This is a genomic window from Paenibacillus sinensis (genome assembly GCF_019904155.1).
GTDB lineage: Bacteria > Bacillota > Bacilli > Paenibacillales > Paenibacillaceae > Paenibacillus_AQ > Paenibacillus_AQ sinensis.
Genome location: NZ_JAHCMB010000121.1, coordinates 173,015 through 230,685, shown reverse-complemented (window position 1 = coordinate 230,685; position 57,671 = coordinate 173,015). Strand labels below are relative to the sequence as shown.

Genomic DNA, 57,671 nt, shown 5'->3' with positions numbered 1-57,671 from the left:
TTGAGGATATTCCCTTGATGATGCAGCACATTGCCAATGGCAGATATGGTGCACACATATTTGCCGGGATTGAGCTCCATTCCGATCATCTCTCATCCCTCCTGTCGTTATCCGTATGCCTGTTCTTCAATCAAACTTCAAGGATGGGAAGCACAGCCTCGGGCTGAATGTACATGAGCAGTCCCGCCCAGGAGTATCCGACGCCGAAGCCCAGCAGCGCGCTCAGAACCTTATCGGAGGATGGATCGCTCCCGAATGTCTGGGAGATCGTCAGAGGTATGGAGGCACTGCTGGTATTCCCGTATTTATACAGGGTCATGGGCACCTTGTCCTCCGCAATCCCCAATTTGTTGCCCAGATGCTTCAGAATGAACGAGTTGGCCTGATGGAAAAAATAAAAGTCCACAGCATCGCGCGGCAATGAGATTTTGCGGAACAGATTATCCAGCATTTGCGGGACCACCTTGACACAAAATTCAAATACCTGGGCCCCATTCATGTAGCAGTAATCGGGATACAGCGCTTCCTGGTGCAGGGCGAAGCCATCCGCTTCCTGGTACTCGTCCATAGTGCGGTAACGCGATCCGCCAACATACGTAATCAGATTCTCCTTGCCGGACCCGTCAGTCCCCCAATCACAGGCAACGACATCATCCGTCTCCGAGCTTTCAAGGATCGTTGCAGAGTAAGCGTCTCCAAATAGAGGATAGGTGGAGCTATCCTTCGGGGATGCCGTCGAGCTTGTCATTTCACCGGAAATTAACAATATTTTCCTGAACATTCCGCTGGTAATATACGAGTAGGCGGTAATCAATCCATACGCATAGCCTGAGCAGCCCAGATTGATATCGAACGCAAGGGATTGTGTCGGTATGTTTAAATGGTCTTGAACGAGACAAGCGGTAGCCGGAAATTTGTATTCAGGCGTTTGGGTAACGACCAGAACAGCATCAACATCATGCGGGCCGCCGGCCTTCTCCAAGGCCGCCTCCGCAGCACTCAGGATGAGTTCAAGGGGCCGGATATCCGAGGAAACCCGCCTTTCGCTGATCCCGGTGATCGTACTGATCTTCCTGGCCGTCTTCTTCCCGAACAATTCTTCGATCTCGGACAGATCCTTGCAATTCCTCGGAACTGCAACCGATAATGCCGTTATCTTCATGCCGCCGTTCACTCAAATTCAACCAAATTCATGATATCCCCGATTGTCTTGCAGGATTGGAGCGCTTGAACCTTCGCAGCTTTGTCAGAATAGGTGTCCAGCAGCGCAAGAACGCCCAGCTTTGTAACAGAGTCGAAGTCCAGCTCTTCCAGCTTCGTGTCCTCGGTAACGTTCAGATCGGTATCTTCAACATCGAGAATCTCCATCAGCATGCTGGAGAACGTATCCTTCGTAATCATGACCAATCTCTCCTTTAAGTTCGATTCGTAGTATTTGAACACATCATTTTATAAGAGGCCAGAATATTGGCAATAAAAGCAGCCCAAAACTCCTTCTGCCTTCTGAGTCTGCAGCTTACCGCATAGAGAGCCGGTTTGAAGAGATTAAGTGTAGTGAACAGCTGGTAGTCCAGCAGGCATTCAGCCCAATCGTAGTCCGCGAAGCCGCTTCGGGTTAATGCTCTGTAATAGGCTTGCAAAATATCAAGCTCGCTATGTTTCAGCTCTATTGGCAGGTAAAGATTCAAGATATGCGCGATATCATATGTACCGATACCAAAATCCCACCACTGCCAGTCCACAATTTTAACATTCCTCTGGTTTGTCTTTGAGAAAAGGCAGTTATTGAGATGAAAATCACCATGGATCAGGGTCAGCTTTTTCGATTCAATGTTCAAGTTGATCTCTGTAATATGTTCTTTAATCCAGTTGCAGGCTCCATTCAGCTGCCGCTTGGCATCTTGGCTTAATTCATGCTCCAGCATATGCATCATCCTGTCATGATTCCCGGTCAGAAGCTCAAGATCGACCTCACTCATGAAAGGCGTGTGCTTCTCGCATTCCGCATGTGCCAAATTCAGCTTCCAGCATAATGAGTGGAATTCCGCCAGCCGCTCAACCGCCATATAGAAGAGTTCGGCGTTCGATGAGTAACCGGGTTGGGCGGTATAAGACTCTGACAAGTCGTCCAGAATCAAATAGCTGAAATCGTGGTCATACCCGCTATCAATTGCCTTTGGGACAAATCCATCCAGCCCGTATCCGGCAGACAACTGATAAAATGCGATTTCATTTCGAGTCAGCCTTTTATAGTGCTCACCTCCTCTCACTTTGTTCAATTTCATGAATACCGAGGCCGGGGAGCGGACGGGGTGATGCAAATACTCCAAATAGAGAGTAAACGCTTGCGAGCCTTCGCAGGAATGAAGCTCCTTCGATATCGCCTGAACAATATTATCCGGCTCAAGCAATCCCTTGGACCGCAGCAGTTCCGTCATGGAGGAGGGATTGATGTCCTCTTCATTTCGCAGCATCATTTATTCGCCCTCATAATAGTCCACATCGGAATCTGTCTTGTAAAATTTCTTCATCTCGCCGCTTGCAAACACTCCGACCTTGTTGGAGTCCGGGTAATAGATCAGCTCCGGAAAATGGAGAATGTCAATGTCCAGATAGACCAGCGATTCCGTAGCCGACGAGTTCGTGAGCTTATGCGCCCCGCCCTCCAATAGCGGACATACAATGATGTCACCCGGTCCGACAGTCCGCTCGCCCGAAGGCGACTTCAGAGTTCCTTCCCCGCTGATGATATAGAAAATCTCCTCGTTCTTAGCGTGATAATGATAGGGATACCCCGACTTTCCGGGAGGAATTTCGTAAAAAGCGATGCAGGATGTATTTTGTTCGCTGAATCCGGACACCTCGTATTTGCGGTATTCATAATCCGCAGAGACATTTTTATGCTTGGAAGGCAATAGACTCTTATTCGTTACGACCATTTGCTTGGACATTCCCCTGCCTCCTTGTTGTTCCGCAGCAGCCTCTACCCGGCTCTCTCCAGTCAATGAAGAATCTCCTTCCACTGCCCGGGATCGGTCCCATGCTGCGCCATGAAGCATAATACCCACCGTTCCAGCCCAAAGCCGATGCATCCCGTAACCGGCTGGTCGATTTCTTTGACCGCTATTTCGAATGGATTGGTGAAAGCGGTTCCATGTAAGTTGAACGAAGCCCCAGCCAAATATTGATCAGCGCCATACGCCAATTGAAACTCGATCTTGCTTTCCTCTTCCAGCTGAATTTTCTTGAACTTCTGCATCGACGGAACGACAAAAGGATCGCAGGTCACGCTTCCTCTAACGATCAGCTTCAGTTCCTCCGCCAGCTGCTTGACCTTCTCAAGCGCGAGACTGCGATGCTCCCTGACAAATTGTTCATCCCCGAAGAACACAATTTCCCGGACATGATAGTCGCGCAATCGGCCAAAGGAGTCCCAATTCATTCTGCCTTCATGACGGAACACCTTTTGCCGGAATGTGTAGATGGACGGCTTCTCAAGCTGGGAGTGTTCCAGATCCATATAGCAGTGAAAGCAAGCGGCAGGCGAAAGGACGAGATGCGGCTCCGAGATGGCATTCTTGATCCGCCCTTCTTCCGCTTCTTTGCTTAATCCCATCAAATCATCCACGTTCTCCGTGGGATGGCTGACAAACATCGAATATTGCGGAGACGTTCGCAGATAGCCTGTCCGCCTCATTGCACCAAGCGGCAGCAGAGTTGGATACTGGGTTTCGATTGCCGACATTTCCAGGGCGATTTGTTTGAACCGCTTGTCGAGGTACTCCAGCAGCTCGATCGCTTCCCCCCTTAAAGCAATCAACCCGTCATTATAGTTCTTCATCAGAGTCTCCGGAATATCCCGATGAAATGGCCGGCCTTCGGATGAACCGATTTGAAAGATCACCTTTTCTTCGCTTGAGGATTGCCTATGCTTCAGCATCCGGTCAATTTGGGAGAGCACTTCCTCCGCATCAGTCCCATCCTCAAGGCAAATCGACAGCTGCCGGTCGTTCACCCTCTCGATGGACATGATCTTCTCGGATGCGAAGCCGATGAGTCGAACCAGATCATCCCCCAGCTTCTCTGCCTGAATCGTTTCTGCCGAAATCATTAACTGTTCCATGCTTCCACCTGCTATTCTGTTTGAGATCAAAACAAAAAAACAATTATCCTAACTTATATTAAATAAATTGAAATAATTGTTATTAATTAATAACTGATTTGTTAGTATCCAAACACCATTGTAAGTGATTTCATTTGNATTAGCATAATATTCTATCATTTTGTTAATTTAATGTAAATATAAGGAGCGTTATGTAAAGAAAGAACTAAAAATACCGCTCAAATCTTGATGGAATGGCTCCAAATGCAGTCTCTGAATACAAATAGCAGGCAAGTCATTTTCCCTTATCAAGGATGATGAACATGATTTCTCTTTAGGGATCGTGCAAATAATCGTTAGCATCATTATGCGAATCATGCAAACAAAAATCGGATTCTACATAAAAAAAGCCTCCGGCATTCCTGCCGAAGGCTTCTGCAAACAAATGCACAGGCGGCCGCTTCTTATACGGTGCCTAATATTCGGATGCCCTCTACGATTTGCTCGTCGGAAGGCGTAGAGTAATTCAGCCGGAACGAATTGCATGGTTCCTGTGTATCAATCACAAAGGCTGTGCCCGGAACGACCGCCACGCCTTTGGCAGCGGCCTGCTTGCAGTACTCCAGCATCGGTCTATCCGCAGGCAGATCGCACCACAGGAACAGTCCGCCATCCGGATGAGTGTACGTAATCGACGTATCCATGTATTGTTCCAGGCTGTGAATCATCAGTTCGCTCTTTCGCCGGTAAACCTCGCGGATCATCTCGATGTGTCCCTCATAGTCGTATTCCGTCATGAATTTATAGGCCAGCAGCTGTGGAAGCATCGCCGTATGTACGTCTTCCCCCTGCTTGGCCACCACCATCTTCTGAATGACTTCCGAAGGCGCCAGAACAAAGCCGACGCGCAGCCCGGGGGACAGAATTTTGGAGAAGGAACCCACATAAATAACCAGCCCATCCTCATCCAGCGATTTGATCGTAGGGATATCCTCTCCCTTGAATCTGAGCTCGCCGTAAGGGTTGTCTTCCAGAATCAGCACGCCGTATTTCCGGGCCAGCGCGTAAATGGCTTTCCGCTTCTCCAGGCTTGTCGTGATGCCCGTCGGGTTCTGGAAGCTTGGGATCAAATACAGAAGCTTGACGTTCTTCTCCGTCTTCAGCGCATGCTCCAGCTGTTCAATATTCAGACCATCAGGCTCCATCGGAACACCAACCAGTCTGGCTCCCGCCGAGCGGAAGGAGTTCAGGGAGCCGATAAAGCTGGGGCTTTCGCAGATAATGGTGTCGCCTTCGTTGCACAGCACCTTGCACGCAAGCTCGATTCCCTGCTGGGCGCCGGAGACGATGATCATTTCATCCGATTCCTGTCCGGCATTATGGCTCTCCAGCAGCTGTTTCCTTAACACCTGGCGAAGCGGCTCGTAGCCTTCCGTTATGCCATATTGCAGGGCGGCTACGGGGTTCTCCTCCAGAATCGTCTGCGTAAAAGAGCGGATGGCCTGGGCAGGAAAGGTTTCAACTGCCGGATTCCCCGCCGAGAAGGGGATGACATTCTGCCCCGAGCTGGCTTTCAGAATTTCACGAATGATGGATGGCTGAAGCGCCGCAAAGCGGTTCGAAAATACATAATCCATTTCTAAATGCCTCCAAGTTTGAGCTACACCCAAATTTTTAACCGTATTTAACAATCACCTTAACATGATCGGTACGCTTAAAACAATCAAATGTTACGGGCTGTCCACCGTGAAGCTGCCGAACATCCGCGTCCGGGTAAACCGCTGCTTGCCGGCGGCATAGCCGGATATATCAAACTCCTCGTACAGCTGCGGCAGCTTGCCGATGGAATCCTTAACCTTGACGAGGTAGAGGCGGCCGACAGGAGGAGCGCCCAGTCTGTCACCGGGGCTGGATTCGGAGGCGCGCTCGTAGACAGGCGCAGCGGAAAGCGAGATAAGCCCCGTATCACCTGCGGCGACCGCTTCCTCAATCGCCTTTCTGACCCCTTGCTCGGTCCACACTCTGAGCATCCACGCATCCTGATTCGTGACGGCGGCAACGTGAGCGGGCAGGCTCGGGACCGCCTGCGCCTTTCCGGCAAGCACCTCGTCCGGCACGGCGGCAGCTTTGGCATCGGACGAAGACAGAAACAGCATGATAGACGCGGCCATGCCTATGTCTTTGACCGCTTCGGCAATAGGGAGCGATACGACAGTGCCTCCTGCGCTGCCGGCCGTCCCGGCGGCGGTTCCGGCGGCGCTTGCGGTTCCTGTCGCTCCGGTCCCGGCAGCGACACCAGGACCTGCGATTCCTGCTCCCTCAGCGGCCGCGAAGGTGCCGCCCGCAGCGGCAGATGTGCCTTCGGCAGCCGCGGACCCGCCGCCGTATGCCAGCGCTGCCGCTCCGGTGCCGGTCGACACAACGACCAAAGCGGCGGTCAACACGACGAGGCTTGCCGCCACGCACACAACGGCAATACCGTCCATGATCTTCTCGCGCTTTTGATAAATGGCTTCCCATTCCTTCATCTGCCGGATTTCCGCCAGGGATATATTCGTCAGAAGCGGCGTGACATAGGCCATGTTCCTCGGACCGAGCCCCATCATTTTATAATGGACCTGGAGCAAGTCGGCTGTTCTGCTCATCCTGGCCCTCGCCGGCAGCTCATGCACCTGCTGATAATAGCCCGCGTCGCCGCATAGGAAATACCGCTCTCCAGGCTTCCCGATGAACCGGGAGTACATGGCGCCCCGAATTCCATCCTTGCTGCCTCCCAGTTCGTCGGCAACCGTCTCCCACCGCAGCTTGAGCGGGGGAACCTCGAACACATTCGTAATGGCAGAGATCGGTTCGCGCCGGGGGACGGGCTTCTCGTCAACCTCCACGATCTCCAGGTTCCCGGCAGCGGTCAAAATTCGGCGGATCTGCTCCTGTTCCAGAGTAACGGTGGTGGTCCGGATAAAATGGGTGAGGATGCGGGCCGCCGCGTATTTGGCAAGCTGCTCCTTCTTCTTTTTCAACCGAAACTCCACACAGAACTTGTAGAGCAGAATTCCGTCTTCCTTCCGGATCACTTCCAGATAAATCTCGAAAATATCCACCCCGAGCTCCGCTTCCAGTTCAAGATCCAGAAGATATTTCAGGCTGAACCGGAATTTGCTGAGCAATTTGATTTTCTTCTTCCCGTTCCGGGGATAGAGCGTGCCGGGGTTATAGAACCCGAGACCATAGCGGCCGTACATGCTCTTCAGATTTTTCATTTTATCCCGGCCGTCTCTAATCCCCGAGCTGCTGTGCGGCTTGATCTCATAATACTCTTTCCGGTCCCTTTTGAAGCTCGAGATATCCGGCCACTGGAAATTGTCCTTCATCAGTTTGTCTCTCTTGTTCTTCAGATGGGGATGGCGCCCTATCAACATGCCCACATAGTCTTCTTTATTTCGTTTGTCCCACCAGTCTTCAAGCGAGGTTTGAGCAAGAGTTGCCAAGGCTTTCTCCGGGTCAACCGACGACAGCGCTCCCGTCTCCAGCAAATAATCAATAATGATGGGTACCTCGGCGATTCTCTCGCCGAACTCTCGCGATTCCGGAGAATTTCCGAAATATTCGCTCGGAGCGAAACACACGCTTTTAAAGAGCAGTTCAGAGACGTTTGTTGTCAATCTTCCGGCACCTCCTTAGTCGGTCTATGGCATGTATCCAAACCTAGGGGCGAGCCAAAGCATAATTGAAGTGCGTCTAATAACATAAAATGAAGGACAATAGCGCTTTAATTGCAGTATGCGTTAAAATCGTACTCACATTCAATATGTAAATGTTTTACTGTCAGGATGAACTGTTGGGGAGGGGATGGTTCGCGGTAATGATGGTGAAGAACCGGACTTCCCCCGGAAGGCTCCGAAGGAAGCGGCGGCAACTTATGTGCTGTTGTGCAAGCACTATGGAACGAAGAGCCTTCAGGCGTTGAAAGAACCGGACAGCCTGCGGGCTTCCGTGAGAACCGGATGCATGGCCGGATGCGCTGCGGGCCTCGGGAGGCCCGGACAGGCTGGGACACGCCGCAGTGTGCGGGGGAAGCGGTCGCGCCACGGGCTTCGGGAGAGCCGGCTCGCTGCGAGCTTCGCCCGGCCGATTCCATCACCGGCGACATAACGGGAGCTATGCGCTGGCGCTTATAGCGGTAGTGAATATTTTCTCAAGAAGCTGCAATGCGCCTCTGTATCCGATATAGCTTTTGTTCAGAACGACTTCATAGGATGCCGGAAATCCGACCTCGACGATGTTGCCCTTCAGCGCTTTGGCCGTGTCTCTTTCCCATGTGGTCCCAAAAATAATCGGGGGCTTATGCCCGAAATCAGTCTCTCTCAATAGTTTGCCAACGATATAGCCGTCTTCCACAAAATCGACCGTGGTCGCGACATCATGAGCGAGCTGTTGATATTCCTGAGCGATAGCTTCCCGGTATTTCTCCGGCGCATTGTCAGTGATGATTTGTCTTTTGGGAATTAAGCCGAGCTGGTTCACGAGAAACTTGTTCAAGGCGAGATTGTACGTGCTATCCCCGACTACGGCATAGGTCGCCGGCAGCCCCCACCAATATTCCGCGTAGAAATCATTGAAATGCTCCAGATAATAATAGTACTCTTGTTCTTCCTGCTCGATAAAAGATTCGGCCGTTGCAGGATCAATGCCCGCGTATCCAACAACCTCTCTAATAAAGTCGGCAGTCTGCTGCGCACCGATCGGCAGCACCGGGATGTGCAAATACGGCTGATTGTACTTTTGCTCCAGATGCTTGGCCGTCTTCAGTCCGAGCCATGGCGAGACGACCAGATTGAACTGGGCATGGGGTATTGTCTTCCATTCCTCGACTCCGCCCGATTTGCCGCCGAATAAAATGTTGACCTTGAACCCGGCGCCCTCCAAAATCCGCTTCAGCTCGGTCAAGTCCCCGCGCCAGAATGTATTTTGGTACGGCAGCTCCGACCACACATTGATCAGCCCTTTTTCCTTATGATCCTTGTCAATCGCATATTTATCCACATATTGATCAATGATGGCTGACGCTATAATCTCATGGCCGACGAAGTTATTGCCCTTGAACCCGCCGGTTTCGGCATATACGATAGGGACACCCTGCTTCTGATATTTACTGACGACCGCGCCGACATCATCTCCGACCAATTCTCCGATGCAGCCGTTCAGCACAACAAACAGCTCGCCCTCGATGATCTTAAGCGTGGATTTGATTAATTCGTCCAGACGCTTCTCGCCGCCGAACACCACTTCACGCTCACCGGCATTGACGCTTGGCGAGACCGAGCCTCCCGAATACCCGCTGCCCTGGAAGCCGTTGTAAAAAGCCAGGCTCGTGTATTGCTTGTCCATGCAGCCCGGTCCGCAGTGGCCGATGGGAACAGCCCCCGGAATGGATACGACGCTGTACAGGGCTCCGACGGCACAGCCGTAACGCACCTGATTGATTGAATTGGTCTGCCCATGCTCATTTTTGGTAACAGCCATGGTAATCTCCTTTCGATGAGAGCTTATGCGCCATGAACTTATACGTCGATCAATTCCGGTTGTTTGGCGAGAATATAGGGGTCTTTTTGCTCAAGCCACCACTTCTTGTATGGGAGCTTGGCGTGCTTTTTCAGATCGTCATGAAACTTCTTGTGGGCAAGAATGTCCAGAATGGCTTCACCGAGATTAACGATGCCATCATAGCCGATCGCGATATGCTCATCGCCCAGCGGAGCCGCGGGAATGCCGAGCTTGGAAGCCAACGGCGCAAGGCCGTTATGCCGGATCAGGATGAAATCGGGCTTGACCTCCTGCAGCAGACCGTAGAATTGATACTGCTGCCTGTTGCTCACATTGAACGACGGAACCTCGCCGTAATGCTCAATCAGATGCCCCAATGAATCCTCCCGCGAATCGCCGCTGTCATAGACGGGATCATGGTGGAACACCAGCGAACCGTCAACCTGGATATCCAGCTCTCTCAGCACCTGGATCAGTCCGTGGGCGTAGGCGGAGCCTGTGGCGACGTATCCTTTTAAACCTTGCAGCTTCTTCTTGAGCTCGGCGATCTTCGGCTTCACTCTGGCGTGTTCCTTCGCAATGTACTGCTCGACAAGCTCTTCCCGATGGGTAACTCTGCCGAGCTCGCGCAGCCATTCATCGGTTCCGGCGAATCCGTAGGGCATCGGAGCTTTGACTTCGGGCACGCCAAATTCCTGCTCCAGCGCCGCCGCCATATACGAAGAGAGCGTATAGCAGAAGCCTACGGTTGCCGCCGCTTCGGACAATTGCTCCAGATCGGAGACGGAGGCCATATCCACCACATAATTGACTCTGAGATTCAGCTCTTTGAACATCGGGGTAAAAATATCCGAGCCCCAAAGGCTGATGACGTTGACGAGATCCTCCTGCTTTTTCGTGCTTTTTTTCACAATCTGCCGTAAAATGCCGTGCTGGGTCGCGTCAAAGCCCGTACTCCAATGCTTCGACCGGAATCCTTCACAGAACAGAGGAATGACGGGAATCCCCAGCTCCTCTTGTTTCTTCTTGGCAACACTCTCAATATCTTCGCCAATGATTCCGGTAGGGCAAGAGGTTCCTATGAAAATGGCTTTGGGCGAATATCTCTCCCAGGCATCGTCGATGGATTGCTTGAGCTTGCCGAGCGCGCCGAACACCATATCCGTCTCCTGCAGGTTCGTATTGATAATCCGGATATTCTCGACTTTATGGCCTCTCATGGCCAGTCCGTTGCGGTAGATCGAATTATAGGGAACTTGTCCCGCGCCGCAGCCGATCGGTGAATGCTGGATCAGCACCGCATCTCTGACATTGCCTGCCTGGCATTCAACCATCTGCTCGCTGCACACCGAGCCTTGTGTGAACGGCCCTTTGGCTTCGCACAGCCGGCATCCATCCTTATTGCGCTTGGTCTTACATCCGCTTCCTCTATGCTGATAGGCTGATTGTGTGTGCAGATCCGATGCTGTTCCGTTCCAGGCAATGATGGTGCCGAGCCGCCGCTCGCGATTCTGAACTTCAGTCATCTTCAAATTAATCTTGCCCATTCGCTATCCACCCTCTCTTATCCCTTGTAACGCCGGTGATCTGTAATGGCAGCATTGCAGCAAACGTAGTTAAATATCATACTAAATAGCTAGGAATTATATGCAATGACCAAAGTATATATTTGCGGTCATATTCTGTCAATATCTTCTATCTCAGCCGCGTCTCCCTGTACCTGCGAATACCAGAGTCCGCTTAAGAGCAGGGCTTATCCTGTGGTTGGATTCAGTCAAAATGCCAGGGTTGGACCGCCCGCCTCAGACCCGCGCAGAATCCGCTGCTGCTGTACATCGGCGGCACGTCAAATATACCGGCAGTGATCTGCCGGTTGTAAGACCTGCTGCAGACGGATGGACCAGAAGCCACGGGCTTCGGTCCTATCACGCCCAGCCGCTTCTGTTCGCGCCGCCCGCAGCATCATATTCGGCACAGCTCACGGATCAAGATCAAACCGGGATCGACTTGATGTCGATGTCCATCCCGCTTGTCGGTGTGTAATCGAACCAGCTGGCGATCAATGAGGCGCCGGCGCCGGCGGAAATATCGGCATCCAGTCCCTCCCCGCCCTCCTTGCCGTCGGCCCCATAGGAGATCAGATCATAGTCGTTGCCCGATCCCGGACATTTATAGATCAGCTCATTACCCCAGGCATCCTTGAACGGTGCGCCTGGAAGCGAGGACAAATCCGCCGGATAGCTTCCGGTGGCGTTCTTGACTTCCTCCAGCGCCTGGATCACCTTTTCCATAACCGCCCAGGTTGTTCGCTGCTCCGGATACAGCAAGGGCCGTGAATGCTTCTCGGGGTTGGCGGGAGGTATGCCGGAATAGTTCGTAAGCGCTTTGCTCTGGATCATGTCCGCGATTGAGACATAAGGGGATTTGTAGCTGCCTGATATTTTGCCGGTCTCCACCAGCTTCATGAAATCCTCTTCGAAGCCGGGCCGGATCGTCAGCACAACCCGCGCATAGCCCGCGCGAAGAAAGTTCTGGTGCTCCGGGTCCGGATGCTCGAAGAGCATTTTCTCTCTCCCGATTTTCTCGCTGCCCCAGAAATAGGGGAACAGGAAGTAGAGCAGATTCTCCCACTCGACGGCCTGGTGAATGAATTTGACAAACTCCCCGAACGCCAGAGCCTCCAGCGACGCAGCATCGCTGACCCCTTTCATGGTAGGCGACAGATCAGCGGAGCCCTCTCTCCAGAAGTGAAGCTCGTTATCGAAGATGGTATTCAGGCTATGATTGACCGCCGATGTGGAGAGGGGAAAGCCCGGACCCACAAGCCACAGCATGATGCACCGCACGAACTCCTCCCGTTCCAGACGGCGCAGAGACAGATTGTCTCTTCCGGATAGTTCGATCCACAGTCGGTCGCGCTCTGCTTGAATATACGCCTGTCTCTCCTGATAACGGGCTTCCGCCGCCGTACGAATGGCGTTCCATGAGGCCAGCTGCCAATTGGCGAAATGGGCGTCCGTTCTTTCAAACGTTACCGTCAGGATGATGGACGCAACGCTGATCCCGAGGTACATGTAGGAGACCGTCAGATGTCCCGACTGTCCGAGCAGTCTGGCAAGCGGGCTGGTGATGACGCTTTGTTTATTGCCGGGAAGATATTGAAAAGTGTTCTGTCCATTCAGGACGTGAAAGGCGACGCCGTTCTTGGCGCCTGGCCAGGGCGTTACCTGGGCCTCAAAGAAAGCCTGGTGCAGCTTATAGCCGGGAGGGACATCAAATTCCAGCTTTCCGTACAGCGTCTTCTCCGCTTCTCCTGAAGTGATATAAGGGATTTCCTGGGTTGGAAGCATGGCGGGGCCGATAAACTGATCCGGAGGAGGGGCGATGGCGGCGTTCACGCTTGTGGATTCGGACTGCCAATTTATAGCATTCAAATTCGCCGGCTGCAAATGAAACGCGAAGGGCTTGCGCAGCTCCGCATCCAGCTCGGCAATCTGCTTGTAGCGCGCGAATATTCTGGCGCCCGGAGTAGGAACGGTAATATCATAGGTCATTCGAACGCCGTAGCGGAACAAGTCGGTCCGCCATTTTCTCATTAGACGGAAATAGTCGATTCGCAGAGCTTTGTCCAAGTACGGGTTGGTGATGGTGCGAAAGGAGCTGTCTTCCACCCCTTGCTTGGTCTCCAGCTTGATAGATACTTTATGTTCCTTGCGGGATCTGGCGGATGCCTTCTCCGTAATTTCGCGGTTCCGGTTCATGGATTCCTTGACGGACTTCCGTTCTTCATCCGAGATTGCGAGACCGAGACTGGTCGTGATGCTGACCGTTCCGAACTGGCTGTAGGAGGCGGAAGCGCCGAAGTTCAGCGCATTCGTGTGGCGGGATTCATTTTCCGAGGACATGGAGAAATCCGTCTTCTCCGCCACTCCCCGCTCGCTGTAGCTCTCGAACGAGTCCTGAACGATTTCATCGAACTCCCGGGATGACGTAGACCATTCCTTGTGCGATATCGTAACCGACTCTGATGGCGCAAGCGGCACCGTGAAGATCATCTCGCCGCGTTCCTCTCCGGCCGGGTAGATTTCAAGCCGCTCCAGATGCAGCTCGCCGACCGGCGCGATGTCTCTCTGCCTCCGGAACGCATTGACAATGATGCGCATGGAGTCATCCCGTTCCAGGGGACGGGCAATTTCGGCGAACCTCATCAAGGCGCTGTACGGGATATCGGCCAGTTGGGAAGCCAGACGGATATTGGAGTACTTGTGGAGCTCAAAGGACAGACCCTTGACGATTCTCAGGCATTCTTCCAGCTCTTGCTGCAAATCCGGCTCTTCCTGCCGGATTTGCTCCGACACGCGGGCAGCATCCTCCCCGGTCAGCACCAGCGCCCGCAGCAGGTTCGCCTTCTGGACTCCCCCTCCGGGAGACCTGTCCGTCTTCTTCTTCTCCTCATCCGTCAGTCTCTTCTCTATATAATTTGCCGTGAGAAGATGCCTTTTGCTGTTGATCAGTTCCATCCGTTCCAAGCCTCCCATTCTTAGTCAAACGGCAGCCAAACGACTTTCATCTGCATGAATCGATCTGCAAGCATCTGGATGAATCTTCCTTATCCTCTCATTATAATTCAAATTTATACTAATTGAGTACAGGCTTTCGGGAGCATCTTTATATAAAAAAGCCGTTTCCCGGCAGGCAGGAAGAACGGCTTGAAGACTTGCACTCTGAAAATTTTCATTCTGATGAACTTTTATTCGGAGCTGGCGCCATTTATGCCATGCCTTCGCCAGCGGCCTTAGTCCACATCCAGACTCCCGCCTGTTGACCGGCAGGAATCTCGCAATCCTCACGTCAGGTAGGCCCGTTAATCTGCCGACAGCCCGCCGTACAGTGCTGGATTGGTCCGGACCTCGGCTGCGGCCGCCTCTCCTTCCAGCCATGCTTCATAGCGCCCTTCGTCCAGCAGCTTGCCGGAGGATTCCCCTTCCGCCCGGGCAAGCCGCTCACGCAGGGCAAGCTCCAGATTGGCGAGCATATACCGGTAATAGACCCGCTCGCTGTACTGCTGCGGGCCGTAAATCGGCTCGCCGCTGCGGAGCCGGCTGCTCCGCAATCTGTTCTCGGCGTCAAGGCGCAACAGGAACGCCTCGTAGCCGATGTCCTGCACAATGCCGGCCTTCCTGGCGGCAAGCTCCTGAACCTTGACCCGTATCAGAAGATGCAGCGTCTTCTCCTTCAGCAGATCAAGCGGCGTCCGGCCGCCGATATCGGCGGCCCAGAAATTCCGGGCGCCCGGGTTCGCCCCCTTCTCCGCCGCTTCGGCAACAGCCTCTCCCCGCAGCTCCAGCATGCGGGTCTTGAACTCCCCGGACGTCACCGGTTCTCCGTTCACCCAGGCGACGGGAGCGAACATCCCGGCCGCCCGCATAACGGCAGCGCCGCCGCCAAGGGCTGCCTGATCCGGGGCAGCGCGGCCCGGAACTGACCAATCCGCAGGAGGCCCGGACGCCGAGCAAGATGAGGCCAACATCATGAATAGTATAATAATCGTTGTTATCAGAACTTTTATATACTTATTCCGTTTCAGACGAAGAAGGCATTTGCGGCTTCTGCCAGAGCGGACCGGCTTGCTTCCGCCAGTCGTTGAAGCTTCCGCACACATGATTCATCCCTCCCTTTTGGGCCTGCTGCAGCCTTGTCGTGCAGTGCATAACGATGCTCCGGCAATCAGGCGTGGAACAGCCCCTCAGCATTAATTCGGGACTATTTGGGATCTTTTTGGGATCTATTTGGTGTCTATTCGGCATCCATACGGCATCAATAAGCCATCTGTCCGGCTGCTACTGCGTCACCCGCACATTATCGAACGACGCCATGCCCGAGTGAACACGCAGGCCGATCTTGCCGGATGCCAGCTCCGTCCCGCTTCCGGTCCAGGACAGCACCGCCGTGCCGTTCACCGATCCGGTGATGGACGCCCCTTGAACCTTGGCCTTCAATCTGTATACCTGATTGGGGTCAACTGTGACAGGCGTGCTGGCAAGCAGCTGGAGCTGGCCTCCCGTCTTCTTGTACAGATCGGCCGTGCTGCCCGTGTCGTTCAGCCGGAACATATAGAAATTGTTGGCATCCTGATAGCGGAACAAAATACCGCCGTTGCCGCCCAGCTTCTTGATCTTCACGTCCGCCTCAAGCGTGTAGTCGGTCCAGGTTGTGTTTCCGGCCGACGCGATGGATTCGCCATACAGGGCGTTCTGGGCGAAGACGAGCGAATCTTCGGATGCAACGGTCCAGGCTCCGCCAGTTACGGCCCAGTCATTCGCATTGCCGTCCTCGAAGTCGTCCTGGAACAGCGCCGCCGACCCGCTCGGGTTGCTTCCGGCCCCTCCCGGCGCTTCATATACGCCGATATCCGGCGAGCCGCTGTACAGCGGGTTGCCGAAGAAGTCGGCGCCGCCGTTCCCTTCAACTGCGGCGCCCGCGTTAATGGCCGGCGAGTTCTCGGCTACCTTGTAGGCCGAAGCGGATGCCAGGCCGGATGCGCCGCCGCCGTTCTCGAACAGCGGGTCGGCTACGACCTTGCCGGGATCATTCGGCACATTCGAATTGGCGCCGTAGAACAGATTGTTTCTGTACTTCATGAAGGAGCCGTTCGCATAGGTCCCGCCAGACGCATTGTAGAAAATATTGTTGCTGTAGGAGGCCATCCCGGACGTACTGGTTCCGGTAAGACTTGACGACACCCCGTTGTCGCGGTAGATGACATTGTTGTAAATATTCAGATTGCCTCCGCCCGGCCGCAAATGAAAGGTGCCGAAGGCGTCGTAATCGTTCTGGCTGATATTGTAGCGGAACGTATTATTATTCGTGCTGTCCATGACCAGCAGGGCTCCGCCTTCATTGTGATGGCTGAAGTTATATTGGTAGATGCTGTCCGTCACCCTGATGTCGAAGTCCCAGGCCTGGCCGTCGCCCTGAAGAACCTTGGTGTTGAACGCCTCGTTATGCTGGAAGACGGCTCCGCTCGTGTAATAGGCCCACTGCGCAGCGACATAGCCGATCGAATCCAGGTAATTCACCACGGAGGTGTTGATATCACAGCTCACGCCGATTTCGTTCGTCGTATTGTATTCGATAAGCGGCGAGACGCTGGCCCGGACGAGAATGCCGTCCCGGTGTATCTTCTCCACGTAGTTGCCGCGAATGACCAAGTTTGTGAAAGCATTGAATTTATGAGTCCAGGAGCTGTTCGCGAAGGCGTCCGTCATCACCTGGATGCCGGTATCCGCCACATTGATTACCGTGTTGTCTTCAATCAGCACATCGTCCCAGGTGCTCTCGGGATCGGTGTTTGCGCCGCGCGCATGAAAGTTGATGCCGCCGGTTCTCCGGTCCGTGCCGAATACGTCGTGAATGTCATTTCCTTTTATATAAATATGCTTGAAATCTCCCGCTCCCGTCCCTTCGCCGACGACCAGAATGCCGCTCCGGCGCATGTCGGTCGAGTACTGTCCGCTTGTAATTTCCAGGTTGTTGATTTCCCAGTACGACACGTTCTTCAGCCGAACGCCGAACCCCTCGCCGCCCACTGCTGTATTGCCGAAGTTGATTAGCGGTTTGGGCCCCGTTCCATATTGATCGACCACGATCGGATTCCCTGCCGTGCCCGAGCCTTTCAGATCCAGATAGGTGTTGTTCCAGACCCCTCCCGACTTAAGCAGAATGCGGTCGCCGGGCTGGAACAAGGTGGAGTTCACCTTGGACAGCGAATTCCAGGGACTGTCTGCGCCGGTGCCGGTGTTCGCATCGCTGCCCGAGGCGGAATCCACATAATAGGTTGTGCCAGCCGCCTCCGCCCGCCCTGCCGGTATTTGGCCGAATGGAGCGAGAATCAGCGCAAACATAAGCGGCAGCAGCATAAACCCCTTAATAGTAAACGCTTTCATTTTTATTCCTCCTGTTAGCCTCGCGCTTGAGGAACGGGCAGGCTGGTCCTGTGAGATGCCGGTACCCGCATAGCTTTCACGGAACTGCCCTTCGCAGCTCAAGCCCGGGCTTAATCTGTGGAGCCCCATCCTTACACATTCTTGAATTCGCTGGGGCTCTTGCCGCTGTATTTCTTGAAGACTTTGGAGAAATAGGCCCGATCCGAGAACCCGAGCGTATAGGCCACATTCTCGACGGTCTCGTTCTCCCGCCGCAGCATGGAGATGGCCATGTCGACTTTGATGCGGTTCACATAATCCGTAAATTTCATGCCGGACAGCCGTTTGAAATAGCGGGAGAAATAGCTGGGGTTCAAGTACAAATGCTCCGCCATATCCACCGAGGTGATCGTCCGGTCGGCATGCTGTCTCAGATAATCGTCGATCGCCTGCAGCCGCGCATCCTTCTCCCGTTCGCTGATCGGCGTCAGCGCCTGCCGCCGCCACAGCTTCAGAAGCTCCCGCTTCGTAAGCTGCGCCGCTTCCTCCGCATGGAGAGAGCGGCTTACATGATGGAAGAACGCTTCCTCCGCCGCGCCGTTCGTCTCTGAAGCCATCCTGCGGACGCAGTCGGCCCAGGCTTCCTTGAGCAGACGGGGCGACCATCTCTCGTCCTCCGCATGCTGCTGCAGCTTGCCGACGGCAAGATCGATCCAGGCCGCGTTCTCTTCCTCAAGAGCCAGCGCAAGCATGGACTTCTCCTTCTCGGGCTTCGATTCCGGAGTCATGCGGTAGGCCTCGGAGCGCTTCAGCATAACGGCCGGCCCGGGCGGGTCATAGAAGCTGCAGTCGCGCTGCTCCGCCAACTGCCTATAGGCGTGAGCGAACTCACTTACCGGGAATGCCTCTGCGGCATAGAAACCGCGCAGACTGACCTTCAGATACTGCTCCGCTTTCTCGCATACCGTCTCCATATAACGGATCAGCGTGTCTTTCGGCGCATCCGGATCATCGGTGTTCCACAGCAGATAGATACCTGTCTCTCTGTCCATCAGTGCAGTGATTGGCTCCCTGTCTGCGGACAGCTCGGCTGCGATGTTACCGACTGCGAAATGCAGAAGCGGAATATCCCCATACCGGTAGCGGGATAGCACAGATGCGGCATCAATATGCAGAAAACCGTGAACCAGAAAGGGCTTCTTCCAGGATATGCCGAGCCGTTCCCCGAGCAGCCGGATATGGTCCCATTCTCCGCTGCCCGAGAGCAATTGATTCAGAAAATTCTGCTTGAGCACCTCCCGGTTGCGCTCAATCGCCTGCCGGAACGAATAATGCTTCAGCAGCTCCCGGCGTTCACGGAACCGGTCCATCGCCTTATGGACGCTGATCTTCAGCTGCTCCGGGGTAAGCTCATCCTTGATGAGATAATCATCGGCTTCCAGTTGAATCGCCCGCTTCGAGTAATGAAAATCCTCATAGCAGGTCAGAAAAATCAACCGCACCTCCGGCTTCATCAGCCGGAACGCCTCCGCCAGCTCCAGGCCGTCCATACCGGGCAGTCCGATATCGACGATGGCCAGATCGGGCAGATGTTCATGAAACAGCTCCAGCGCCTGCCCGCTGCCGGAGGCTGGGGTGGCAAGCTTAAGTTCCAGGCCCGACTGTTCCAGCAGAAACCTCACATAGTCAAGCATCGGCACGTCGTCATCAATCAGCATGACCGTCATCATGCGAAGAACCCTCCTTGCTGTTGGTCACCGGAATGCAGAAGGTAAAAATCATCCCGCCGCCCGGATTTCCGTCCGCCGTCAGGCGCGACCGATAGCCGTACAGCACCTGAAGCCGCCGCGCGGTGTTCACCAGCCCCACGCCTTTCTCGGGCTGCGGCGCTTCCGGCTCAGCGCCCAGAAGGCGGCGGTTCAGCCGCTTGATCGCCCCGGCTTCCATTCCCCGGCCGTTATCGAATATCCTGATTTCGAGCATACCGCCGCTTACAGAAGAGGTAAGCCCGATCCAGGGCTGCTCGGGCCTTTCCGAGAAGCCATGGGATATCGCATTCTCGACCACAGGCTGCAGCAAGAGCCTTGGCAGCTCAAGCTCTTCCGTCCCCGGCTCAAGCCGGTACTCAAAAGCGATGTCCAGCCGGTTGCGAATCTGCATGACCTGCACGTAGCTGCCGAGAAGGGCGCATTCCTCGGACAGCTTCAGCGGCTTGTCGGCATGCACATACGCCCGCTGCAGCTTCATCAGCGCGTCGAGCATGGCGCTATGGACCGTATCGCCGGACATCAGCAGATTAACCTTGATCGAATTCAGCGTGTTGAGCAGAAAATGCGGGCGGATCTGCGCCGACAACGCCCGAAGCTCAAGCCTCCGCCGCTCTTCCTGCTCGCCCTCCACCCGGTGGAGCAGCTCGTTGATATCCTCCAGCATCTGGTTGAAGACAAGCGAGAGAACGGCCACCTCATCCTTGCCCTTCACCGGAATCCGCACGTCCCGGTTGCCGCCGACATACTGCTTGACGCTGGCGCGCAGCAGGCGAATCGGCTCGTTCATATATCTCGCCCAGAACATGGACAGCACCAGAAACGCCAGGAAGAAGATAATAACGACCGAGAGCGAGACAAGGAACTCCCGGTTGATCTGACCGTCGATCGAGCTTCGCGGAAGCTCGCTGGACAGCAGCCAGCCGGTTCTTGATATCCGCACCTCGCTGCGGAGCGGCTTGCCAGACATGGCCGCCTCGCTTCCCCGGCTTACGGCGATCATGTCCCCGGAGGAATTCTCCAGGGACAGAGCAATGGAGGCATTGCCCGTATCCAGCAACTGCTCGAAATAATGCCGGGGGATGCCGATGAACAGCGTACCCAGCTTCTCGTGATTTCGCGGATCGATGATGAAGCGTGCGGCATAGCAGTACTCCGGAACGGGACCGCTCTCCCGGTACAGAAACCACTGAAGCACAGTCTCTTCGCCGGGGTCCAGCTTGCCGGTTTCCTGAAGGAAACGGTCCGAGACCCTGGAGAAGACCGGACGGTTCAGGCTGCTCATAATAATCCGGTCTTTCCGGTTGACGATCATAATCTCAAGGTCTGCGTCGAGCGCCTGAACGGTGAGTATGCCGCTGATTGATTTCAATTTGGCTTGGTGGATGTAGGACCCGTAATCTCCGAAGCTTTCGGCGGTCGTCAGGTAGCGCAGGCTGTTCAGAACTTCGGGATCATAGGTTTCGGAGAGATAGAGGGATGCGAAGGAGATGGTGTCGATCGTTTTTTCAATCTGATTGGCGATGACGGTGATCGTCTCTTCATTGGTGCGAAGAATCTTGTCGCTTACGTTCTGCCTGACGGATTGATAAGACCACAGGGTAACGGCGGTGAAGGGCAGCAGAATCAAGGCCAGGAACGAGAACTGCAGCCTTCGGTAGTAGGAGAAGCGGCTAAGCCATTGCATAAGATTCATCCTTATCCCGGTAATCGTTCAAGTGTAATAATTGTTAGGATATGAAGGAGTTCAGCTTATATATACTCCTTTATAAACAGTTATGGTCATGATGATTGATGATCCGGTCAAAATGTTTGGCAAAAAGCCGGCACAGCCGTCCTCCTCCGGAGAATCCGCCACTCTACTTGTTGTTGGCCGCAACCACTTTCTCGGTTTCCGCCGTCATTTCCGCCTTGACCTGATCGAAGTCCCGATTGTCCAGCATATAGCTCGCGAAGCCATTCTCGACGATCGTCTTCAACTGGCTGCCGTACGGAACGGTGAAGCTGCCCTCCGGCATTTTGTTGCGGCTGTCAAAGAGAGTGTTCGCAAGCGAATCGATGTCGATCAGATTCTGGTTCTCGCTGAAGAACTCCTGCAGGAGCGCTTTGCCGTCGACCTTCTTCAGGGACGGAATTTCCTTCGTGTATTTATAGGCTTCCTTCGTCATCCAGCGGATGAAATCGTAGGCCGCCTGCTTGTGCTGCGATTTGGCGCCAACCGCCAGGCCGCCGCCGGAAATATTCGTCATCCCGACATCCTTGGCATCCACGGAGCGGGGAAGCGGTGCATACACCATCTGGAAGTCATGCGGGAACTTCTCGAGATTGAGGCCTGCCCGGACTGCATAGCTCGGAACGGCCAGCATGCTGGCTTTGCCGGCAAAAAACTGCTGAAGCACATGATAGTTCGAGGCCAGCACATCGGCGTAGGGCTCTACGCTCTTGTCTTCTTTTTCCATTACGCGGCGGAGATTGAAGAAGTAACGGAAGGACGGATCGTCATAGATCGGCTTGAGGCTTGCGTCCAGCTGCGGGTTCGGATGCTCGGAGTAGGCGATAATATTCGCGTATTCGCCCCAGGTGTGGAAATAGGTGCCGTAATGGTCCTTGGTCGTCAGCTTCTTGGCATATTCGCGGAAGTCATCCCAGGTCCAGCCCATCTCCGGCAGCTTCAGTCCAGCCTCGTCGAGCTGCTGCTTGTTGAAGACCGTGAACCACAGCGTGGAGGAGTTCATCAGTCCGTACACTTTGTCACCCAGCTTGAGAACCTTGAAATATTCGTCCTCCGGTTTGACGCCCTCCGCTTCAAAGTACGGATTCAGCGGCTCCACAACGCCCCGCGAAGCCCGTTCCAGCAATTCCTCCTCATTCCCCGTCATGAAAGCGTCTACAACTTCACCCCCGGCAACGAGCACATCGAGCTTCTTCAGGAACTCCGTACTGTCGCTGTTCTGCACAAGCGAGACATATTCCACTTCCACTTTGTCCTGGGACTTGTTGTACGCCTCAACGGCCTGGAATGTCGGTTCCTCGGGCTTATTTGACTTGAAGGTGTAAAATTTGATCTTCTCTTTCTCCGCGGGCGCCTTGGTCTGACTGGCTGCAGACGGCTTGGTATCTGTGCCGCCATTCGCGGCAGGCGTGCTCCCGTTATTGCCACATGCGCTGACCGTGAACGTCAGCAGCAGACCGGCCATCCATAATGCAGGCTTCTTCATGCGACTTCCCCCTCCCAATTGGTGGATACGCTTTCATTATATAGCCAGAGTACCCTCCGCACCGTGTACAGTCTTGACAATGCGGGCGTAGATATTTTTGACTTTGCCGTAGAGCGGCAGCGGTTCATGGTGTACTTTTTCCACATGGCTGTCTCATCCCTTGACCCCTCCGATGGAGATGCCCTTGATAACCTGCTTCTGAAGCACCAGGAACAGCACAAGCATCGGGATAATCGCCGCGAGTGAAGCCATCATCATCACCGAAATTGTAGTCCCGAACTCCTCCTTGAAGAACTGCATGCCGAGCGGAATCGTATACAGGTTGGTGGAATTCAGCATGATCAGCGGTCCCTGGTAATCATTCCAGGTCCAGATGAATTTGATGATCCCGACGGTAGCCAGGATGGGACGGCTAAGCGGCAGCATGACGCTCCAGAAAATCCGGAAGAATCCGGCGCCATCCAGTTCGGCCGCTTCCAGCAGGTCGTTATGCACCCCGAGCATGAACTGCCGCAGCAGGAAGGTGAAGTAGCTGGAGAACATGCCCATCAGAATGAGCGCTGCATGCGTGTCGTACAGGCCGAACTCCTTGATCATGATATAGCGGGGAACGAGCGTCGCCTGCTCCGGGATCATCATGAAGGCCATCATCGCGCCGAAGACGAGCCCTTTGCCCTTGAACTCCAGCTTGGACAGCGCATAGCCCGCCATGGCGGAAATGAGCAGCGTTGCCAGCGTGGAGATCAGGGCGATTTTGATCGAATTCCAGTAAAAGAGGCCAAAAGAGACATCCCCCATCCAGATCGTCTTGAAATTTTGCACAAAATGCCATTCTTTCGGAATCCATTGGATCGGGAACGTCCAGACCTCCTTCTCCGTCTTCGACGCCGCAGAGATCATCCAGACGAGCGGCAGCAGGAAGAAGATCGAGATGATGCCAAACAGTGCGGTCAGCACCGCATTGCCCAGCTTGAATGTTCGTGTCGTCATGGGCGCCAAGTCCTTTCTTGTGCTGTATTCGGCTTTAATAGTGGACCTTCCGGCTCTGCGTTATCCAGGTCACGGAGGTCACGAGCATGATAAGCAGGAACAGAATCCAGCTCATGGCGGAAGCATAGCCCATCCTGAAGTTCTGAAATCCCTCCTCGTAAATCTGGTAGACGATAACCGTGCTGGAGTAATTGGGCCCGCCATCCGTCAGAAACTTGATCATATCGAACACCTTGAAGGATGAAATCGTGCTTGTTATCGCCAGAAAAAAAGTCGTCGGTCCCAGCAGCGGCAGCGTAATCCGCCGGAACTGCTGAATGCCGCTCGCTCCATCGATTCTCGCAGCCTCGTATAGCTCATCCGGAATATTGGACATTCCCGCCAGAAAGATGATGATCTGATAGCCGAGCAGCTGCCAAATATAGATGATCATGATGGCAACCAGCGACCAGCTCGTATCCACGAGCCAGCGCGGCGGCTCTGAAATGCCCAGATGGATCAGCATCTGGTTGAGCGGACCCTTCGAGGGATGATAGAGCGCCGACCATACCGCCGCGACCGCGACCGTCGAGCAAATGTACGGAACGAAGAAGGCTGCCTTAAAATAATCCTTAAAATAGAGCTTCTTGTGAATGACCGCCGCCAGGACGACGCCGATCAGCATCGTCGCCGGCACGGTCACGGCTGTGAAGCCGATGTTGTTCTTCAGCGCATGTAGGAACCGGTTATCCTGAAACAGCTCCGTGAAGTTATCCAGTCCGACGAAATGGATGGCGGACAATCCGCCGACCAGATTCCATTCCGTCAGGCTGAGCCCCAGGCTGAAGAGAAGCGGGAACACGGCAAGGACGAGCATGCCGAGCACCTCGGGCGCGATGAACAGCCAGCCGGCCAGCTGTTCGCGCCGCCGGCGCGTCCAGTACGTCCGCTTCTCCTTTCGTGACGCAAGCCGCTTCTGAACCGTTGCATGCTGGCTCATCGTCCTCCCCCCTGTTCGTTCACGGCTTCAGGCAGCTCCGGCAGGTAGGCGCCTTCCTCACGCAGGCGCCGCCGCAGCCGGGCGACGTCGACCCTATGCACGTCGCCGCCCCCAGAGGCGCTATGCGACGCGGCCATGCCGGCGGCTTCGCCCATGGCGAGGCAGACCGGCATCACGCGGACGCTGCCGAGCACCTGGCGCTCGCAGGAGATGGAGCGGCCAGCCACGAGCACGTTGCGAAGGCCCCGGGGCGTCAGGCAGCGGTACGGGATGCCATGCGATTCGCCCGGGCCGTACAGCGTGACCGTCTGCGAGGAACCCGCCTCGCTCTTCTCCTCCTTCTCGGTGCCGTGCACATCGATGAAGTAGCTGTTGCGGCAGATTTCATCCTCGAAGCTGCGCCGGGAGACATAGTCGTCCACCGTCAGCACATAGTCGCCGATAATCCGCCGGGACTCGCGGGTGCCCATCAAGGTCCCGGTGCTGGCGACATAGGCGCCCGCGAAGGCTGCCGGGTGAATGTCGGCCAGCATGTCCAGATAGGCGGAGGCCATCTTCCGGCCCCGGATCAGCGCCGCAGAGACAGAATGGGCGTCGGTGTTGTCCACGCCCCATAGATGACCGGCATTGAAGCCGACGGCGCGCGGCGCAATCTGGTTGTTGCACAGATGCGTGTCCGGCACTCCCGGATAACGGCCCGACGCTACCGCTTCATGGATCGGGCTGCTCGGGTTCTCTTTATGGAGAAGCGGCCCGTTCAAATACGCATAATCATCGACATTGCCGAGGACGAAGCAGTGGGTCGCCGGCTGAAGATCGCCGCTAGCGCCATCTCCCTTCCGGACTTCGGCCCCCGCCCAGGCGGCCAGGTCGCCGTCGCCCGTGCAGTCCACATAAACTCGCGCCCGGTACGCCTGCATTCCACCTTTGTTCAGAACGACTATGCCCGTTATATTCCCCTGTTCATCGGTCTCCACATCGGCCAGCGAAGTCAGAAACAACACATCCGCTCCGGCCTCTGTTACAAGCTCGTCGTAGACCACCTTCAGCTTCTCCGGCTCGATCGGCACCCAATCCATCGCCTCCGGCTTCACATGGGGCATCCGCGACTTCAGCGTCTCGAACACCTTCTGCGCCAATCCGCGGTAGACCAGCTTCTCCTTGTCCGAGAAGGGGCACCAGGCAGGAACAAGCGCCGATGTCCCCATTCCGCCGAGGCCGGAGGTTCCTTCGATCAGCAGCGTCTTCGCCCCTTCCCGCGCGGCCGAGGCCGCTGCGGTGCAGCCCGCCGGTCCGCCTCCGACGACAATCACATCATAGGAAGCGTTCAGCGGGATATCCCTGCTCTTCAATCTGTAGCTCTCCATGTCAGCCCTCGCTTTCCCGGCGGGTCCGCCGTGCCCTGACGCAGTCCGCCGCTCGATTTCGACCTCATTATAGCAAGTGGAGGCGCGAAATACGGTATAGGTCTCATACCGGTTGGCGTGCATTATTTTGACATTATGGGTTCGGACGGCCGCATCTCACGATATCCATTTGCTCAAATATGCTTGCCCCATAGGCAACAATGCCCTTTGAGCATAATTGCACAATGGGCAATTATATGTTATTTTTTATTTGACCAAGGGATTACTTAATATGCGGGCGGAGGTGAAAGTGAACAATGAAGAATAAACAAAGCTTGCGCGAGCTCAAAAAAGAAGCGACTGGGCATGCCTTGGCCGAGGCGGCGTTCCAACTGGCTATGGAGCAAGGACTGGACGGATTTGTAGTTGAGGAGGTGGTGCAGCGGGCGGGCTATTCCCGAAGAACGTTTGCCAACCATTACTCCTGCAAGGAGGAAGCGGTGGCGATGGCGGTAATGCCGTACCATGAAGTTGATGAGTTCATCGAGCTGGTCAACAAGCTGCCCGATGAGACCTCGCCGCTGGACGTGATGTACCATTTTGCCAAGATGCAGCTTACGGAAGAAGTGATCCGGAAGATGCACCAGCTTGTGCGGATGTCCAATATGTATCCGACACTTCGGCCATACACCGTGAATATGATTTTCGGGATGCAGACAAGCGCCCGGAAAGTTTTGGATGATCTGTTTCATGACCGTTACTCCCCTGTATACATCCATTTACTCGCAGGAGCGGTATGTGCCGCCATTTTCCCTTTGATTGACGGGGATCTCAATGTGCTGCTGCCGGGGCAATCGCCCGATGAGGCTTCGGACATTCTTTCGTTTAACCAGTTCCTGGAAGATGTCTTCGTATACTTACGCAAGGGATTTTAGCGGATATATCCATTCAGAGATAGAAGGAGTGACCTTGCTGCAATGTCCAAATTTTTGTATAAAATCGGGAAGTCGGCTTATAACAAGCCCTGGGCTTTCATATTGAGCTGGATTCTGGTTCTCGGGGTCGTCATCGCCTTGCTGGGTGTCAACGGGATCAGCGTTAGCTCCGACATGAAGATCGAGGGCACGGAAGCTCAACAAGTGCTCGACAAACTGGAGAAAGAACTGCCGGAAGCCTCCGGTGGTCAAGGAAGCATTGTCTTTACTGTCCCGAAGGGCGAGCGTTTGGACACGCCTGAACGGCTTGATGCGATTGTAAAGGCTGTCAACAAGGTCTACGATATTGATTATGTCATCAATCCGGCCGAGCTAGCCGCCGCTGCTGCCAGCGGTCAGACTCAGCAAGCCGCGGGCGAAGAGGGTTCGGGCGCCCAGTCGCAGCAAGCTTCGGGCGGAGCGGCTGCGAATGCTCAGACCCAGCAATCTGCGAGTAATCAGCAACAGGGGGCAGATGCATCCGGCTCCGGTTCGGGAAGCACTTCCGGCGCGGCAGGCGCTGAAGCAGCCCAGTCGGCCCAAGCTGCGCCATATGGCCCGCTCATGGTGAACGGAACCCCCGTGACCGGCGTATTGATATCGTCAGGCGGCAGTGTGGCATTGTTCCAGTTCCAGTTCACCCTGCAGACGAATTCATTGCCGGGCGGAGTTACGGATTCGGTTATCGATGCGGTGAACGAAGCGGCCAACGGCACGGGCATTACGGTATTGCCGAGCGATACGCTCAAAACGGTGGACATTCCGGTCGGCGCCCATGAGGTGTACGGACTGATCATCGCCGCAATCGTGCTGGTCGTGTCGTTGGGATCGCTGATTGCGGCCGGTCTGCCGATCGTAACCGCGCTCTTCGGCGTCGCAATTGGCGTCGGCGGCGCTTTTGCCATCTCCAGCTTCGTCACGATGACTTCCATCACGCCTGTGCTGGCCCTCATGGTCGGACTCGCGGTAGGGATCGATTACGCGCTCTTTATCGTGAACCGCCAGCGCCGTCTTATTCTCGATCAAGGACTTAGCGCGCGCGAAGCCGCAAGCCGAGCGATTGGCACGGCAGGAAGCGCCGTGTTCTTTGCCGGTCTGACCGTTATCATCGCCCTGTGCGGCCTGCTGATTATCGGCATCACCTTCCTAAGCACCATGGCGCTTGTTGCCGCAGCAACCGTGTTCCTCAATGTGCTTATTGCCCTTACGCTGCTTCCGGCGCTGCTTGGACTGGTGGGCGAACGCATCTGCACCCGCAACGCGCGTGAGAAGAGTCAGGCAACAGCTGCTTCCGGCAAGAAACCGGGCAAGGAGAACGGCTGGATACAGGGAGTTATCAAATTCCGCTGGCCTGTGATTCTTGTTGTAATCGTCCTCCTTGGCGCAGCGGCGATTCCGGCAACCAAGATGGACCTGGGCATTCCAATCGGCGCTACCGCCAATCTCGATACGACTGCACGCCAGAGCTACGACGCAGTCTCCGCCGGCTTCGGCGAAGGCTTCAATGGACCGCTGGTCGTCGTTGCCGAACCGAAAGATCCTGCCGGCACCTTTACACTTCAGACGCTGGGCGGACTTGCGCAGGATCTCCAGAAGCTTGAGGATGTATCGGTTGTATCGGTCGCCGGTATGAATCAGAAGGGGAATTTGGCCATCCTGAGCATTATTCCGGGTTCGGGACCAACAGATACCGCCACCAAGCAGCTCGTCGAGAATCTACGGGCTTCGGATTCGGAAATCGCCAAGACGCATGACGTCACGCTCGGGGTCACCGGTATTACGGCCATCAACATTGATATGTCGAGCAAGCTGGCAGAAGTCTTCCCGATCTATATCGTCATCATCGGCGTGCTGTCGCTGATTATTCTGCTGCTGGTCTTCCGCTCTATTCTTATTCCAATCAAGGCGACCGTAGGGTTCCTGCTCAGTATTCTTGCAACCTTCGGCATTACTACGGCTGTCTTCCAGTGGGGCTGGCTCAAAGGCCTGCTTGGATTTGACACGGGCGGTCCCCTGCTAAGCTTCCTGCCTATTATGGTTACCGGTATCCTGTACGGTCTGGCTATGGACTATCAGGTCTTCCTGGTCTCCTCCATGCGGGAATCATATGTACACGGACATCGGGGCAAGGACAGCGTCACCCAAGGCTTCAACCAAGCCAAGCGCGTTGTTGTCGCTGCCGCGATCATCATGGTATCGGTATTCGCAGGGTTCATGTTCGCGGATGATATTATGATCAAACAGATCGGATTTGCTCTGGCATTCGGCATTCTGATCGACGCATTCCTGATTCGCATGACGCTGGTCCCGGCCATAATGGCCCTCTTCGGTGATAAAGCCTGGTGGCTTCCGGGCTGGCTGGACCGCATCCTGCCGAACCTTGACGTCGAGGGTGATAAACTTATCGCCGAGCTTCGGGCCAAGGAAGCGGCCGGCGAAGCTTCCGACAAGCACTAAGCGAATCGGATTTACTGTAAAAGAGCGCAGAGAAAGTACCCGGAATGGTCTTTCCCCCTCAAGCATACAGCTTAAAATGAGCCATATGGCGGCCGCTATTCGGAACTCAACCGGAGAGCGGCCGCCAGCTTTTTTCTGGAACCATTCTTGAGATAAAGCTGCTCCGCTTCCTTCTTGCTCCAGCATCCCGGTAAATATTCAAAGATTGCGCCACTCCGGGGTTTGCATGCAAAAATCCCCTCCAGATCTACAGTGTTTGGTTCATGAAACCATGAACGCTTTTTCACTGTCTGCCTGAAGGGGTAATATCACTGCCTATTCGGTCAGAATCCGATCATCCAGCGCTGACGCTGCTCACCGTCCTGCTCGGCCTCAAGCACAAGCCTGGACCCATCTTCGGACACCGCCAGAGCCAGGCGGTTGTAGACCGAGAGGATGGAAGCCGTGCCGTCTTCATATCGCTGAATGATCCAGCGCTGATTGTCGTAGCCCAGGTAGTCATACAGCTGGATTTTACTCTGGCCGGTATCGAGATCGAGCGCCTGGCCGGAGACCGTGCGGATCGAGCAAGACCCGGCATCGTCACCGGTCGGCACGAACACCCACTTCTGATTAGAGGCTTCTATGGAATCCAGAAGCGTGACAGCTTCGCCGTTCGTCAGATTGGCCGTGTACAGAGACTTCGGAAAGACGGTGTTCACGATGCTTGCGGCAGGCAGGTTCGCTGGCGCCTCCCCGCTCAGCCTGACGTTCTGGAAGGAAGCGGAGCCTCCGAATACATGAAGCCCGAACTGTCCTTCCGCAAAAGTACCGTCTTTGAGATCGATCACTTTCCGCCCATCGACATTTACAGTGATGTGTGGGCCGTCCGCCTCAATGTGGATGGAATAGGTCTGACCGGGGCGGATGAAATCCGGAACCTTGGCGAGCACCTGTCTCTCCTCAAACCGCCCAGCAATCTTGTAGAACAGGCGGATCGCTTTCATGTTGGGGTCAAGGTTCAGGTAATAGCCGCTGCGCCCGTCTTCACTTGCCCGGAACAGCAGCGATCCCGCTCCTCCCGATTCGCTCAGGGTCAGGTCGGCGGTATATACAAAGTTCCCCGCCTTCTCCTGAGCCATGTAGGCCGCATCGCTGAAATAGCTGCCGCGCATGCCGTCCGGGCTTACCATCCACGAGGCTCCGGCCGGAGTACTTGACCAGCCGCCGAGATTGGTCTGGAATGTCCCGGCGAAGACGCTCACCCGAACGCTGGCCTTCGCTTTGCCATTCGGAGTCGATGCCGTTATGACGGCCTCGCCTTCCCCTGTCGCATTCAGCACCGCTTCCGACCCCTTCGCTGTCCGGAGGCTTACCACCGCTTCGTTGCTGGAGCTCCACTTCAGCGGCTGAGCCCCCTTGCCGGGTCCGTTCTCTACGGCTGCCCGCAGCGTGGCAGTCTGCCCGATTCCCAGCTCACGGTCGCTCGTATCCATGACAATCCGTTCCGCCGATCCGGCATCCGGATTATATACCGGCTGCAGCCGGTTGACCGCAAGCGACACGATCCGGACGCTTCCGTCCTTCGTATAGAAGCTCATGTCACGGCTGGAGGGATCAGGGAAGATCACGTCGGAGAATACGGCACGCCCGTCTCCGGCGAATACCTCAACTGAGGATTCGTCGACCAGAATCGTCAGCTTGACCCTGCGGTTCTTCGCCGCAAGCGAAGCCTCCTGTCTCGTGCTGAACAAGCTGGAGAAGTCTCTCTCCCCCGATGCGGAGCGGTCCACGAACAACCGGCTTTCACCGGGCCTGTAGCCGATAACCGTCTTCTGCCCGGCTCCCTCCCGCACGTTGAAGCCGAATTCCGAGACACTGGAGCCTGCCGGGATCTCCACCTCGGCCTTGATTTCATAGGTCCCGGAGACGATGCCCTTCAGGAGATTGGACGACGACGGGTTCACCGTCTTGCTCGCCGTGCTGTACAGCTTGCTCTTCAGGTCATCCAGCTCCCTGACCGGCTGCTGAGTAAGGCGCGGGCCATCCTCCGTCATGACAAGCGACAATTCCCGGGGAACGGTCAGCTCGCCCTTCCAGCCCGAAGTCGGGAAGGCGAACGGGTAATCCCAGTTGGACATCCAGGCCATCACAATCCGGCGGCCGTCCGGCACATCCGAGAACGACATGGAAGCGTAAAATTCCTTGCCGAAATCAGTACGCAGCACAGTTCCCGCCGGGTTATCGTTTACGAATTTGCCTTCCGCCGTCAAATTCCCTACAAAATACTCCGCATCCGAGCCGCCCGTGTTCGCATTCGCGCCCGTGCTGATCATGAGCACCCATTTCTTCTCCCCGGTTCCCTGGACGGTCATCGGGAACAGGTCGGGGCATTCCCAGACACCGCCCCGGATATAGCTGCCATAGCCCCAATTGTCGGTCAACGTCCAGTCCAGCAGATTGGACGAGGTGAAGAAGCGGATATGGTCTCCGCCGGACACGACCATGACCCAGCGGTTATGAGCCTCATCGCGAACCACCTTGGGATCGCGGAAATCCCAGCCGCCCGGGTCTTCTCCGTTCTTCCCGGGATTCTCGATGACGATGCCCCGGTCATCCGGATACACCCAGGTCCGGCCCCGGTCCTTGCTGTAGGCAATGCCGATGCGCTGGTTGCCGTTCGGTCCGTCCGGATTGAAGGACGTGTAATAGGCGATCAGCCCCTTGCCCACGGAATCGGCGAACAACCCTGATGTGTTGTCTGAGTCGACGACCGCCGAGCCTGACCACACATGCCCGAGGTCGTTCCAGGGCAGGGCGATCGGCAGCCGCTTCCAGTGCAGCAGGTCGGTGCTGACGGCATGCGCCCAGGTGCCGCCGTCCTGGTGAAAGAGATGATACTCCCCATCGAAGTAGACCAGTCCGTTCGGATCGCTGGCGGAACCCCGGATCGGCGAATAATGATAAGCGGGACGGTAGGTCTCCGTGTAATAGTCCTCTGCATCCGTCACATAAGCATCCTGGAAATACGCCGTTCCCTTGCTCACGGCAAAGCCCGCATACCCGCCGGAATAAGAGCGGTCGGTCACATCAACAGCCGCAGATTCATAGCCGTCCACGAAGACTTGAATCCGGCTGCCTTCCGCCTTGATTTCAACGAAATGCCGGGAGCCGTCCACGCTCGGATACGTCCGGCCGGAGGAAGCCAGTACCGTGCCGTCCACCTTCGTCAGCTCCACGCGGAGCCGGTCGCCCACCTTCTTCAGAAGGGCTTCATAACCCCTCGTTCCATCCGAAGAGGCACGGAAGACCAGGGACGCAGCAGAACCGGAAGACAGCGAGACGGTTCCCTCATAGACGAAATCGGCACTCTGGCGGTCATAGAGCCTGAGCGCCCGGCTCTCCCCGGCGGCGCTGCCCTTCCTGCCCCGGAGATCGGGCTGCCACTCTCCGCTGCTCAGCAGAACCGTTCCCAGATTCCCGTTCAAATCGCTGACGATGATATTCTGAAATAGAGCGGAGCCGTCAAAGACATGAAGTCCGAGCCGTCCCGAGCGGTGGGCGCCGTCTTTTACCTCAATTACAGGCTTATAGGCATTGCCCCAATAGACTTTAAGTGATTTGCCTTCCGCCCGGACCTTCAGGTGATAGATCTCACCGGCTCTAAGAGTAACGGGGCGTTCTTCATAGAGCTTATCCCCACCTCCGGCGGCGTCCTTGAGGCGAAGAAGTCCGGCACCCGGCGCAATCTGCAGCATATAGGAGCTCCAGCCGTCATCGCCTGAACGGAAAATCAACGAGCTGTCCGCCTTGTCATCCTGGATCATCACATCAGCTTCATAAATGAAATCCTCAGCAGCCGTTTCCGACAAGGCGATCACATTTTCCCGGGAATCCGAGGCCAGCAGCAGCCCTTCTGTCGATTCTTCTATCCGCCCCTTGCCGAGAATCTGCCAGCCGCTCAAATTCGTATTAATACTGTTAGCGTTTTCAAAAATCGGAATACCCTCCTTGTTACCTCCGGCCGGCTCTGCACTCTGCGGTGCTGCCCATCCTGTATCCGGCTTGAGACCGGAATTTCCGGTAGACGTTGAAGCTATCAGAATTGCGGCAGACAGCAGAACAATGCGAACAGCTTTCAGCTTATTTATCATTCGTTCCCCTCTTTCCTCTTGAATGAATGATTTCCCGCACGGACAGAAAAAAGGCGGCCAGCAACTGCTTCCTGACCGGCCGCCCGCACCCGCCCTGATTCAAACGGACGAGGTTTGATTCTTCCACGCTTCTACTCCCAGAGCCAATGCTCCGCATAATCCCGCCTGCTGGCCGAGACCCGGAGGAACAATGTAGCTCCCGATATCATCCGTAATAACGCCGGACTGCACATACCCGTTCAGGTTCCGCCGCACACCCTCCCGGATGAGCGGGAACAGCTGGGACTGCTGCATGACGCCTCCGCCTAGAATGACCTTCTTCGGGGACAGCAGCAGAACGGCATTCGAAATCGACTGTGCGAGATAGAAGGACTCGATCTCCCATGCCGCATGGTTCTCCGGCAGCTCATGACCCTTCGCGCCCCATCTGGCCTCCAGGGCGGGGCCTGCCGCCATTCCCTCCAGGCAGTCTCCGTGATAAGGGCAAATACCGCCAAAATCGTCATCAGGATGGCGTCTGACCAAGGTATGCCCGCCTTCCGGATGCACCAGGCCATGAACCGTCCTGCCTTCCGAATACACGCCGATACCGATTCCGGTACCGACGGTATAATACAGGCAGCTGGACAGCCCCCGGGCGGCGCCCCATTTGGCTTCGCCCAGAGCAGCGGCGTTCACGTCGGTGTCCCAGCCGAACGGCACCGGGAACTCCCGCCGCAGAATGCCGAGCAGATCGTACTGCGCCCAGCCCGGCTTGGGCGTCGTCGTCACGAACCCGTAGGTCGGACTCTCCGGCGTAACATCAATCGGGCCGAACGATCCGATGCCGATGGCGTCCACGGACTTGTCTTTGAAATATTCAATGACCTTGGGCACGGTCTCATCCGGATGCCCGGTCGGGAAGCTGATCTTATCCTCAATGGTTCCATGCTCGTTCCCGATTCCGCAGACGAATTTCGTGCCCCCCGCCTCAACCGCTCCGATTCTCATGGTTTAACCCTCCGCTTTCTGGCCGCCGTTTGCCGCAGACTGCGGGTCCATCCAGTAAATCTCAAGCGAGAGGAAGGCCATCTCTTCATCCGCGAAGACATCGACACCGGTGGAATCAGGCTCCGGGAAGATCAGATCCGTGATGACGGCCTGCCCTCCCCCTGCGAACGCCTCAACCGAAGAGCGGTCCACGAAGATGCGAAGTTCCGTTGCCGTCTCGCCGCTGACTTCGAGCTTCGCCGTATGGCGCCCCAGGAAGTTCGGATGAATGGAATGTCTTCCCGATTCCTTCCGGTCCACATACAGCACTTGAGCTTCTCCGTCGATGCCGATCAGCGTCTCGGTATCCGCTCCCGCCCGAACCTTGAATCCGGCCGATGCTCCGGCGGCGATCTCCGCCTTGATTTCGAAGCTTTCCAGCCGAAGGCCGTCAAGCAGCTTGCGAAGCTTGCCGAGTGAAGCTCCTTTCAGGCTGTGAACCGGCTTGCGGACGGCTTCCAGCTCCCGGGCCGGCCGCTGCACGAGAACGGTCACGCCTGCTCTGGTCTCCAGTGCAAGCTCGCGCGGAATGGTCATCGCTCCCCGGAACCCTTCCGTCGGGGTCAAGCCCGCATACATCCAATTGCTCATCCAGCCGATGAACAGCCGTCTTCCGTCTTCCTCCGGCATATCGGACCAGCTTACGCCGGCGTAATTGTCGCGGCCGTAATCGAGCCAGCGCACAGTCCGGGAATCTTCGTCCGGCGTGAAGACGGCTCCGTCGAAATCCCCTGTAAAATACTGCGTTCTCGACCCTTCCGCCAGAGCGGGGTTCGCCCCGATGCTCACCAGCATTACCCATTTCATGTTGGATGCCTCACCGTCCACAGCCAGCGGGAACAGGTCGGGACATTCCCATACCCCGTCATGCGAACCGATGCCTTCACCGAACCGGCTTCCCGCGCTCCAGTGAATGAGATCGGGGGAATGGTAGATCTCTGCCGCCTGGCCGCAGGCGACGATCATAACCCAGCGGCTCGTTGCTGCATGCCAGAACACCTTGGGATCGCGGAAGTCGATGCCGTTCTCATGCTCCAGTACGGGGTTGCCCTCATACTTGATCCAGGTTCTCCCTTTGTCCAGGCTGTAGGCCAGACTCTGCCGCTCGATGTTGGGGGCGCCTTCCTTTCCGTCAAGATGATGGGTGAAGATGGCGACAAGTCCTGGCTCTCCGCCAAAAAATCCGGTCGTATCGTTCCAATCCACCACGGCGCTTCCCGAAAAAATCATGCCATACTCATCCGGAGCCAGTGCGATCGGCAGCTCCTCCCACGTTGCCAGGTCCCGACTGACCGCATGGCCCCAGTGCATGTCGCCCATTCCCATGCTGTTCGGATGGTGCTGGAAGAACAGATGGTATTCACCTTCAAAATAGACCAGCCCATTCGGGTCGTTCATCCACATCGCCTTGGGCGAGAAGTGGTAGGCGCTGCGGTAATCGGTTTTTACAATGGCGGACATATGGATCTCTCCTTAATCTCTGTCTTATTTTTGTGTCGCCCGGTCATAGCCGGTCTGCTTGATCTTCATCCATTCCTGCAGGCCGAGACGGTCCAGCTCCTTCAAGTAGCTGCTCCACTGCTCGTCGACCTTGCCGTTCTCATACCACTCCGAGCGCATCCGGAGCACATAGGCGAACAGGTCGGTCTCGATTGTGGTCAACCGGTCCAGCTCCTCGATCGAATTGAAGACGCTCGGCATGACGTTGTCCGCCTGCATATGCGGCGCCATGATGTTCTTGACGATGTCCATTCTCTCCTTGGCGTCGTCCGGAACGGTCGTGTATTTTCCGTAATAGGAGTCAAGTACGGCCAGCGGCCCGCCCAGACTCGTCTTCTCCCGCAGCTCGACAGGAGCGGCGCCGTTCAGCGGCAGATGCTTCAGCGTGTTCTTGGTCTCGTCGTATTCAAAAATGTTCTGCAGCGCCGTATCCCCATAAGTCCCCCAGTTGTCCTGCACGGACTGGATCGGATCATAGAGCTGGTCCACCCATTTCGCCGTCGCTTCAAGCTGTTTGTCGGCGCTTGTGATGACCATTTTACCGCGTCCGAGTCCAAGCGCATTGGTCCGGGTCACGTTAACCTGTCCGTCCGGTCCGGCGAGCGGAGGCATCACTTCATAATCATTGTTGTCTCCCGAGATGTTGGCCTTATCCCAGGTGAAGAACAGGCCGTACTTCTGGTCCTTGCCCTTGGCTACATATGTGCTCCAGTCCTGCGTGAAGGATTCGACATCGACAAGCCCGTCTTTGTACAGATCATGAATATAGGATACGGCGTTCTTGTAGCCTTCCTCGGCAGGCGTGAAGATGACCTTGCCGTCATTGCTGACCACCAGATGATCGGGATTCTCCCCGAGTCCGAAGGAGGCGAACAGGAAGGCCAGATCCTCCGCTCCCGGTTTGTTAATGAAGGACAGCGGAATTTCATCCGCCTGGCCGTTGCCGTTCGGGTCCTGCGTCTTGAAGGCGGTCAGCACCTTCTTCAGATCATCCGTCGTCTTCGGCATATCGAGACCCAGCTTCTTCAGCCAGGTCACATTGATCCACGGCATGCTGTCCACCGCCTGAATGCGTTCCTTGCCCTGTCCAAGCTCCTCAATCCACGGAAAAGCGTAAATATTGCCGTCCGGCGCGGTAATCATATTCTTGTAGTCCGGAGCTTCCTCCAGCACTTTTTTGAAATTCGGCATATATTTATCGATCAGATCGTTCAGCGGGATAATGGTGCCGTCCTTGGCGAGCTTCAGCAGCTCGTAGTCGGAATAGTCCGCGTTGAAGATCGCGTCCGGCAAGTCGCCGCCTGCGACCGCGAGGTTGCGCTTCTCGACGAACACATCCTTGGTGAAGTTCTTCCAGTTGATATGAACACCGGTCTTCTCTTCCAGGCGCTTCGCGATCAGCTTGTCGTTCGGATCGGCCGGAGCCAGCGGCGAGCTTTGAGTGATCATGTTCAGAGTGACCTTTCCGCTTGCGCTCGGGTCCGCTTCGGTTGACTTGCCGCTTTCCCCGCTGCCGCCGCAGGCGGACAGGAACAGAAGTGAAGCCAGCGCAGCTGCGGATGCCGCCTTAGTCGTTGCTTGTGAACGCGTGAATCTTCCCATGGTTATGACCTCCAAAATAGGATGAATACAAGACTCTTTCTATGTGCAGCCCGTTCCTATTTCAGGGAACCGAGCATAACACCTTTCTCAAAGTACTTCTGGAAGAACGGATACATGATGATGAGCGGCAGACTCGATACGACAATCGCAGCATATTTGATGATTTCGGACAGCCGCTTCATTTCCGCCATGGCGAGCTGGTCGCTGATCATGCCCGGATCGACCTGGTTCTGGATCAGGATGGAACGCAGCACGAGCTGAAGGGGATGCAGGTTCGGATTGTCCAGATAGATCATGGCGTCGAAATAGGAGTTCCACTGGCCGACAAAAGCGTATAGCGCAAGCACGAATATAATCGGTTTGGACAGCGGCAGCACAATGCCGAAGAAGATCCGCATTTCCGACGCCCCGTCCACATTGGCGGCTTCCTTTAGTTCATTGGGAACGCTCTTGAAGAATGTCCTGGACAAAATGATATTCCAGACGTTGATGCAACCGGGAATGATAACGGCCCAAATCGTATTGAGCATGCCCAGATTCTTCACCAGCAGGTAGGTCGGAACGAGCCCGCCGCCAAAGAACATCGTGATGATAAACAGGGTCATGAAGAGGCCTCTTCCTCTCAGCCGGTCGTCCGACAGCGCATAGCCTGCGCAGACCGAGACGCTGACGGTAAGGAGGGCGAAGCAGACCGAATACAAGACAGCGTTTCCAAATCCGCGAATCATGGCCGGATTGGTCAGGATTTTCTCATAGCCGTCTAGCGACCAGTCCTTGAGATGAAACGATAGACCCCGGCTGAGCAGCACCGACGGGTCCATGAAGGAAGCGATCACCACATAGACGAGCGGGATTACGACAAGCAGGACGGCCAGGGTCAGCAGGACGGCATTCAGCGTAAGCATGAAGCGGTCCATCCGGGTATGCTTGATGAACATGAGCGGTTGCTCCTTTCTCTAGTACAGGCCTTCGCCTTCATTCAGTTTCTTGACAATCGTGTTCACCACAACGAGCAAAATGACGTTGATCAGGGAGTTGAACAGCCCCACAGCAGCCGAGTAGGCGTAGTCGCCGGATTGCAGGCCGATTTTATACACATAGGTCGGGATGATTTCGGATGTCGGCAGGTTCGTCGCCGTCTGCAAGAGATAGGCCTTCTCGAATCCGATCGACATGATGCCTCCAGCTGCGAGAATGAAGACAATCGCCATAATGGGCTTGATTGTCGGCAGATCGATGTGCCGGATGCGCTGCAGCAGGTTGGCTCCATCCAGATTGGCCGCGTTATGCAGTTCTGGATCAACATTCGCGAGCGCCGCCACATAGATAATCGAAGCCCAGCCCGCTCCCGTCCAAATATCCGAAAGGATATAAATCCAGCGGAAGTACTCCGGCCGGGACAGGAACATCACCGGTTCGCCGGTTATCCAGGTCACAAGCTGGTTAATCGGGCCTGTAGGCGACAGGAAGATGAACAGCATGCCGACCACGACGACGACGGAAATGAAATTGGGCGCGTACAGGAACAATTGAATGTTCTTTTTGACGCCGGACCGCCGGACCTGATTCAGCATCAAGGCCAGCAGGATCGGAACGGGAAAGCTCAGGATCAGTCCGAACAGGCTGAGTTTAAGCGTATTCATAAATATCACTTCAAAGTTGGGTGAAGACAGGAACTTCTCGAAGTTATACAAGCCTACCCAATCGCTGCCGAGGATGCCCTTGACCGGGCTGAAATCCTTAAAGGCGATGATGGCGCCGTACATCGGCCCGTACTTGAATATAAGGGTCAGAATCAAAGCCGGCGACAGCAGCAGATACAAAAAATAGTGCTTTCGGACAAACTCCCATAAGGAGCTTTTCCGCCTCGTCACCGTCTTGCCGTGATTCGCTTCCAGAGTGTTTTGCAAAGCCTTAGCCTCCATTCTTCAACTGGTGTGAGGGCTTACAATTGGTCATTTTGCCCTTCCGCATTTACAATTTACCAAAGCATTCGGCATACGTCAATACATTTTGTAAATATATTTTTGTTCATTTGACAACTAAATTCTGCAAGATTGCGGTTACATTTTGTAAAAAGACCAAAAATGCAGATGAAATTTTGATTTTCACCTAATTTGTCGATCAATAATGTAAATGAAATTGTGCATTTGTAAAGTTTATGTTGCTATTTTGGAAAAACTAGTATACATTTAAGAAAGAATAAGCGGGATATTCCCTGCTGACAGCGAACACCAGAATTCGAATATATAGAGGTGACAGGATATACATGGCCAGGGATAAAGTGACCATACAAGATATCGCCGATGCACTGGGAATCTCCAGAAATACGGCCTCCAAAGCCTTGAACGGCACCGGGGGAATCCCCGAAGAAACCCGTAACAAAGTCATCAAGAAAGCAATTGAACTGAAATACAAGCAGTTCTCCCTGATGGAAAGCGAAAGCCTTCTGTCAGCCAAAACACCGAAGAATATCGCCCTGCTGACGGAGAATCTGCCCAACACCTCCCATTTCGGCTCCGCGCTTATCAGCGGCCTGGAGAAGCGGATCAGCGCGGAAGGCTATAATCTGTCCATTCATATCATCCGTGATATTGAAAAGAAAACGCTGTCGCTCCCCAATAACTTCGACGCGGCCGCTGTGGACGGCATTATCTGCATCGAGCTCTTCGATCTGGAGTACAGCAAGATGATCACCGGCCTTGAGATTCCGGCCATCTTCATCGACTGCTCGGCATTTGTCTGCTACCCGGACTTTCAGGCCGACGTCCTGCTCATGGAGAACGAGCACAGTACTTACCAGCTTACCAAACGGCTGATTGACGGCGGTTACAAGACCTTCGGCTTCATCGGGGACCGCAATCACTGCCGCAGCTTCCAGGAACGCTGGGTCGGCTTCAATCGCGCCCTGAGCGAAGCCGGCATTCAGCTTGATCCTTCGCAGAGCGTGCTGGACGATGACGGGCTGTTCTTCTCAAGCCCCGGCTGGGCCGATCACAAGCTCAAGGAAATGGCCGAGCTTCCCTCCGCTTTCATCTGCGCCAACGATTTTATCGCCGTCAGCTTCATGACCGCGCTCAAGAATCTGAATTTGTCGATACCGAAGGATATCGTCGTCTGCGGCTTCGACAACGCGCCGGAGTCGCGAATTATCGAGCCGAAGCTGACGACCGTGCACATCTACAGCAATGAAATGGGCGTGTCGGCCGCCGAAATGCTGCTGTCCCGCATCGATCATCCGGACCAGCCCTATCAGGTCTCGCATATTTACACGAAGCCTGTCATTCGGGAATCCACGCCGCAGATCGGGTAAGTGAGTACAGAATTATAAAGCTCACCGGTTCTCCGCAAGGTTAACACCTGCGTCCTCTTTGGCGTTAAGCCGAAGCCTATGCATTCTTATATTTCCAGGCAAAAAATCCCGATCGGTCCGGCAAGCCGGATGATCGGGATTTTCAGCATTCATATCTTTCATATCCATATTCGTCAGAGCATTTGCCGCCTGTCTTGTCTACAGTCTACACGACCCGCCAGGGATTCTCCGCGCCTTCCGCCTCCAATACGCAGCTCTTCAGCGAAGCGTATACCATATCCTGTACCGATTGGTTCGTATAAAAGGCCATATGGGGCGTCACGATCACATTCGGATAGCTGCGGAGAACAGCCAGATCGCGGTGGCCCAGCACGCTGGATTTCAGGTCATGGTAGTAGAGGGAAGTCTCATCCTCAATGACGTCCAGCGCCGCCGCCCCGATCTGTCCGCTTTCGATCCCATCCATTAGCGCTTTTGTATCGATCAGCGCGCCACGGGCGGTATTAACGAGGATAACCCCTCTTTTCATCTTCGGGATCGTATCGGCATTGATCATATGGTAATTGCTCTCATCGACCGGCGCATGGAGCGTGATCAGGTCGGATTCCCGTAGCAGCTCCTCCAACGGGACATACGTGGCGTACCTCTTCACTTCCTCCGATTCCGAGAGTGAATAGGCCAGCAGCGGATTGCCGAATCCCGACAGATGGCGGATGACCGTCTGCCCGATCCGGCCGGTGCCGATAACGCCGATCGTCATGCGGGCGAAATCCCGGCCCTGAATCCCATCCAGCGAGAAGTCCTGAATATGGGCCCGTTCCATAATCCGCTTCATCTGCCGCGACGCCATCAGCATCAGCATGATCGTATAATCGGCCACGCCCTCGGGAGCGTACGTCGCATTGCTGACCCGGATTCCCAGTTCCCGGGCGGCCTTCAGGTCAATATGATCGAAGCCGACTGTTCGAGTTGAGATCATCGTCACGTTCAAGCGATGCAGCTCGCCGATCAGCGCAGCGTCCATAGGCGTCGTGATGATCGAGACGCAGGAGCACCCCTTGGCGAGATGGATCGTAGAGAGGGTCGGGGCCTCCCGGCAAATGACAAGCTCTATCCCCAGTTCCCTGGCAATCTCCTGAAAATGCCTGGCTTCGTCGAACTCCCTGTAATTAAAGACGCATATCTTGAGCTTCCTGGCTTCCACAGCATTCATCTCCTCCATGAATTGGGCTCTCCGCCCGCTGCCGCCTGAGTCTCTGCACTTCCCTGCCGCGAATGGCGCACCAGCTCGGCGTAATATCCGCCGAGCGCCATCAGCGACGCGTGATCACCCTCCTCGGCGATCACGCCGTCCCGCATAACGAGAATGCGGGAGGCATGCTGGACGGTGGACAGCCGATGGGCGATCACCAGCGTTGTCCGCCCCTCCGAGACTACGTCGAGGGCCCGCTGGATGAGCCGTTCCGTATGGGAATCCAGATGGGCCGTCGCTTCATCGAGGATGAGTATCTTCGGCTGCATGACCAGAATGCGGGCGAAGGAGATTAGCTGGCGTTCACCGGCCGACAGCCCGCTGCCCTTATCGGAGAGCCGGGTATCGTAGCCGCCGCGGAGGCGCTCAATTCTGGAATGAGCGCCAACCCGCCGGCAGGCCCGGATGACCTCCTCCCGGCTCACCTCCTCGCGGAACATCCGCACATTGTCGACAATGGTTCCGGAGTAGAGGTAAGGTTCCTGCTGCACGAGTCCGACGATCCGGTGCAGCTTCTCCTGCGGCAGCAGGCGGATATCCGCACCGTCAATCCGGATGCTGCCTTCGTTCACATCATAGAAGCGGGTCAGCAGGTTGACGAGCGAGCTTTTGCCCGCTCCCGTCGTGCCGACAATCCCGATGAACTCGCCCGGCCGGATATGCAGGTCAAGGCCGTGCAGCACCTCCTGTCCCTTCGTATAGGAGAAGGAGATATTGTTGAAATCGACCTGTCCCTGGATGCTCCCTTTGGTCAGGGACACGGATTGGGACGGCTCGGGATCTTGCACCTCCGACTCCATGGCGAAGATCCGCTGCAGCCGGTCCACCGAGACGAGCGTGGACTGCAGCGTGTTCCACTGCTGGGTAATCTGGTTGATCGGCTGGAAGAACTGCCGGATGTAGCTGATGAAGGCGTACAGCACGCCGAACTCCACTCTGCCTTTCAGCACTGCAATACCGCCAATCCAGACGACGAAGGCGACGGACAGATTGCCCAGAATATCGAACGAGCGGTTGAACAGCACCGAGCCGCGCACCTCTCTGAGATTGGCCGCCAGGTAGCCGCCATTATACTCCGTGAACCTCCGGGTCTGCTCCTTCTCCTGATGGAACGCCTGAATGAGACTCATGCCGGAGAGATTCTCCGCCGTAAATGCGATCAGGCGGGACAGACGGGAGCGGCTCTCCTGGTAGGTCCTGCGCAGATACGCCCGGAAGGCGATGGCTATCGCGGCGATCAGCGGAAGCAGCAGCAGACAGTACAGCGCAAGCCGGGCATCCAGGGCGAACATGAATCCGATAATGAGGACCAGTGACATGGTGTCCCGGATCAGACTGAGCAGCACCTGGGTGAAGAACTGGTTGATCGTCTCCGTATCGCTCGACTCGTTCGTAACGAGGCTGCCGCTGGCGTTCCGATCGAAGAAGGACATCGACTGATCCGTAATATGCCGGAACAGGTCCCCCCGCAGCCGGGCGACGATCGTCTGCCCGGTGCGCTGCAGCAGGTTCGCCTGCAAATAGGCGAACAGCACGCTCACCGCCGCCAGCAGCAGATAGGCTGCGGCGAGCAGAAGCAGGGTGCGGAGGCCGTGCCGGCCGAATAGCACCCGCTCGTCAATCGCGAACTTCATCAGCAGCGGCTGAAGAAGATCCGCCGAGATCGCGAAGAGGGAGCAGCCCGCGACTCCCAGCAGGCTTGCACGCTCGGGCTTCGCATAGGAGAGCAGAATGCCGAGCGCCTGGCTTCTCTCCGAACGTGTACCTGCCGCACCGGACCGGCGCGAAGGATCAGGGGCGTTCTTCCCGGATTCCTTAAGACGGGTCTGAGCCATTGCGGTCTCCTCCCTCCTGGATGGCAAGAAGCTCGGCGTAGCGCCCTCCGGCGGCAAGCAGCGATTCATGATTCCCGCTTTCGACAATACGTCCTTCTTCCAGAACGATAATCCGGTCGGCATGGCGGACGGCGCTGATGCGGTGGGCGACCACAATCGTGGTCTTCCCCTTCCGCACCTTCCGCAGATTGGCCAGAATCCGCGTCTCCGTCACCGCATCGACCGCGCTGACGCTGTCGTCTGCAGCAGAACCGGCGCATCCTTAATGAGGCCACGGGCAAGCGCGGTGCGCTGGCGCTGACCGCCGGACAGCGTCAGCCCCCGTTCTCCCAATTTCGTCTCATACCGACCCGGAAACTCAGATATACTTCCGTGAATCTCCGCCAGCCGGGAAGCTTCCTCCACTTCGTCCAGATCCATGGCCCGGTCCGAGAATGCAATATTATCCCGGATCGTCGTACTGAACAGGAAGCCGTCCTGCGGGACATAGGCGACTTTCGTGCGCAGGCTGCGCAGGGACAGCCCGCGAATATCGCTGCCGCCGATAAAGACCGTTCCGTACGGCGGGTCGTATACCCGAAGCAGCAGCTTGATAAGCGTCGTCTTGCCACTCCCCGTCCGGCCGATAATGCCCAGCGTTTCGCCCGCCTTCAGCGAGAACGTCAAGCCTTCCAGAGAAGGCTTCGCCGCTTCCGGATACGTAAAAGTCAAATTCCGGATTTCGATTTCCGGCGTTCGGCCGTCCAACATCCGAGGATGCTCGGCCTCCCGGATGTCCGGCAGGGTTCCCAGCAGCCGGTTAAGCCGGTCCAGCGACGCTCTGGAGCGCTGCATGAAGTTGATCACGTTGCCGATCAGCTGCAGCGGGTTCATGATCATGCGCAGGTACAGCGTCAGCGCAACAAAGCTTCCGAGCGTAAGCTCTCCCCGGGTGACCAGATAGCCCCCGAAGCCGATGGACAGCGCCAGTGAAGCCGCGCCCGTAAAAGGCAGCAGCGCCTGGAACAGCGATGACATCCGCACCAGGGACAATTGATTCTCCCGGATTGTCTCCACCGTACTTCCGAAGCGCGCTCTCGCCACATCCTCGGCGGCGAAGGTCTTCGTCACCTTGATCCCTTCGAACTGCTCCTCCGCGGATTCCGTCATTGCGGCCAGCGCCTCCTGCACCTTGCCCGAGCGCTCCCGGATGCGGGGACCGAGACAGACGACCAGCACGGGAATTGCCAGCAGTGGAAGCAGGCAGACAAAGATGAGCAGCGGCGGAATCCCGCTTATGCTCATCATCACGATAACGGAGATCAGCAGCACCGAGGCATTGGTCATCTGGTTGAGTCCATTGGCGATGGATTCCCTTACAGTCGTGACGTCATTCATAAAATAGCTCAGCAGCTTCCCTGTCCCGTTCCGGGAGTAAAAAGACTCGCTTAAAGTGGTAAAATGGCGGAACAGCAGCTGCCGGGTCTGATACTCAAACTGCCTTCCAAGTCGGTGATTGATATACTGCCCGAGTCCGAAGCAGCCTCCGTAGACGACCGCGATTAAGGCAAGGGCCAGGCTGTACGTAAGAATGGCCTCCCGGCTCAGCCCGCCCCGCTCCAGACTGTCCGTAAAACGGCCCAGCACCCTCGGGAAGTTAGCGTAAGTGACATTGGCGGCCGCCAAGAAGATAACGGCCGTAAGATACATAGGCAGATGACTCCTGATCTGGCCGGCAAGCAATGATCGTCCTTCCAATAATGCTCCCCTCCCTTTCCGTTCCTTCATCATACGGCAAAAGAAATGTCCGTTCAAACATGAATTCAGACGAAAAAGCCTTGGAGCCGCCTCCTTGCATGCCTCGCCAGTTCGCTCATCCGACGGCATACGCCGGTATAATCAGCCGGCGCCAGGTCGGCCATCTGCCAGCATAATCATCCGGCAGCAGGTCAGCCTAGCTGCTGGCGCTGCTGTATCGCTTCAGGCAGAAGACCCAGGCCTTCCGCGTTAACGCGAACAGAAGAACCGGCACGATGAACCCCCACACGGCATAGGCGCCGCTCAGCCTTTCCAGGAGAGCCATCGCCGGAAAGTTTGTTATGACAAAGATGGGCAGGAGGAAAATGCCCGCACGCTGAATCCATTTGTTATAGATGAGCATGGGCATATTATTGAAATCCCACAGCTTATCCGCGATCTCGATTACGGACTGCGTCTTGACAATGAAGAAGGTTAGAAGCTGCGGGAGCAGAAACAGCGCGTACATCAGCAGCGTACCGCTTGCAATCAGCAGCAAATACAGAGCCAGAGCCGATGGGGTAACCTCCAGCGCCATTCGATGCTTCGCTGTCAATACCATGGCTGAGCCGACCAGCAGATTCGGAATCGGATAAGCGAAATTGACGCGTCTTAAGGTTGCCATGAACTGCACGGACACCGGCTTGGTAAGGAACATATCCAGCGACCCGCTGCGCACATGCTCCGACAACTGAAAGAAATTTTCCATGAAGAACATCGTATAGATCGCCGTCATCAGCATGTACGTTCCAATGAACAGCAGGACCTGATCCGGAGACAGCCCGTTAATATCGACGCCGGCCCCATAGATCACGATAACATACAACAGCTTGGCTATGGAGAACGCGCTCTCTGTCAGGATGCCGATGACAAAATTCAATCGATACTCCATCTGGGCGATCAGACAATTTTTAATAAACAATCCGAATATCTGAAGATGCTTGATGATCTCTTTCATTGCATTCATGCCCATCATCCTCCGATCCCCACATACCGGTTGAGCCCGTGCCGCCAGCAGCTGACCGCCAGCAGGATCACGATTACCGTCCATACCGCCTGCCAGCCGAGACCTGCAAGCACCTCATGCAGAGACAGCTTGCCGTTCAGAACATTGATCGGGAAATAGATCGTATACCGAAACGGCAGCCAGCCGAAGACGCGGTTCGCCGTAGGGCCGAACACATCAAGCGGGAACACGCCGCCGCTCAGAATATTGGACAGCACATTAAAGCCGAGAAACACCGCCCACACCTCCGTGATCCAGAAGGCCAGCAGGCTGAGCAGATAAAAGATCATCCCGTTCAGAATGATGCCCATCAGAACCGAAGGTATAAACAGCAGGGCCGATCCCCCGGTCAGCGGCAGCTCTCCGAACAGTGCGACTCCGCCGAGCGCCGCCGTGACGATTATCCCGAAGAACAGAAGCTGCACCGTTTTACCGCCATAAAAGCTGCTGACCCGGTATCCGAAATAGCTGACCGGCTGCACAATGAATTTGCTGAGTCCTCCATTTTTGATATCTGCGGCAATTTCATATTCGAAGCCTCCGGACACCACCTTGCCGACTGCCAGCGCCATCAGAGTATAGACGATCATTTGATCATAGGTGTACCCGTAGACCTGCTGTGAATCCGACGCTGCAAAAATCGCTTTCCATAGAAACACCTGAATGAGCAGCGGAAATATTTGTCCGACCATGCTGAGCCAGAAATCGGCACGGTACTCCATGGCGTTCTGAATGCCCAGAACATAGCATCTAACATACTTGCCCGTCGGCTTCATGCACCTCACCGTCCTTCCTGTAAAGCTCCGCCAGGCTTTCCTCTACCGGCAAATCCTCAATATTGAAGTCCTGCACGGCCAGGTGACCCAGCATAGCCTGAAGGCTCTCGCGGACATTCTGCTTGGGCACTTCCAGCACGGCCCGGCCGGGCTCAGACTCAACAACACGCCCGTACCTGCTTAGTTCCTCTCTTCCTATTTCATGCTCGAATTGAACCCGAATCCGCTTGCGCTCCCCGACCTGCATATTAAGCCGCGATAAATCGCCATCATACACCAAAGAACCCCTATTGATGATAATGGAACGCTTACATAAGTCTTCGATATCGTTCATATAGTGGCTGGTCAGGATAATCGTAGTCTTCGTCTGTCTGCTGTAGGTTTTAATGAAGGAACGGATATTTTTCTGCGAGATTAGATCAAGCCCGATCGTCGGTTCATCCAGGAACATGATCTTCGGTTTATGAATCAGCGCCGCAATCAGCTCAATCTTCATCCGCTCTCCCAGTGACAGACGCCGGACCTGTACATTAAGGAGCGGCTTCACCTGAAGCAGCTCGGACAGCTCATCCAGCGTACTGCGATAATTCGCATCGTCCAGTTCATAAATTTTCTTGTTCAGCAGTAGCGATTCGCTGGCGGGCAAATCCCACCACAGCTGGCTTTTTTGACCCATAACGATCGAAAAATTCAGTTTAAACGCTTTTTTTCTCTCCCACGGTATAAACCCGTTCACCTGCGCGGTACCCGCAGTCGGAACCAGGATGCCAGAGAGCATCTTCAGCGTCGTTGTCTTGCCGGCTCCGTTGGGACCCAGAAACCCGACAACCTCTCCTTCCTCGATTTCAAAAGAAATGTCCTCTACCGAGCGGCGCACCAGCTTTTTCCGAAACAGCAGATTTTGGACCGAACTCCGGAGTCCCGCTTCCTTCTCATAGTATTCAAAATGCTTGGTTAGTCCTTTCACAACAATGGCCGGCATGACCCTTCCCCCCATAGCGTTTATTGACGGCATTTGCTCCAGAGTGGAGCGAAGCCATCCCAGGCCTGAAACGCGCTGCGGTGCCGGTTGTCAATCAAGCCTCTGCGATTCAGACATATATGACGCATATAATGATACGTACATTGTAACTCCCCTTAAATCCTTAATAAATATAAGATAAAGTATAATCCATATAAGAATATGGAATTCATATTGCCGCTGAGAACAGATAAAAACTGTCCCGATTGACGGAACAGTCTGTTATCTTCTATATCGTTGACGAAAGCGTGCATAGCGATCCATAGAGCCCTGCCATTATTTAAGGGCTTACTGCCCCGCAAGCTTAAATCCGTATTCCACAAATATATCGCCGGCACTCTTGGCGAACAAGAACTCATCAACAATGAGGAATTTGCGACAATCCGTGCATCCAATTTCATCCTGCCACTCATCCCTCGGATTACGCAGATATGGGCCATCGGCCATCTTCAGGTCAAATTTTAAAAGTGGATACCGAAGACTGCAGCTCACCGGCGAGATGAGCCAGCGACTGGGAAGTGGCCGCCATCTCCTGGCTGCTTGCCGCAGCCTCCTCCGTGGCTGATGAAATATTTTCCACCGCCGACAATACGGTTGTAGTCTGGGCCGCCTGCTCCTCACTCGCTGCAGCGATTTCCATAACCTTCTGTCCGTTATCATTGACAAAGGATACGATGCGCTGGAAGGATTCCGCGGTACGTTCGGACAGGTCCGCGCTTTCCTGCACCGAGCTCACACTGGACCGTGTATTCTCCTGCATGCCTTTGATGATTTTGGTAATCTGCTTGGTCGCCTCGCCGCTGCGCTCCGCCAGCTTGCGAACCTCATCGGCCACCACTGCAAATCCGCGGCCCTGTTCTCCCGCACGGGCGGCCTCAATTGCCGCGTTGAGCGCGAGCAGATTGGTCTGTTCCGCAATATCCTCAATCACCTCGATAATTTCGCCGATCTTCTGCGAATCATCTTCAAGACGAGTCATTTGCTGGCTTACGACCTGCATGCTGGAGTTGGACAACTGAATAATGCCGTTGCCTTCTTCGGCGGCCTTGGCCGCTTGAACCGACAGCTCCGAAGCAACCTCGGTATTTTGAGCGACGGAATGAACGGCGGTGGATAATTCGCCGAACAGTTCGCTGATCATTCTGGCCTCTCTCGCCTGGCTGTCATTGCCGTGGGCGATTTCTTCGGCACTTGCGGATATTTGCTGCGACGACGCCGCAAGGCTCTGGGAATGCGCAAGAATATTTCCAACCATCCCGCGAAGATTGTGGACCATGGCATTCATACCCGTAGCCAGCTGTCCGACCTCATCCTTCGAGTCAATATCCAATGTGCTGCGCAAATCTCCATTCCCTACGTCGTTCACCAGCTTGGTCACCTTGGATAAGGGCTTGGATATGATCCGGGAGATGAAATACCCCATGCCGATAGAAATCATAACGGCCGCAATAATAACGATAATCGTAATATTTCTGGACGAAAAAAACAGGTCATTGCCCGCTCGCTTCGTATGTTCGCCCTCTGCTACCGAGTTATCGATCAGCTCATTGAGGAGCAGGCGGACCTCATCCCCCACTGTGGAGATCTCATTATCGATCAGGCTCTTCATCTCTGCATTTCGCCCATCTTGGCGAAGCTTCATGGCTTGATCATACAGCCTGATGACTTCCGCCCATTTCTCGTCAAAAGGCTCGAGAATTTTTTGTGACTCCGCACTCATTTTGGTTTTTCTGAATTCCGCTATACTGCTCTCCACCGTTTTCGATTCGTCCTGATAGGTGGTTATTGCATTATCGAGACTCTCCTTGGTATCCGCGATGTAAGCAGCGCGGATGTTCACTCTCATCCGGGTATAGCTAACCTGCGCCGTCAAAGCCGATTTAACGGGAATCAGACCGTTGTCATACATGCCGCTAAGCGAATTGTTCATTTTACTCAAATTGCTGATGCCATAAAGTCCCACAAAACCCAAAATAGCCGATACAATTAAAAACGAAGTAATCAGTTTGACGCTGGTCCTCATATTCATAATCCATCTCATCACAATCACTCCCATGTTATGATTCTGTCCCAGTGTTTACGTTTGGATTGCTCTGATTTCGAATGCTGCCGATATTACGGCAGAGCCGCTCGCGATGCCCAAAATCAGTGAATACATATTCCTCTCCCTACTGCTCTTTAATATCGGGGAGGAGCTTGTACAGACGATTATTATGTAATTCCTTCATCCCCCTTCGTTCGCTTGTATATGCTTTCACTTACGACTTTTGGTCCATCTTCAGGCTCTGATTCATGTGCGACTTAAGAAATGAAGATGTCTTATCTTATAATTCGACAATACTAGATAAATAATGAAGATTTCACCATGAAATTGCATATTTATGAATAATAATAGTTATTTCATCCTACTTCATTATTCTGGAAGTGATGATTCTCCGATACCAGCCGCTCATGCGGGCAGAAGTGAAAAAAGAGCGCTGCTCGTTCGAACAGCGCTCAATCTTTTTTCCAATATGAAATTGTCTGAACTTCTTCTATTCCAGTTCGGATGGCTTGACAATCGTTGCGACCTTGTTATGAGCGGAATATTTGGCGTCAATCTTGGTTGTGTATACATCCTTCTCGCCATCTTCCACCAGGGTATAATTCAAATCGACCGTCAGCCTCTCCGTTTGCCAGGTTTTGCTGTTGGCGTATAGTTTCCAGGTTACACTTTTCGGTTGAATCACTGCCCCCTCATAGAGGTTCTCCCGATCATAGAGCGAAATGACGGCTTTAGCCGCTTTCGCATCGGTCAGCGTAAATTGAAGGATCGTCTGTGTCCCGGCTGTGGAGACCTTCATGGATTTCTTATAGGCCTTGACCGAATCAAGCACGGAAGCGGGGTCAAATTGGCCCTTGGTGTAAAGCGAATACCAATCTTCCTGGTCCAGCCCGACCCAGTACTGGGAATCGGGATCAATCTCATCAGCGCTATTTACCGCTTCCCCATTTGCCGAATCTCCGTAAACATCGCCGCTTGCGGTATCCTCGTCATATTCGTCGATAAGGTCGCTGCCGTCGACTACCTTGTAGTATTCCTTGTCGTTGGCGTACAGTTCAAAGTCCGTCCCGAGAAACCCGATATTCACGGAGCCTGCGGCGGCGAAGCTTGGAAGACGGTTGATATCAAGGTTCAGCGTGTTGGTATTGCCTATGCGCATGCTGCCGATCTGAAGGTCCTGTTTCTTCGTTGAACTCAAATGAAAATTCTTCAGTGTCTTCGATGTTGTCGCCAACTTAGCGAGCATTTGATCCGCTGTGATGACTTTGTTGTTAGCGGCGGCGGATACCGTAACAGGATGAGAAGTCCATCCGATCGAACCTGAAACCAATACTGCGCCTGCGATCAAAAATTTCCCCAGTGTTCTCCAATTGTTCCTCATGCATTGTCCCCTTTCGAATCCTTGCGGTAAAACGGCGCCGTAATAGAGCGAAATCACAAAAAAACTCCAAATAGACTTGTGTCCATTGGAGTTATCTTTCTAACCCTATCGGTTACCCCTATGGCGGCCTGGCGATCATGGCCCTCCGATGGATGGCTTTAGACCCATAGCTTTGTGTCATCATCTTTCGATGATTTTACCTTTAACGCGGATATTCGGTTCATTTGATTATTTGCAGGACGATTGTCCTTTCCTTGAAATTTAACATGATCCTTATTTCCTGTAAATGCTTAATTGCTATACTTCCTGAGAGGCTTCTGCCCGGTGACAGCCGGCTAGCTGTGCTGAGGTACAGCCGAAGCTTCGGCTTCAAGATAAGGGACGTGAATTTAGTCATTGATGAACCCTGAAACCCTCCCTATTTCTTCGTCTAAATGTTACAATCAAGGTCACAATCGAATTATAAGGAGAGAAGACGTTCATGTGGAAAGAGTTTAAGGCATTCGCATTCAAGGGAAATGTGCTGGATCTGGCTATCGGTGTCGTTATAGGGGCAGCGTTCGGCAAAATCGTCAGCTCCATTGTACAGGACCTGATCACCCCTCTGATCGGCATCTTGTTCGGCGGACTGGATTTTAAAGGCTTGTCTCTCAAATATGGCAAGTCCGCCATTACATACGGTAATTTTATCCAGTCGGTCATCGACTTCCTGCTGATTTCTGCTTCCATCTTTCTGTTCGTCAAGCTGCTCAGCAAATTCCAGAAATCCAGCCCCAAGGAAGAGCCGGCTCCTCCCGCTCCGAGCAAAGAGGAAGTGCTGCTGACGGAAATCCGCGATCTGCTTAAAGCGCAGAGCCGCGAGAAGGCATAAGAATCTACAGCAACACGTAACCGCTGACGAACGACGAAACAGCGGCTGCCGGACAAGCCATGATGTCCTTGCAGCCGCTGTTTCTTATTCATGTATTTAACGTCTATTCATTCGCCTGCAAGGTTCTACGCGAACGACTCATCCTCCACCGGCCAGGGAAGAGGATTGCTGAACCGGCTCCAGTCCTGCGTCATCTCCTCTTCAGTCAGCAGGCAGCGGTTCAGTCCAGCTTCGATGTCTTCGCGGTTCATGTCGATCCCGATCAGGACGATTTCCGTCATCCGGTCTCCCCATCTCTCATCCCAGCGTTCTCTCGCCTCCGGCTCGTTCGCCAGTATCTCCTGCTGCTGTTCCTCCGGCAGGGAAGCAAGCCAGTAGCCGGCCGGCCCGAACTGGATCGAAGGCCCGGCCTGACCGATCGTCGCCGCGAAATCGCCGCGCGCCGCCAGCCATACCAGGCCTTTGGCGCGGACGACCTGCTCCGGCCAATTGCCGAGCAAAGAGCCGAGCCGCTCCGGATGAAAGGGAATTCGGCTCCGGTACACGAAGGAAGCTATGCCGTATTCCTCGGTCTCCGGCGTATGCTCCTCCTTGTTCAGCTCCGCAATCCATCCCGAGGACATGCTTGTCCGTTCAAAGTCGAACCGGCCCGTGTTCAGAATTTCTCCCGGGTCTACGGCTCCATTGATGGACCGTATAATGTTGGCGGAAGGCTGAAGCTTGCGCAGAATCCCTTCCAGCTTGCGCAGTTCTCCCTCTTCAACAAGGTCGCATTTGTTGAGCACCAGAACGTCGCAGGTTTCAATCTGGTCGATCAGCAGGTCGACGATATCCCGGTAATCTTCCTCTCCGGCCGCCTGTTCGCGGTCCAGAAGACTCTCGCCCGAGGCAAAATCATGCCAGAAACGGTGCGCGTCCACAACCGTCACCATCGTGTCGAGCCGGACCAGCGACGTTAAATCGATGTCCTGTCCAGGGCTCTCATATGTAAAGGTCTGGGCCACCGGAACCGGTTCGCTGATTCCCGAGGATTCGATCAGAATATAGTCGAAACGTCCCTCCGAAGCCAGCTTGTACACCTCGCGCAGCAGATCGTCCCGCAGCGTGCAGCAGATGCAGCCATTGGTCATCTGGACCAGCTTCTCCTCGGTCCGTGACAAGGTATTCTCGGACTCCACCAGCCGGGCATCCACATTGATCTCGCTCATGTCATTCACGATAACAGCCACTCTCAGTCCTTCCTTGTTGTGAAGGATATGATTCAGCAGCGTCGTCTTTCCCGAGCCCAAATACCCGCTCAGTACAGTGACCGGAATTCGTTTCATCTTTTGTCTCCTTATATATCGTTTGATATCCGTTCCTCCAGCAACTATCCCGCCGAATTAGCGTGTCTCGCGGTGCAGGGTATGTCTCTTCAGTCTCGGGCAGTACTTGCGCATTTCCAGGCGTCCGGGATGGGTCTTCTTGTTCTTGGTTGTCGTGTAATTGCGGTCTCCTGTCTCGGTGCAGGCCAGCATTACGGTAACTCTCATGATGAGATGAACCTCCTTATTCGTAATTATTACGATTTATTTTTATATCGTAACGATTTCGATTAACAATGTCAAGGCTAGGGATAACTGAGCACAACACAAAACCAGCCTCTTTTCCTTAGAAGATGGAAGAAAGACTGGTCAGGATCATGGTATGATTTATTTTGTGATAGGGGCATTGATTGGATTGAGAAGAGGTTGCAGAATGACGAGAAAATGGGTTCTTACGCTAGGGATAGGCATTGTTGCTGTCGTTTCGCTGATTGGGGTCATTTACAGGTTGAACTATAACAATATAATAAGTCCGAACTCGATTATGATTTCGCAATGCAAGGTATCGGATGAAATCATCGCAGTAAAGGGGGGATTTTCGGATAGTGCGAATAAATTTACAGGATATAAAGCCGCTTATGACAATAATACGCTGTACTTAAAAATAACAGGGAGTATTTTGCCTCTTCCGAAGTCTACCGGGGATTTTAACATTTCGATTAAAAATGATTACGGCAATATTCAAAGCATATATTTGCAGGGCTCCGGTCCCTCCCAAAATATACGGATTTGGTCCAGCCAACAATAAAACCCCGGGCAGTATTGAGCCGTCTCCAGAGACTTTCAGCGGGATACAGTTCAAAACTTCCGGGGTCAGCCATAATATACATGTAAACTAATTCAAGCCATCCCCCTAAGGAGGATGTTGCGCATACCCGCAAACGTGGTTCTCTTATCAGACCTGTGATGCCAAACGGTACACGCGCGCCTCGTACGGACGTAGATGAAGAGTGCGGATGCTGCCGCCCTCAGGCGCTTCATAGTTGGCAAGCTGCAGCTCCGCTGACGCATAGCGAATTCCCTTCGGCAGATGGAACAATGCTTCATCCGGCGACAGATTCGTTATGATCAGCCAATGCTCATCCTCCAGCGTCCGGGTGTAGGCGTAGATCTGCTTGTGCGTCGGCAGAATGAGATCGTACATGCCATAGATCAGAACCGGATGGGTCTTGCGGAGCTCGATCAGCTTCCGGTAATAATGGTAGATGGAATCGGGGTTGCTCTTCTCCGCCTCCACATTGATTTCCTTGTAGTTCGGATTCACCTTCATCCAGGGAGTGCCTGTCGTGAACCCGGCCTGCTCACTGTCATTCCACTGCACCGGCGTCCGCGAGTTATCGCGTCCATTCTTCCAGATGACCGGTATCAGCTCCTCGTGAGACTTGCCTTCCTCCCGCTCCAGTCTGTACCAGGTCTTCATATGAACGTCATCGTAGTCGTCAATGGATTCAAACCGCACATTCGTCATGCCGATTTCCTGTCCCTGATAAATGAACGGCGTTCCCTGCATGAGAAAATACATCGTCGCCAGCGCCTTCGCCGACTGGACCCGGAGCGGGCCGTCGCTGCCGTAGGTCGAGACCGAACGGGGCTTGTCGTGATTCTCCATGAACAGCGCGTTCCAGCCGCTGCCCTCCAGCTTCTTCTGCCACTCGCTCAGCACCTTCTTGAAGGTCAGGAGGTCTAAGCCCGCATCCATGCTCTTGTTCCACAGCTCCATGTGGTTGAACTGGAACACCATGTTGAACTTGCCTCTCTCCTTGTCCACCCACAGATCGGCTTCATCCGCCTTCACGCCGCTGGCCTCACCAACCGTCATAATATCGTATTTATCGAAGGTCTCCCGCTTCAGTTCATCTAGAAAATCATGAATACCCTCGCGGTTCATATGCCCATCGAATGATCGGGCGTAGCGCAGGCCTGCCGGATTCGGCATATCCGGGAAGCCCGCCAGCTTCTTGATATGGGAAATCGCGTCGATCCGGAACCCGTCAATGCCTTTATCCAGCCACCAGTTGACCATGTCGTACAGCTCGGCGCGAACATCGGGATTCTCCCAGTTCAGATCGGGCTGTCTCTTCGAGAAGACATGCATGAAATACTGCTCCGTCACCATGTCATATTCCCAAATCGATCCGCCGAAGATGCTGTCCCAGTTGTTCGGCTCTGCCCCGTCCTTCGGGTCCTCCCAAATATAATAATCCCGCTTCGGATTGTCCCGGCTTGAACGGGATTCGATAAACCACGGATGCTCATCCGAGGTATGATTGATAACCAAATCCATAATCAGCTTCATTTCCCGGCCATGGACCTGCTTCAGCAGCTCGTCAAAATCGGCCATTGTGCCGAACTCTTCCATAATGTCCTTGTAATCCGAAATATCGTAGCCGTTATCGTCATTCGGGGATTTGTAGATCGGACAGATCCAGATGACGTCGATCCCAAGCTCCTTCAAGTAATCCAGCTTGTCGATAACGCCCCGCAGATCGCCGATTCCATCTCCGTTGCCGTCCATAAAACTGCGGGGATAGATCTGATACGCCACCGCTTCTTTCCACCATACTCTGTCCAAATCCGTCAGCTCCTCCAGCTCTCTATACAGGAAAATATTTTCCCTAAATGGAGTATAAAGCATCATATTTTCCCCGGTCAAGTATAATTGGCAAACATTCAGCCTCATGTTATGATGAGTTTACTGGTAAAGCGGCAACATCCCTGCGGAATTACAGAAATCCCTTTACTGCAGCTGTAATTTATTGGGTCCTAAGCAGTTGTACGACAACATTTCTTCTACTGATCATATGGAAAAAAGGCAGCAATAAACGATGCAGCATCGCTTATGTCGGGAAAATATTTTCCTGAAATGAGCTATTCTATTGGGTTCGGAGTTGTGTTTCATTATGAAAGTAACGATTCACGATATCGCCAAAATGGCCGGGGTGTCGATTTCGACCGTCTCCCGCGTCATCAACAACAGCAAGCCCGTCAAAGACGAAGTCCGGGCCAGGGTTATGGAAGCGATGGAACAGACGGGATACCGGATGAGTCTCTCCTCTTCCGAAGGGTCCAAAGCCGAGGCGGCACTGCTCGGTGTGATCGCTCCGCAATTCAGCAACACCGTGCTGAATGATCTGATCGGAGGCATCGGCTCCGTCTCGCGGTTATACGGCTACGAGCTGCTGATCGGCCTGACGGACGGCTCGGTTGAGAGCGAGCTGCATTATCTGAAGCGATTCGGGGAGATTCGGGCGGAGGGCGTCATCTTCGTCGGCTCTCCTCTGGAGGAGCGGCATCTGGAAGCCATACAATCATCGGGCATGTCCTGCACGGTGATCGGCCAAATCTCCAAGGTCCCCTCCATACCTTCCGTTCATGTGGACAATGTGACCGCCTCTTATGAAGCTGTGACCTACCTCATTCAACAGGGGCATACCGCCATCGGTATGATCCGCGGCTTCGGCGAGTCA

43 protein-coding genes, 1 pseudogene and 1 riboswitch (2 of these 45 running past the window's edge) are annotated in these 57,671 nt (G+C 54.7%); of the genes and pseudogenes, 8 read left to right on the top strand and 36 right to left on the bottom strand.

The genetic code is table 11. The features are described from left to right. The 8 genes from KIH86_RS13595 to KIH86_RS13560 form a co-directional block, all read right to left on the bottom strand. A protein-coding gene (locus KIH86_RS13595) for a hypothetical protein (protein WP_223085517.1) crosses the window boundary here: on the bottom strand, positions 1-89 show its start. It extends 886 nt beyond the left edge of the window; 89 of the gene's 975 nt are visible here — the first part of the coding sequence; the start codon lies at positions 87-89; its stop codon lies beyond the left edge, outside the window. A 41-nt stretch (positions 90-130) separates the two neighbouring features. Continuing rightward, on the bottom strand, positions 131-1,162 hold the full coding sequence (locus KIH86_RS13590) for a 3-oxoacyl-ACP synthase III family protein (protein WP_223085518.1): 1,032 nt from the start codon (positions 1,160-1,162) through the stop codon (positions 131-133). Positions 1,163-1,170: 8 nt separating this feature from the next. Beyond that, on the bottom strand, positions 1,171-1,401 hold the full coding sequence (locus tag KIH86_RS13585; protein ID WP_223085519.1) for a hypothetical protein: 231 nt from the start codon (positions 1,399-1,401) through the stop codon (positions 1,171-1,173). Positions 1,402-1,415: 14 nt separating this feature from the next. Next, positions 1,416-2,477 carry a phosphotransferase gene (locus KIH86_RS13580; RefSeq protein ID WP_223085520.1) on the bottom strand — a complete coding sequence of 354 codons (1,062 nt, stop codon included), beginning with the start codon at positions 2,475-2,477 and terminating at the stop codon, positions 1,416-1,418. Continuing rightward, entirely contained in the window at positions 2,478-2,951 is a 474-nt protein-coding gene (locus tag KIH86_RS13575) for a cupin domain-containing protein (protein ID WP_223085521.1), read from the bottom strand. A 50-nt stretch (positions 2,952-3,001) separates the two neighbouring features. Then, positions 3,002-4,123: a hypothetical protein gene (locus KIH86_RS13570; RefSeq protein ID WP_223085522.1), complete on the bottom strand. Its 1,122-nt coding sequence runs from the start codon at positions 4,121-4,123 to the stop codon at positions 3,002-3,004. Between the two features lie 443 nt (positions 4,124-4,566). Beyond that, positions 4,567-5,739 carry an aminotransferase-like domain-containing protein gene (locus KIH86_RS13565; RefSeq protein WP_223085523.1) on the bottom strand — a complete coding sequence of 391 codons (1,173 nt, stop codon included), beginning with the start codon at positions 5,737-5,739 and terminating at the stop codon, positions 4,567-4,569. A gap of 93 nt (positions 5,740-5,832) precedes the next feature. Continuing rightward, complete coding sequence (locus KIH86_RS13560) at positions 5,833-7,764, bottom strand: hypothetical protein (RefSeq protein WP_223085524.1); 1,932 nt, start codon at positions 7,762-7,764, stop codon at positions 5,833-5,835. A 187-nt stretch (positions 7,765-7,951) separates the two neighbouring features. On the opposite strand from KIH86_RS13560, the gene KIH86_RS13555 reads away from it, so the two are divergent. Beyond that, positions 7,952-8,254, top strand: a complete 303-nt coding sequence (locus tag KIH86_RS13555) for a hypothetical protein (protein ID WP_223085525.1) — start codon at positions 7,952-7,954, stop codon at positions 8,252-8,254. A gap of 6 nt (positions 8,255-8,260) precedes the next feature. On the opposite strand, the gene KIH86_RS13550 is transcribed toward KIH86_RS13555, so the two are convergent. Continuing rightward, positions 8,261-9,625, bottom strand: a complete 1,365-nt coding sequence (locus KIH86_RS13550) for a nitrogenase component 1 (protein WP_223085526.1) — start codon at positions 9,623-9,625, stop codon at positions 8,261-8,263. A gap of 38 nt (positions 9,626-9,663) precedes the next feature. Continuing rightward, on the bottom strand, positions 9,664-11,193 hold the full coding sequence (locus tag KIH86_RS13545) for a nitrogenase component 1 (protein ID WP_223085527.1): 1,530 nt from the start codon (positions 11,191-11,193) through the stop codon (positions 9,664-9,666). Between the two features lie 232 nt (positions 11,194-11,425). Here KIH86_RS13545 and KIH86_RS13540 point away from each other — a divergent pair, with 232 nt between their 5' ends. Further along, on the top strand, positions 11,426-11,689 hold the full coding sequence (locus KIH86_RS13540; RefSeq protein ID WP_223085528.1) for a hypothetical protein: 264 nt from the start codon (positions 11,426-11,428) through the stop codon (positions 11,687-11,689). Here KIH86_RS13540 and KIH86_RS13535 read toward each other — a convergent pair. The 9 genes from KIH86_RS13535 to KIH86_RS13495 form a co-directional block, all read right to left on the bottom strand. Beyond that, positions 11,638-14,166, bottom strand: coding sequence for a type II secretion system protein GspG (locus tag KIH86_RS13535; RefSeq protein WP_223085529.1), 2,529 nt, complete (start codon positions 14,164-14,166; stop codon positions 11,638-11,640). The genes KIH86_RS13540 and KIH86_RS13535 overlap by 52 nt on opposite strands. A gap of 344 nt (positions 14,167-14,510) precedes the next feature. Then, complete coding sequence (locus KIH86_RS13530; protein ID WP_223085530.1) at positions 14,511-15,308, bottom strand: hypothetical protein; 798 nt, start codon at positions 15,306-15,308, stop codon at positions 14,511-14,513. Positions 15,309-15,486: 178 nt separating this feature from the next. Then, positions 15,487-17,592, bottom strand: coding sequence for a family 16 glycoside hydrolase (locus KIH86_RS13525; RefSeq protein ID WP_223085531.1), 2,106 nt, complete (start codon positions 17,590-17,592; stop codon positions 15,487-15,489). Positions 17,593-17,723: 131 nt separating this feature from the next. Continuing rightward, positions 17,724-19,301 (bottom strand): response regulator, encoded by a 1,578-nt coding sequence (locus KIH86_RS13520; RefSeq protein WP_223085532.1) that lies wholly within the window; start codon positions 19,299-19,301, stop codon positions 17,724-17,726. After that, positions 19,279-21,024 (bottom strand): sensor histidine kinase, encoded by a 1,746-nt coding sequence (locus KIH86_RS13515; protein WP_223085533.1) that lies wholly within the window; start codon positions 21,022-21,024, stop codon positions 19,279-19,281. The genes KIH86_RS13520 and KIH86_RS13515 overlap by 23 nt, the downstream gene beginning before the upstream one ends. Positions 21,025-21,196: 172 nt before the next feature. Continuing rightward, positions 21,197-22,555, bottom strand: a complete 1,359-nt coding sequence (locus tag KIH86_RS13510) for an ABC transporter substrate-binding protein (RefSeq protein ID WP_223085534.1) — start codon at positions 22,553-22,555, stop codon at positions 21,197-21,199. Positions 22,556-22,708: 153 nt separating this feature from the next. After that, complete coding sequence (locus tag KIH86_RS13505; RefSeq protein WP_223085535.1) at positions 22,709-23,545, bottom strand: carbohydrate ABC transporter permease; 837 nt, start codon at positions 23,543-23,545, stop codon at positions 22,709-22,711. A gap of 34 nt (positions 23,546-23,579) precedes the next feature. Then, positions 23,580-24,524, bottom strand: coding sequence for a carbohydrate ABC transporter permease (locus tag KIH86_RS13500; RefSeq protein WP_223085536.1), 945 nt, complete (start codon positions 24,522-24,524; stop codon positions 23,580-23,582). Continuing rightward, on the bottom strand, positions 24,521-26,014 hold the full coding sequence (locus KIH86_RS13495) for an FAD-dependent oxidoreductase (RefSeq protein ID WP_235775404.1): 1,494 nt from the start codon (positions 26,012-26,014) through the stop codon (positions 24,521-24,523). The genes KIH86_RS13500 and KIH86_RS13495 overlap by 4 nt, the downstream gene beginning before the upstream one ends. Positions 26,015-26,187: 173 nt before the next feature. On the opposite strand from KIH86_RS13495, the gene KIH86_RS13490 reads away from it, so the two are divergent. Both KIH86_RS13490 and KIH86_RS13485 read left to right on the top strand, forming a co-directional pair. Continuing rightward, positions 26,188-26,805: a TetR/AcrR family transcriptional regulator gene (locus KIH86_RS13490; protein WP_223085538.1), complete on the top strand. Its 618-nt coding sequence runs from the start codon at positions 26,188-26,190 to the stop codon at positions 26,803-26,805. A 42-nt stretch (positions 26,806-26,847) separates the two neighbouring features. Next, positions 26,848-29,301: an MMPL family transporter gene (locus KIH86_RS13485; protein WP_223085539.1), complete on the top strand. Its 2,454-nt coding sequence runs from the start codon at positions 26,848-26,850 to the stop codon at positions 29,299-29,301. 323 nt (positions 29,302-29,624) lie between these two features. Here the strand turns inward: KIH86_RS13485 and KIH86_RS13480 are convergent, their stop codons facing one another. The 6 genes from KIH86_RS13480 to KIH86_RS13455 form a co-directional block, all read right to left on the bottom strand. Continuing rightward, entirely contained in the window at positions 29,625-33,434 is a 3,810-nt protein-coding gene (locus KIH86_RS13480; protein WP_223085540.1) for a GH32 C-terminal domain-containing protein, read from the bottom strand. 99 nt (positions 33,435-33,533) lie between these two features. Further along, on the bottom strand, positions 33,534-34,424 hold the full coding sequence (locus KIH86_RS13475) for an ROK family protein (RefSeq protein ID WP_223085541.1): 891 nt from the start codon (positions 34,422-34,424) through the stop codon (positions 33,534-33,536). Between the two features lie 3 nt (positions 34,425-34,427). Continuing rightward, positions 34,428-35,924, bottom strand: a complete 1,497-nt coding sequence (locus KIH86_RS13470) for a glycoside hydrolase family 32 protein (protein WP_223085542.1) — start codon at positions 35,922-35,924, stop codon at positions 34,428-34,430. A 24-nt stretch (positions 35,925-35,948) separates the two neighbouring features. Continuing rightward, complete coding sequence (locus KIH86_RS13465) at positions 35,949-37,565, bottom strand: ABC transporter substrate-binding protein (RefSeq protein ID WP_223085543.1); 1,617 nt, start codon at positions 37,563-37,565, stop codon at positions 35,949-35,951. Positions 37,566-37,621: 56 nt separating this feature from the next. After that, positions 37,622-38,503 (bottom strand): carbohydrate ABC transporter permease, encoded by an 882-nt coding sequence (locus tag KIH86_RS13460; protein WP_223085544.1) that lies wholly within the window; start codon positions 38,501-38,503, stop codon positions 37,622-37,624. Between the two features lie 18 nt (positions 38,504-38,521). Then, the gene (locus KIH86_RS13455; protein WP_052098258.1) at positions 38,522-39,490 is read right to left on the bottom strand and encodes an ABC transporter permease; all 969 of its coding nucleotides are present in this window, start codon (positions 39,488-39,490) and stop codon (positions 38,522-38,524) included. 344 nt (positions 39,491-39,834) lie between these two features. Here KIH86_RS13455 and KIH86_RS13450 point away from each other — a divergent pair, with 344 nt between their 5' ends. Then, complete coding sequence (locus KIH86_RS13450; protein WP_223085545.1) at positions 39,835-40,878, top strand: LacI family DNA-binding transcriptional regulator; 1,044 nt, start codon at positions 39,835-39,837, stop codon at positions 40,876-40,878. 205 nt (positions 40,879-41,083) lie between these two features. On the opposite strand, the gene KIH86_RS13445 is transcribed toward KIH86_RS13450, so the two are convergent. The 8 genes and pseudogenes from KIH86_RS13445 to KIH86_RS13410 all read right to left on the bottom strand — a co-directional run bounded on the left by KIH86_RS13445 (position 41,084) and on the right by KIH86_RS13410 (position 51,969). Then, the gene (locus tag KIH86_RS13445) at positions 41,084-42,100 is read right to left on the bottom strand and encodes a D-isomer specific 2-hydroxyacid dehydrogenase family protein (protein ID WP_223085546.1); all 1,017 of its coding nucleotides are present in this window, start codon (positions 42,098-42,100) and stop codon (positions 41,084-41,086) included. Next, on the bottom strand, positions 42,088-43,965 hold the full coding sequence (locus KIH86_RS13440) for an ABC transporter ATP-binding protein (protein ID WP_223085547.1): 1,878 nt from the start codon (positions 43,963-43,965) through the stop codon (positions 42,088-42,090). Before KIH86_RS13440 ends, KIH86_RS13445 begins: the two co-directional genes overlap by 13 nt. Next, positions 43,946-45,702, bottom strand: a pseudogene (locus KIH86_RS13435) (ABC transporter ATP-binding protein). The gene KIH86_RS13440 and the pseudogene KIH86_RS13435 overlap by 20 nt, the downstream one beginning before the upstream one ends. Before the next feature lie 196 nt (positions 45,703-45,898). Beyond that, a complete protein-coding gene (locus tag KIH86_RS13430) occupies positions 45,899-46,708 on the bottom strand; it encodes an ABC transporter permease (protein WP_223085548.1) in 810 nt (269 codons plus the stop codon). A gap of 5 nt (positions 46,709-46,713) precedes the next feature. Further along, a complete protein-coding gene (locus KIH86_RS13425; RefSeq protein WP_223085549.1) occupies positions 46,714-47,523 on the bottom strand; it encodes an ABC transporter permease in 810 nt (269 codons plus the stop codon). Beyond that, positions 47,498-48,505 carry an ABC transporter ATP-binding protein gene (locus tag KIH86_RS13420; RefSeq protein ID WP_223085550.1) on the bottom strand — a complete coding sequence of 336 codons (1,008 nt, stop codon included), beginning with the start codon at positions 48,503-48,505 and terminating at the stop codon, positions 47,498-47,500. The genes KIH86_RS13425 and KIH86_RS13420 overlap by 26 nt, the downstream gene beginning before the upstream one ends. A gap of 493 nt (positions 48,506-48,998) precedes the next feature. Then, positions 48,999-50,585, bottom strand: coding sequence for a methyl-accepting chemotaxis protein (locus KIH86_RS13415; RefSeq protein ID WP_223085551.1), 1,587 nt, complete (start codon positions 50,583-50,585; stop codon positions 48,999-49,001). Between the two features lie 493 nt (positions 50,586-51,078). After that, positions 51,079-51,969: a DUF6612 family protein gene (locus tag KIH86_RS13410; RefSeq protein WP_223085552.1), complete on the bottom strand. Its 891-nt coding sequence runs from the start codon at positions 51,967-51,969 to the stop codon at positions 51,079-51,081. 119 nt (positions 51,970-52,088) lie between these two features. Continuing rightward, a riboswitch (cyclic di-GMP riboswitch) is annotated at positions 52,089-52,180 on the bottom strand. A gap of 270 nt (positions 52,181-52,450) precedes the next feature. Between KIH86_RS13410 and mscL the strand changes: the two genes are divergently transcribed. Then, positions 52,451-52,840 carry a large conductance mechanosensitive channel protein MscL gene (mscL, locus tag KIH86_RS13405; RefSeq protein WP_223085553.1) on the top strand — a complete coding sequence of 130 codons (390 nt, stop codon included), beginning with the start codon at positions 52,451-52,453 and terminating at the stop codon, positions 52,838-52,840. Positions 52,841-52,965: 125 nt separating this feature from the next. Here the strand turns inward: mscL and KIH86_RS13400 are convergent, their stop codons facing one another. Next, complete coding sequence (locus tag KIH86_RS13400) at positions 52,966-54,165, bottom strand: GTP-binding protein (RefSeq protein ID WP_223085554.1); 1,200 nt, start codon at positions 54,163-54,165, stop codon at positions 52,966-52,968. Positions 54,166-54,222: 57 nt separating this feature from the next. Continuing rightward, on the bottom strand, positions 54,223-54,372 hold the full coding sequence (gene rpmG / locus KIH86_RS13395; RefSeq protein WP_223085555.1) for a 50S ribosomal protein L33: 150 nt from the start codon (positions 54,370-54,372) through the stop codon (positions 54,223-54,225). A gap of 205 nt (positions 54,373-54,577) precedes the next feature. Here rpmG and KIH86_RS13390 point away from each other — a divergent pair, with 205 nt between their 5' ends. Beyond that, a complete protein-coding gene (locus KIH86_RS13390; RefSeq protein WP_223085556.1) occupies positions 54,578-54,952 on the top strand; it encodes a hypothetical protein in 375 nt (124 codons plus the stop codon). 147 nt (positions 54,953-55,099) lie between these two features. Here KIH86_RS13390 and KIH86_RS13385 read toward each other — a convergent pair whose 3' ends face one another. Next, the gene (locus KIH86_RS13385; protein ID WP_223085557.1) at positions 55,100-56,776 is read right to left on the bottom strand and encodes a glycoside hydrolase family 13 protein; all 1,677 of its coding nucleotides are present in this window, start codon (positions 56,774-56,776) and stop codon (positions 55,100-55,102) included. A 328-nt stretch (positions 56,777-57,104) separates the two neighbouring features. Between KIH86_RS13385 and KIH86_RS13380 the strand changes: the two genes are divergently transcribed. Continuing rightward, a protein-coding gene (locus KIH86_RS13380; protein WP_223085558.1) for a LacI family DNA-binding transcriptional regulator crosses the window boundary here: on the top strand, positions 57,105-57,671 show its 5' portion. It continues 429 nt past the right edge of the window; 567 of the gene's 996 nt are visible here — the first part of the coding sequence; its start codon is at positions 57,105-57,107; the stop codon falls past the right edge of the window.

Excerpts from the sequence above, each read along its gene's own strand:
- KIH86_RS13590 (WP_223085518.1), bottom strand. The coding sequence starts at position 1,162 with ATGAAGATAACGGCATTATCGGTTGCAGTTCCGAGGAATTGCAAGGAT.
- KIH86_RS13585 (WP_223085519.1), bottom strand. The coding sequence starts at position 1,401 with ATGATTACGAAGGATACGTTCTCCAGCATGCTGATGGAGATTCTCGAT.
- KIH86_RS13580 (WP_223085520.1), bottom strand. The coding sequence starts at position 2,477 with ATGATGCTGCGAAATGAAGAGGACATCAATCCCTCCTCCATGACGGAA.
- KIH86_RS13575 (WP_223085521.1), bottom strand. The coding sequence starts at position 2,951 with ATGTCCAAGCAAATGGTCGTAACGAATAAGAGTCTATTGCCTTCCAAG.
- KIH86_RS13570 (WP_223085522.1), bottom strand. The coding sequence starts at position 4,123 with ATGGAACAGTTAATGATTTCGGCAGAAACGATTCAGGCAGAGAAGCTG.
- KIH86_RS13565 (WP_223085523.1), bottom strand. The coding sequence starts at position 5,739 with ATGGATTATGTATTTTCGAACCGCTTTGCGGCGCTTCAGCCATCCATC.
- KIH86_RS13555 (WP_223085525.1), top strand. The coding sequence starts at position 7,952 with ATGGTTCGCGGTAATGATGGTGAAGAACCGGACTTCCCCCGGAAGGCT.
- KIH86_RS13550 (WP_223085526.1), bottom strand. The coding sequence starts at position 9,625 with ATGGCTGTTACCAAAAATGAGCATGGGCAGACCAATTCAATCAATCAG.
- KIH86_RS13545 (WP_223085527.1), bottom strand. The coding sequence starts at position 11,193 with ATGGGCAAGATTAATTTGAAGATGACTGAAGTTCAGAATCGCGAGCGG.
- KIH86_RS13540 (WP_223085528.1), top strand. The coding sequence starts at position 11,426 with ATGCCAGGGTTGGACCGCCCGCCTCAGACCCGCGCAGAATCCGCTGCT.
- KIH86_RS13535 (WP_223085529.1), bottom strand. The coding sequence starts at position 14,166 with ATGGAACTGATCAACAGCAAAAGGCATCTTCTCACGGCAAATTATATA.
- KIH86_RS13530 (WP_223085530.1), bottom strand. The coding sequence starts at position 15,308 with ATGTGTGCGGAAGCTTCAACGACTGGCGGAAGCAAGCCGGTCCGCTCT.
- KIH86_RS13525 (WP_223085531.1), bottom strand. The coding sequence starts at position 17,592 with ATGAAAGCGTTTACTATTAAGGGGTTTATGCTGCTGCCGCTTATGTTT.
- KIH86_RS13520 (WP_223085532.1), bottom strand. The coding sequence starts at position 19,301 with ATGATGACGGTCATGCTGATTGATGACGACGTGCCGATGCTTGACTAT.
- KIH86_RS13515 (WP_223085533.1), bottom strand. The coding sequence starts at position 21,024 with ATGCAATGGCTTAGCCGCTTCTCCTACTACCGAAGGCTGCAGTTCTCG.
- KIH86_RS13510 (WP_223085534.1), bottom strand. The coding sequence starts at position 22,555 with ATGAAGAAGCCTGCATTATGGATGGCCGGTCTGCTGCTGACGTTCACG.
- KIH86_RS13505 (WP_223085535.1), bottom strand. The coding sequence starts at position 23,545 with ATGACGACACGAACATTCAAGCTGGGCAATGCGGTGCTGACCGCACTG.
- KIH86_RS13500 (WP_223085536.1), bottom strand. The coding sequence starts at position 24,524 with ATGAGCCAGCATGCAACGGTTCAGAAGCGGCTTGCGTCACGAAAGGAG.
- KIH86_RS13495 (WP_235775404.1), bottom strand. The coding sequence starts at position 26,014 with ATGCACGCCAACCGGTATGAGACCTATACCGTATTTCGCGCCTCCACT.
- KIH86_RS13490 (WP_223085538.1), top strand. The coding sequence starts at position 26,188 with ATGAAGAATAAACAAAGCTTGCGCGAGCTCAAAAAAGAAGCGACTGGG.
- KIH86_RS13485 (WP_223085539.1), top strand. The coding sequence starts at position 26,848 with ATGTCCAAATTTTTGTATAAAATCGGGAAGTCGGCTTATAACAAGCCC.
- KIH86_RS13480 (WP_223085540.1), bottom strand. The coding sequence starts at position 33,434 with ATGATAAATAAGCTGAAAGCTGTTCGCATTGTTCTGCTGTCTGCCGCA.
- KIH86_RS13475 (WP_223085541.1), bottom strand. The coding sequence starts at position 34,424 with ATGAGAATCGGAGCGGTTGAGGCGGGGGGCACGAAATTCGTCTGCGGA.
- KIH86_RS13470 (WP_223085542.1), bottom strand. The coding sequence starts at position 35,924 with ATGTCCGCCATTGTAAAAACCGATTACCGCAGCGCCTACCACTTCTCG.
- KIH86_RS13465 (WP_223085543.1), bottom strand. The coding sequence starts at position 37,565 with ATGGGAAGATTCACGCGTTCACAAGCAACGACTAAGGCGGCATCCGCA.
- KIH86_RS13460 (WP_223085544.1), bottom strand. The coding sequence starts at position 38,503 with ATGTTCATCAAGCATACCCGGATGGACCGCTTCATGCTTACGCTGAAT.
- KIH86_RS13455 (WP_052098258.1), bottom strand. The coding sequence starts at position 39,490 with ATGGAGGCTAAGGCTTTGCAAAACACTCTGGAAGCGAATCACGGCAAG.
- KIH86_RS13450 (WP_223085545.1), top strand. The coding sequence starts at position 39,835 with ATGGCCAGGGATAAAGTGACCATACAAGATATCGCCGATGCACTGGGA.
- KIH86_RS13445 (WP_223085546.1), bottom strand. The coding sequence starts at position 42,100 with ATGGAGGAGATGAATGCTGTGGAAGCCAGGAAGCTCAAGATATGCGTC.
- KIH86_RS13440 (WP_223085547.1), bottom strand. The coding sequence starts at position 43,965 with ATGGCTCAGACCCGTCTTAAGGAATCCGGGAAGAACGCCCCTGATCCT.
- KIH86_RS13430 (WP_223085548.1), bottom strand. The coding sequence starts at position 46,708 with ATGAATGCAATGAAAGAGATCATCAAGCATCTTCAGATATTCGGATTG.
- KIH86_RS13425 (WP_223085549.1), bottom strand. The coding sequence starts at position 47,523 with ATGAAGCCGACGGGCAAGTATGTTAGATGCTATGTTCTGGGCATTCAG.
- KIH86_RS13420 (WP_223085550.1), bottom strand. The coding sequence starts at position 48,505 with ATGCCGGCCATTGTTGTGAAAGGACTAACCAAGCATTTTGAATACTAT.
- KIH86_RS13415 (WP_223085551.1), bottom strand. The coding sequence starts at position 50,585 with ATGAGATGGATTATGAATATGAGGACCAGCGTCAAACTGATTACTTCG.
- KIH86_RS13410 (WP_223085552.1), bottom strand. The coding sequence starts at position 51,969 with ATGAGGAACAATTGGAGAACACTGGGGAAATTTTTGATCGCAGGCGCA.
- mscL (WP_223085553.1), top strand. The coding sequence starts at position 52,451 with ATGTGGAAAGAGTTTAAGGCATTCGCATTCAAGGGAAATGTGCTGGAT.
- KIH86_RS13400 (WP_223085554.1), bottom strand. The coding sequence starts at position 54,165 with ATGAAACGAATTCCGGTCACTGTACTGAGCGGGTATTTGGGCTCGGGA.
- rpmG (WP_223085555.1), bottom strand. The coding sequence starts at position 54,372 with ATGAGAGTTACCGTAATGCTGGCCTGCACCGAGACAGGAGACCGCAAT.
- KIH86_RS13390 (WP_223085556.1), top strand. The coding sequence starts at position 54,578 with ATGACGAGAAAATGGGTTCTTACGCTAGGGATAGGCATTGTTGCTGTC.